This is a genomic window from Streptomyces resistomycificus (assembly GCF_001514265.1).
In the GTDB taxonomy this organism is placed as follows: Bacteria; Actinomycetota; Actinomycetes; order Streptomycetales; family Streptomycetaceae; genus Streptomyces; species Streptomyces resistomycificus.
In genome coordinates this window covers 274,398-316,369 of sequence record NZ_KQ948991.1, presented here as the reverse complement: position 1 = coordinate 316,369, position 41,972 = coordinate 274,398, and the positions used below count along the sequence as shown (strand labels likewise).

General features: G+C 70.4%; 35 protein-coding genes, 1 tRNA gene and 4 pseudogenes (1 of these 40 only partly in view). 25 read left to right on the top strand and 15 right to left on the bottom strand.

The window, feature by feature from the left end; all coding sequences use genetic code 11:
- The first annotated feature begins 348 nt into the window (after positions 1-348).
- Positions 349-930 (top strand): DUF5819 family protein, encoded by a 582-nt coding sequence (locus AQJ84_RS15910; RefSeq protein ID WP_051870238.1) that lies wholly within the window; start codon positions 349-351, stop codon positions 928-930.
- A gap of 34 nt (positions 931-964) precedes the next feature.
- Positions 965-2,038, top strand: a complete 1,074-nt coding sequence (locus AQJ84_RS15905) for an HTTM domain-containing protein (RefSeq protein ID WP_051870239.1) — start codon at positions 965-967, stop codon at positions 2,036-2,038.
- 70 nt (positions 2,039-2,108) lie between these two features.
- On the opposite strand, the gene AQJ84_RS15900 is transcribed toward AQJ84_RS15905, so the two are convergent.
- Positions 2,109-2,873, bottom strand: a complete 765-nt coding sequence (locus tag AQJ84_RS15900) for a hypothetical protein (protein ID WP_030044584.1) — start codon at positions 2,871-2,873, stop codon at positions 2,109-2,111.
- A gap of 140 nt (positions 2,874-3,013) precedes the next feature.
- Here AQJ84_RS15900 and AQJ84_RS15895 point away from each other — a divergent pair, with 140 nt between their 5' ends.
- The 5 genes from AQJ84_RS15895 to amaP are packed head-to-tail and all read left to right on the top strand — an operon-like array spanning position 3,014 to position 5,450.
- The gene (locus tag AQJ84_RS15895; RefSeq protein WP_030044585.1) at positions 3,014-3,448 is read left to right on the top strand and encodes an Asp23/Gls24 family envelope stress response protein; all 435 of its coding nucleotides are present in this window, start codon (positions 3,014-3,016) and stop codon (positions 3,446-3,448) included.
- A gap of 38 nt (positions 3,449-3,486) precedes the next feature.
- Positions 3,487-3,714 (top strand): hypothetical protein, encoded by a 228-nt coding sequence (locus tag AQJ84_RS15890; RefSeq protein ID WP_030044586.1) that lies wholly within the window; start codon positions 3,487-3,489, stop codon positions 3,712-3,714.
- On the top strand, positions 3,711-4,160 hold the full coding sequence (locus tag AQJ84_RS15885) for an Asp23/Gls24 family envelope stress response protein (RefSeq protein ID WP_030044587.1): 450 nt from the start codon (positions 3,711-3,713) through the stop codon (positions 4,158-4,160). The genes AQJ84_RS15890 and AQJ84_RS15885 overlap by 4 nt, the downstream gene beginning before the upstream one ends.
- Entirely contained in the window at positions 4,157-4,846 is a 690-nt protein-coding gene (locus AQJ84_RS15880) for a DUF6286 domain-containing protein (RefSeq protein WP_053192856.1), read from the top strand. The genes AQJ84_RS15885 and AQJ84_RS15880 overlap by 4 nt, the downstream gene beginning before the upstream one ends.
- A 10-nt stretch (positions 4,847-4,856) precedes the next feature.
- Complete coding sequence (amaP, locus tag AQJ84_RS15875; protein ID WP_030044589.1) at positions 4,857-5,450, top strand: alkaline shock response membrane anchor protein AmaP; 594 nt, start codon at positions 4,857-4,859, stop codon at positions 5,448-5,450.
- Positions 5,451-5,514: 64 nt separating this feature from the next.
- Here amaP and AQJ84_RS44160 read toward each other — a convergent pair.
- The 5 genes and pseudogenes from AQJ84_RS44160 to AQJ84_RS15855 form a co-directional block, all read right to left on the bottom strand.
- A pseudogene (locus AQJ84_RS44160) lies at positions 5,515-5,619 on the bottom strand (TetR family transcriptional regulator); the annotation flags it as partial.
- Between the two features lie 6 nt (positions 5,620-5,625).
- Positions 5,626-7,317, bottom strand: coding sequence for a rhamnogalacturonan lyase B N-terminal domain-containing protein (locus tag AQJ84_RS15870; RefSeq protein ID WP_053192854.1), 1,692 nt, complete (start codon positions 7,315-7,317; stop codon positions 5,626-5,628).
- A gap of 74 nt (positions 7,318-7,391) precedes the next feature.
- Positions 7,392-8,837, bottom strand: a complete 1,446-nt coding sequence (locus tag AQJ84_RS40295) for a polysaccharide deacetylase family protein (protein WP_063804456.1) — start codon at positions 8,835-8,837, stop codon at positions 7,392-7,394.
- 251 nt (positions 8,838-9,088) lie between these two features.
- The gene (locus AQJ84_RS15860) at positions 9,089-10,447 is read right to left on the bottom strand and encodes a lipase family protein (protein WP_051870242.1); all 1,359 of its coding nucleotides are present in this window, start codon (positions 10,445-10,447) and stop codon (positions 9,089-9,091) included.
- 351 nt (positions 10,448-10,798) lie between these two features.
- Positions 10,799-12,226 (bottom strand): RICIN domain-containing protein, encoded by a 1,428-nt coding sequence (locus AQJ84_RS15855; RefSeq protein ID WP_030044593.1) that lies wholly within the window; start codon positions 12,224-12,226, stop codon positions 10,799-10,801.
- Between the two features lie 368 nt (positions 12,227-12,594).
- Here AQJ84_RS15855 and AQJ84_RS15850 point away from each other — a divergent pair, with 368 nt between their 5' ends.
- Positions 12,595-15,396 carry a beta-L-arabinofuranosidase domain-containing protein gene (locus tag AQJ84_RS15850; protein WP_059198829.1) on the top strand — a complete coding sequence of 934 codons (2,802 nt, stop codon included), beginning with the start codon at positions 12,595-12,597 and terminating at the stop codon, positions 15,394-15,396.
- A 153-nt stretch (positions 15,397-15,549) separates the two neighbouring features.
- Here AQJ84_RS15850 and AQJ84_RS15845 read toward each other — a convergent pair whose 3' ends face one another.
- Positions 15,550-16,752, bottom strand: a complete 1,203-nt coding sequence (locus AQJ84_RS15845) for a L,D-transpeptidase (RefSeq protein ID WP_030044306.1) — start codon at positions 16,750-16,752, stop codon at positions 15,550-15,552.
- A 216-nt stretch (positions 16,753-16,968) separates the two neighbouring features.
- On the opposite strand from AQJ84_RS15845, the gene AQJ84_RS15840 reads away from it, so the two are divergent.
- From AQJ84_RS15840 to AQJ84_RS15820, 5 genes are read left to right on the top strand one after another with little or no spacing between them, the layout of a single operon-like run.
- Positions 16,969-18,165, top strand: a complete 1,197-nt coding sequence (locus AQJ84_RS15840; RefSeq protein ID WP_030044307.1) for a lipid II:glycine glycyltransferase FemX — start codon at positions 16,969-16,971, stop codon at positions 18,163-18,165.
- Positions 18,162-19,838, top strand: coding sequence for a murein biosynthesis integral membrane protein MurJ (gene murJ / locus AQJ84_RS15835; RefSeq protein ID WP_053193112.1), 1,677 nt, complete (start codon positions 18,162-18,164; stop codon positions 19,836-19,838). Before AQJ84_RS15840 ends, murJ begins: the two co-directional genes overlap by 4 nt.
- A 23-nt stretch (positions 19,839-19,861) precedes the next feature.
- The gene (locus AQJ84_RS15830; protein WP_030044309.1) at positions 19,862-20,545 is read left to right on the top strand and encodes a response regulator transcription factor; all 684 of its coding nucleotides are present in this window, start codon (positions 19,862-19,864) and stop codon (positions 20,543-20,545) included.
- Positions 20,542-22,125, top strand: a complete 1,584-nt coding sequence (locus AQJ84_RS15825) for a sensor histidine kinase (RefSeq protein WP_030044310.1) — start codon at positions 20,542-20,544, stop codon at positions 22,123-22,125. Before AQJ84_RS15830 ends, AQJ84_RS15825 begins: the two co-directional genes overlap by 4 nt.
- Positions 22,122-22,784, top strand: a complete 663-nt coding sequence (locus AQJ84_RS15820; RefSeq protein WP_053193109.1) for a hypothetical protein — start codon at positions 22,122-22,124, stop codon at positions 22,782-22,784. Before AQJ84_RS15825 ends, AQJ84_RS15820 begins: the two co-directional genes overlap by 4 nt.
- Before the next feature lie 23 nt (positions 22,785-22,807).
- On the opposite strand, the gene AQJ84_RS15815 is transcribed toward AQJ84_RS15820, so the two are convergent.
- Both AQJ84_RS15815 and AQJ84_RS15810 read right to left on the bottom strand, forming a co-directional pair.
- Positions 22,808-22,996 carry a hypothetical protein gene (locus AQJ84_RS15815; protein ID WP_030044312.1) on the bottom strand — a complete coding sequence of 63 codons (189 nt, stop codon included), beginning with the start codon at positions 22,994-22,996 and terminating at the stop codon, positions 22,808-22,810.
- A 142-nt stretch (positions 22,997-23,138) separates the two neighbouring features.
- Complete coding sequence (locus tag AQJ84_RS15810) at positions 23,139-23,912, bottom strand: polysaccharide deacetylase family protein (RefSeq protein WP_030044313.1); 774 nt, start codon at positions 23,910-23,912, stop codon at positions 23,139-23,141.
- A gap of 616 nt (positions 23,913-24,528) precedes the next feature.
- Here AQJ84_RS15810 and AQJ84_RS15805 point away from each other — a divergent pair.
- Positions 24,529-26,592, top strand: a complete 2,064-nt coding sequence (locus AQJ84_RS15805; protein WP_030044314.1) for a glycoside hydrolase — start codon at positions 24,529-24,531, stop codon at positions 26,590-26,592.
- A 249-nt stretch (positions 26,593-26,841) separates the two neighbouring features.
- Here AQJ84_RS15805 and AQJ84_RS15800 read toward each other — a convergent pair.
- The 3 genes and pseudogenes from AQJ84_RS15800 to AQJ84_RS43060 form a co-directional block, all read right to left on the bottom strand.
- Positions 26,842-27,707: pseudogene (locus AQJ84_RS15800) on the bottom strand (MFS transporter); the annotation flags it as partial.
- Between the two features lie 178 nt (positions 27,708-27,885).
- Positions 27,886-28,455, bottom strand: a complete 570-nt coding sequence (locus AQJ84_RS15795; protein ID WP_053193107.1) for a TetR/AcrR family transcriptional regulator — start codon at positions 28,453-28,455, stop codon at positions 27,886-27,888.
- A 9-nt stretch (positions 28,456-28,464) separates the two neighbouring features.
- The gene (locus AQJ84_RS43060) at positions 28,465-28,629 is read right to left on the bottom strand and encodes a hypothetical protein (protein WP_157875024.1); all 165 of its coding nucleotides are present in this window, start codon (positions 28,627-28,629) and stop codon (positions 28,465-28,467) included.
- 218 nt (positions 28,630-28,847) lie between these two features.
- Between AQJ84_RS43060 and AQJ84_RS15790 the strand changes: the two genes are divergently transcribed.
- The 7 genes and pseudogenes from AQJ84_RS15790 to AQJ84_RS40935 all read left to right on the top strand — a co-directional run.
- Positions 28,848-29,717 (top strand): alpha/beta fold hydrolase, encoded by an 870-nt coding sequence (locus tag AQJ84_RS15790; protein ID WP_053193104.1) that lies wholly within the window; start codon positions 28,848-28,850, stop codon positions 29,715-29,717.
- Positions 29,718-29,756: 39 nt separating this feature from the next.
- Positions 29,757-29,969, top strand: a complete 213-nt coding sequence (locus tag AQJ84_RS15785; RefSeq protein WP_030044318.1) for a hypothetical protein — start codon at positions 29,757-29,759, stop codon at positions 29,967-29,969.
- A 362-nt stretch (positions 29,970-30,331) separates the two neighbouring features.
- Positions 30,332-31,468, top strand: a complete 1,137-nt coding sequence (locus AQJ84_RS15780; RefSeq protein WP_030044319.1) for an ABC transporter substrate-binding protein — start codon at positions 30,332-30,334, stop codon at positions 31,466-31,468.
- Positions 31,469-32,468: 1,000 nt separating this feature from the next.
- A pseudogene (locus AQJ84_RS15775) lies at positions 32,469-33,248 on the top strand (ThuA domain-containing protein); the annotation flags it as partial.
- A 435-nt stretch (positions 33,249-33,683) separates the two neighbouring features.
- Positions 33,684-34,178, top strand: coding sequence for a MarR family winged helix-turn-helix transcriptional regulator (locus tag AQJ84_RS15765; protein ID WP_030044321.1), 495 nt, complete (start codon positions 33,684-33,686; stop codon positions 34,176-34,178).
- 183 nt (positions 34,179-34,361) lie between these two features.
- Complete coding sequence (locus tag AQJ84_RS15760) at positions 34,362-35,501, top strand: ABC transporter substrate-binding protein (protein WP_030044322.1); 1,140 nt, start codon at positions 34,362-34,364, stop codon at positions 35,499-35,501.
- Between the two features lie 593 nt (positions 35,502-36,094).
- Positions 36,095-36,411: pseudogene (locus AQJ84_RS40935) on the top strand (tyrosine-type recombinase/integrase); the annotation flags it as partial.
- A gap of 79 nt (positions 36,412-36,490) precedes the next feature.
- Here the strand turns inward: AQJ84_RS40935 and AQJ84_RS15750 are convergent.
- A tRNA-Gly gene (locus AQJ84_RS15750) sits at positions 36,491-36,564 on the bottom strand.
- 500 nt (positions 36,565-37,064) lie between these two features.
- Between AQJ84_RS15750 and dcd the strand changes: the two genes are divergently transcribed.
- From dcd to AQJ84_RS15735, 3 genes are read left to right on the top strand one after another with little or no spacing between them, the layout of a single operon-like run.
- The gene (gene dcd, locus AQJ84_RS15745) at positions 37,065-37,640 is read left to right on the top strand and encodes a dCTP deaminase (RefSeq protein WP_030044324.1); all 576 of its coding nucleotides are present in this window, start codon (positions 37,065-37,067) and stop codon (positions 37,638-37,640) included.
- A gap of 10 nt (positions 37,641-37,650) precedes the next feature.
- Positions 37,651-38,160, top strand: a complete 510-nt coding sequence (locus AQJ84_RS15740) for a phosphoribosyltransferase (protein ID WP_030044325.1) — start codon at positions 37,651-37,653, stop codon at positions 38,158-38,160.
- Positions 38,161-38,179: 19 nt separating this feature from the next.
- Positions 38,180-38,578, top strand: a complete 399-nt coding sequence (locus AQJ84_RS15735) for a hypothetical protein (protein WP_030044326.1) — start codon at positions 38,180-38,182, stop codon at positions 38,576-38,578.
- Positions 38,579-38,663: 85 nt separating this feature from the next.
- On the opposite strand, the gene AQJ84_RS15730 is transcribed toward AQJ84_RS15735, so the two are convergent.
- Positions 38,664-39,656: a YIP1 family protein gene (locus tag AQJ84_RS15730; RefSeq protein WP_078632357.1), complete on the bottom strand. Its 993-nt coding sequence runs from the start codon at positions 39,654-39,656 to the stop codon at positions 38,664-38,666.
- Between the two features lie 416 nt (positions 39,657-40,072).
- Between AQJ84_RS15730 and AQJ84_RS15725 the strand changes: the two genes are divergently transcribed.
- Positions 40,073-41,119, top strand: a complete 1,047-nt coding sequence (locus AQJ84_RS15725) for a hypothetical protein (protein ID WP_030044328.1) — start codon at positions 40,073-40,075, stop codon at positions 41,117-41,119.
- 97 nt (positions 41,120-41,216) lie between these two features.
- Here AQJ84_RS15725 and AQJ84_RS15720 read toward each other — a convergent pair whose 3' ends face one another.
- Positions 41,217-41,972 carry the 3' end of a heterodisulfide reductase-related iron-sulfur binding cluster gene (locus AQJ84_RS15720; RefSeq protein WP_053193092.1) on the bottom strand. It continues 1,536 nt past the right edge of the window, so the window shows 756 of its 2,292 coding nt (coding positions 1,537-2,292); the start codon falls outside the window, past its right edge; it ends in the stop codon at positions 41,217-41,219.

Sequence of the window (41,972 nt, the reverse complement as noted above, 5' to 3'; positions counted from 1 at the left end):
AAGACGGTGGAAAGCCCGGTCACCACGGCCAGGACGGAAAGCCCGAGAAGCCCGGCGACCATGACCACGGCGACAAGCCCGAGGGTTACGGCGACGGCCGCGAAGAGCACCACGAGAAGTCTGAATAGCTCCATGTGAGCCATCAGGACCAGTGGCGCGCGGCGGAAAGCGTTAATTCCGCCGCGCGCCATCGGCGAAATCTCAGGAGAAGCAGTGAGAGAAGCCAGGGCGGAAAGGCCCGTCGCGCCAGAGCCGACATGGGAGAAGGCCCAGGGTGGGGAATTCCCCGCGGTCCAGGATCCTTCGGAGTCTTCGCCCGTCCTCCTGAGAGCGGGGACGAGCGCCGCCGTGTTCCTGTGTCTGGCGACGGCCCTGGTGCACGTCCTCCTCGTGTTCCTGCACGTGGCACCTCCCAACCCGCTCTCCCAGCAGTACAGCCGGCAGGTCAACGCGTGGATCTTCCCCCTGTTCGAGCAGAACTGGAGACTCTTCGCGCCGGATCCGGAGTCGGTCAACCGGCAGATCTCGGCGAGGACCATGCACACCGCCGCGGACGGCACCGTGCGGGCGAGCGGCTGGTTCGATCTGACGGCCGTCGACAACTCCGCGGTGAGGCACAACGCCTTCCCGAGCCACACGGCACAGAACATGCTGCGGCGGGCGTGGAGTTCCTACCTCGAAACCCACGGTGGCGACGACCAGCCCCGCTCGGAGCGGGCGCTGATGGTGCAGCAGTACCTGACCAACATCGCGGCGGATCGCGTCGCCGACCACCGCGGCGGCACCTTCGAGTCCATCCAGCTGCGGGTGATCACCGTGCCCATCGCCGCGCCGGTCACGGCGAGCGGCCCCGATGCGTCCGCCGCGACGCCGAAGCCCGTGGAAACACGGTATCTGCCCTGGTGGAAGGTGGTCCCCCGTGGAAACTGAGCAGTCGGTCCCGCCGTGTCGGCGAAGCCCGAACGTGGCGACCGCGAGCGGGCCCCGCCGAGTACCCGAGCGGATCGGTGAGTTGCTCACCGTCGTGACGGACCGGCCGGTCTCGCTGTACGCCGCGGCGGTCCTCCGGATCGGATACGGCCTGCTCTATCTCGTCTTCCTGCTGCGGGAGTTCCCGCACCGTGACCAGATCTGGGGCCCCGGCGCACCGTGGACGCCCGAGCTGGCCGGACAGCTGCTCGACCAGACGGGGTGGGCCAGCATCCTCACGCTGTCCGACAGCCGTGCGTACTTCGAGACCTGCTACGTGCTGGCACTGGTCACCTCCGCGCTGTTCATGCTGGGCTGGCGGACCCGAGCGGTGTCCGTGCTGTTCGCGGTCGTGGTGGCCTCGTTCCACGCCAGGGCGATCTTCATGACCGACGGCGGGGACAACCTCATCCTGCTGATGGCCGTGTACCTCGTCTTCACCGCGTGCGGTAGACGCTGGTCCCTGGACGCGCGCCGAACCCGGCTGCGGGCCTCCGCGGGCGGAGCCGCGCGACCGCCGACGGGCCGGGCCGCGGCCGGGCTCCGCGACTCCCGCCGGACCCTGACGGCCGTACTGCACAACTGCGGCATGTTCGTCATCGCGGCCCAGGTCTGCTTCCTGTACGGATCCGCGGGTCTCTACAAGGTGCAGGGCGGTACCTGGGGCAACGGCACCGCCCTCCACTACGTCCTGAACCTCGAGCTGTTCCGGCCCTGGCCCGAGCTCTCCCTCACGGTGGACGAGCACGACATCCTGATCGCCATCGCCTGCTGTCTGACCGTGCTGCTGCAGGTCGCCTTTCCGTTCGTCCTGTTCGGACGGCTCAAGTACCCGGTCCTGACCATGCTGTTGGGCATGCACCTGGGCATCGCCGTCCTCATGGGGCTGCCGCTCTTCTCCGGCGCGATGATCATCGCGGACGCGGTGTTCCTGCCGGACCGCTTCTACCGGTCGCTGGGACGGCTGCGGCGGCGCGGGAGCAGGCGGGCAGACGCCTGGGAGACGGGGGCTCCGCCTCGCGGGGAGCCGGCACTCGTGCCGGCGCAGCTCGCACCGTCGAGTCGCTGAAGGCCATCCGGGGCCTGCCGGCGAGGACCAAGGCCGGGTCGGGCGTGAGTTGCCGTCGGTACCCGGCCGGCTAGGCCGCGGTTTCCGTGATGAGGACGGCGGCGGTGGCCGGGCCCCGTCCGTCCCCGCCGGCCGCGTCGGCCACCGCGGCCCGGACGGCGCGGGCGACCTCCAGTGGATGGTGTCCGGGGGCGACCGCGAGGTGGACCTCGACGTGGCGGCCGGGCGGGTCGTCATGGTGGTCCACCCTGACCGGTCGGCTTCCCAGCACGGTGGTGAGGCGGGCGACGCCCTCGACACCCGTCGCCACCTCCGCGAATTCCCCGGCAGGCCCCCGTGCGGTTCCCGCTTGGGGCGGGGGCGAGTTGCGCGCGGCCGCGGTGTCCGGCGCGGACCTCACGGCCCCCGCTGCGGTCCGCGACTCCACGCCTGTCCCCGGGCCCTCGTCGAGATCCGTGACGCGCAGGTCGGCTGTCACGGTGGCCAGACCGAGCCGTTCGACGGCCGCGTGAAGCAGTGCGCTCCTCAACTGGTCCGCGGTCTCCGACAGCGGCCGCCCGAGGGAGGCCGTGAAGGCGGCTTCGATCCTGAGCGGGCCCGGCGGCAGTGCGCTGGCCGGCGGACGGACGGCCGGCTCGGACACCGGCTCGAGCGGTGCCGACCCGATGCGCAGAGTCTTCAGCCGAACCTCGGGAATCTCGGCGGCGGCGCGCGCGAGGGCACGGACGGCCGCTTGCTCGGTGATCCATGCCCCGTCGTCGGGCCTGCCGAGCGGGAGCAGCCGGCCCACGTCGAGCTGCTGCCGTACTGCCTGCGTCCACGCCTCGGTTTTCACCGGCCTCTCACCCTCTTTCGTCTCCGGCCGCGGGTGCTCTTCCTGTCTGACGCACAATCCGCAACTCGGGTAAAAGGTGCTAAATCGACTATAATCTGAACAATAAGTGCTATGTGGACCTCACGTGAGAGGGATTCCCGATGACTGAGAACACCGGCGCGAAGTATGGGGGTGCGCCCGGTTCTCGCGGGCGGACGAGCATCGCCGACGTGGTGGTGGAGAAGATCGCAGGGATGGCGGCGCGGGACGTGCCCGGCGTCCATGCCCTGGGAAGCGGATTCGCGCGCTCGATGGGATCCATGCGGGAACGGATGCCTGGCGCCGGTAGCGGCCAGTCCGTCACCCGCGGGGTGAGCGTCGAGGTCGGAGAGGTGCAGGCGGCCATCGATCTGGAGATCGTCGTCGACTACGGCGTCTCGATCACGGACGTGGCCGGTGAGGTGCGCGAGAACGTGATCTCCGCGGTGGAGCGGATGGCGGGCCGGGAAGTCGTGGAAGTCAACATCGCGGTCAGTGACGTGAAGCTGCCCGAGGAGGAGGACGAGGGGGAGGAGGAGCGGCAGCGGATCCAGTAGCCGGGGCGGGGCAGCCCGCTTGAGTGAGGGAGCGCGTGATGAGCAGGGCCGTGGTGGGCTTGATGGCCGGAATGGCGCTGGGATTCGCCGCGTATTTCGGTGACTTCTGGGCTTTCCTCCTGGTGCTGGCGCTGGGCGTCGTGGGGCTCGTGGTCGGGCGGTTCACGGAAGGCGATCTCGAACCGGGGGACTTCGTCCGCCGCCGGGACCGGCAGGAGCGGATCCGCGATGACCGGCGTCGTGCTCGGGGAGACTGGCGGCAGTGACCAGCGAAACCGATCGGCGTCGTCCGGAGATCCCCCCCGGGGAGCGCGGTGCGATCACCGTCGCCGACCGGGTCGTCGCGAAGATCGCTTCCCAGGTGGCGCGCGAGGCGCTGAGCCGGTTCACCGAGTCGGCCGGCCGGGTACCACCCGGCCACCGGACGCCACGCGTGACGACAACCGTGCGGCGGGCACCGGAGCCGAGTACCGAAGGACATGACGCGGAGTCCGCCGCCGAACGGCAGACGGTGCTCGGCGAGGCACGGCTGGACATCACCGTCGAGCTCGGCTACCCGTCCGACATCGGGGCGCAGTGTGCCGCGGTGCGCCGGGAGGTCACCGAACGGCTCAGGACATGGGCCGGCATGGATCTGTCCCACTTCGAGGTGTCGGTCGGGAAACTGCACTCGGTGCACTCGCGGTCCGCGGATCAGGAGAGGGTGAGATGAGCGCGAACACCTCGCGGCAGCCGGCCGCCGACAGCGATCTTCCCTCCGGGTCCGGACCGGCGGCTCCGCCCGCCGACGACACCCCGGCGGCGGACGCGGGTGCGACGGCGGCGACCGGCGAGGCCGGCCGGTCGGCGCGCCGTTTCTGGTCGGCGCGACGGATCCCCGCGGTCTTGGCGGCCTTGCTGTCCGCCGCGGCCGTCGGGCTGCTCCTGTACGACGTGATCGCGGTGCGGGCGGGCCGGTCCGCGATGGACTGGCGGCGACGGCTCGCCGAGGAACTGGCCACCCGTCCCCTCGACGACGTCTGGATGATCGTCGGGGCCGCGGTGGCGATGGCCCTCGGACTGTGGCTCTTCCTGCTGGCGGTGACGCCGGGACTGCGCAGGCTGTTGCCCATGCGGCACCCCACCGGTGTCCCCGCGCCGGAGGAGGTGCGCGCGGGCCTCGACCGCCGGGCGGCCGCCCTGGTGCTGCGCGACCGGGCCATGGGGGTGCCCGGTGTCCGGTCGGCCCACGTCGCTGTCGGCCGCCGGAAGGTCAAGGCCCGGGCACAGGCCCACTTCCGCGATCTAGAGGAGGTTCGCGGCGACCTGGACACCACGCTGAAGGAAGCCGTGACGTCCTTGGCTCTCGCGCGGCAACCCACGCTGAACGTGCGCGTCCGGCGCCCGAAGAAGGGCTGAGGTGATCTGGATGCTCACGAAGGTGAACCGGGTGCTGCTGGGACTCCTCGGCCTCGGGCTCCTCGCCCTGGGCGGCGGCGTACTGCTGGGCGGGCTGGATCTGCAGCGCCACTGGGATTTCGGCGTGCCGGGCTGGTGGCCCTTCCGCGGGCCGGACGACGTGGTGCTGGGCGCCGAGGGACGCACCCGGTGGCGGGACGATGGCTGGTGGTGGCCGGTGGTCATCGCGGCGCTGGCCGTGCTGTTGATCCTGCTGCTGTGGTGGCTGTTCGCCCAGCGCCGGCACCGCCTGGACCAGGTCCTCGTCGACAGCGAGGACGGCACGGCGGCCCGGCTCAACGGCCGCACGCTGGAGGACGTGATCGAGGAGGAGGCGCAGGCCCTGGACGGGGTCTCGCGGGCTCATGTGCGGCTGACGGGCCGGCGTACCGCTCCCACCGCGCGTGTGCGGCTGTTGCTGGAGCCCCACGCGGATCCGGCGCGGACGCTGGGGCGACTGAGCCGGGAGACGCTCGCACACGCACGGGACTCGGCCGGCCTGGACCGTCTTCCGGCGAAGGTCCGGCTCCGGAAGGTCCGCCACCGCGCCGAACGCGCCGCCTGAGAGCCGCGGGGGCCGTGGTCCTCCCCCCCCGCTCGGTGCCCCGCGCATGTCCGGCCGGTCGTCGGTGCGGTCGGCGCGGTCCCGCGACGAGGAGTTCGACCAGTCGGCGTGCGTCGTAGCGGGGATCGCTGTCCGCGCCGATGCGGAGGTTCCCGACGCCGCGCATGAGCGCCGCTCAGGGCAGGAGCTCGATCGCGTCGTACGACACGCCGGGGCTGAGGTAGGCGCTGCCGCCGGAGCCGCTGACGATGTCGAGGGTCAACTCCTGGTAGGCGTCCGGTGACCTGACCCAGGCGCTCGCCGGGACGGCGTAGCTGTAGGTGTGGTTGTTGCCCCGGTAGGAGCCCACGGTCAGCGACCGGGTCGAGGGCTCCTTGGTCGGAGCGGGGACGGCCGAGACCCAGTCGTTGACCCGGACCCGCGGCCTGCCGTTCGCGAACGCCGTGGTGACGCCGATGTTGAGGGTGTGACCCAAGGCCAGTTGCTGCGAGGTCAGTTTGAAGCGGATCCGCATCCGGTTGTTGATGTCCGCCCACTGGTAGCAGGGGAAGTCGTCGGCGTGCGAGACACCCACGGTGTGGGCGGACCCGGTCCAGGGCCTGGCCCGTGCGTCGGAGGGGTGCATGGTGGTCATCAGCGTGGCGTTCTTGAATCCGCGCGGTGTGCCGCTCCAGTCGCCGATCCGCCAGATGGCCCGGCTCCTGCTCGGGTCGGAGCCGATCGCCAGGGTGTGCAGCGCGGTCGTCCGCCCGGCGGTGACCGTGACCCGCGTGGTGTGCACCGCCAGTTCTTCCTTGTAGACGGTGAGCGTGTAGGTGCCGGGCAGCATGTACGGGGACACGAAGCGACCGGTGGCCGGGTCCGCCTCGGTCCAGTACTGGGCCTCGGTGTTGGCGAAACCGACGGTGTAGGCGTACGCCGTGCCCCGCCCGGAGAGGCCGACCCCCGCGACCCGGCCGCGCCCGCCGCGGCCGACCCAGCCGGCCAGGCCCAGACCGTCGACCCAGGAGGTGTCGACACGGTCGTGGCGCAGCGCGGGCGAGGGTGCGGATCCGTCGGTGAAGGCCAGGACGTACGGGCCCTGGAGGCCGAAGCGCATCGGCTCGGTCTGGTTCTCCCCGTAGTAGAGGATCTCGTACAGCCCGGCGCCGTCCTCGTAGTGGTGGCGCATGAGCGAGCGGTAGAACGGGCCGCCTGACGCCTTCTCGTGGTTGCTGCGCACGATCCACATGCCGACCTCGCCGGTGCTCCAGCCGACGTGGTCGTAGTCGATGACCCGCTGGTTGGAGTAGTGCTTGGAGCGCGTGCCGCCGTTGGGCTTGCGGCGGATGTCCTGGGCCTCGACCAGGGTGTCGGTGCGGGCGTCCCAGGAGTCGGGGGCGTCGTTGGGGAACAGGCCGGGCCTGACGCGGACGATGTAGCGGGTGGCGGTGATGGAGGCGTCCGCCTTGTTCGTCCACATGTACACGTTGTTCTCGCCGCGGCGGGCGGCGTAGTAGTGGTGCATCGTCCCGTGCACGACGGTGACCAGGATGGTGTCGCCGGTCTTGCGGATGCTCACGGACGACGTCCCCAGGCCCGTCTCGACGTGGGAGTTCTTGCCGCCGTAACCCTGGTATTCGGTGCCCTTGTACACCAGCGAGGTCAGGTCGCCGGTGCGACGGTCGACCTTGAAGACCAGGTCGGCGCCGGTGCCGACCACGTACGCGCGGCCGTCGTCGCGGTATCCGAAGTCCGGCGTCGCCGCGTCGGCGCCCGCGACCAGGGGTCCGGCGATCGCGGCGGTTCCGGCGAGGGCGAGGCCGCCGACGGCGGTTTTACGGAGGGCGTCGCGGCGGGTCAGGCGTCGGCGGGCGTGCTGGGGCATCGGTGTTCCGTTCGGGTGGGGAGGGGGGCCCGGCGCACGGGGATCGGGCGTACGGGCAAGAGCGCGTCGTGCGCTCAGAGGGTGGCGCGCAGGTGGCTCACGGTGACGAAGTGGTAGCCGCGGGCGGTCAGCGTGCGCAGGATCCGGGGGACCGCGGCGACCGAGGTGCGGTGGATGTCGTGCATGAGGACGACGTCGTTGCGGCCCGCCTTGTTGATGACGGTCCGGGCGACCTTGTCGGAGTCGCGGTACTTCCAGTCCTCGGTGTCCACGTCCCACAGCACCGGCGAGAGGGTCGTCGCGTTCCTGACCGTCTGGTTGATCGCGCCGTAGGGCGGGCGGAAGAGGGTGGGCGCCTTGCCGGTGGCGGCCTTGATGGCGGCGCTGGTACGGCTGAGCTGGCTGACGATCTGCCGCCGGGTGAGCCGGGTGAGGTCGGGGTGGTTCCAGGAGTGGTTGCCGACCTCGTGGCCGGCCTTGGCCTCGGCGCGGACCAGGCCGGGGTGGGCGGCGACGTTCTGACCGACGGTGAAGAAGGTGGCCCGGGCGTGGTACCGCGCCAGGTAGGTCAGCAGGGTCCTGGTCTCCGGGGCGGCGGGTCCGTCGTCGAAGGTCAGCGCGATGCACCGGACCCGCTTGCAGTTGGTGCGGTCACGGCCGGAGTCGGTGTGGGTGGTGACGGACGGTGCGGGGGTGTGGCCCGCGCCCAGCTCAAGCGAGGGGGACGGCCGTACGGTCTGGTGCTGGGCGCGCTTGCCGAACGAGGACAGCCAGGGGGTGACCGTCTTCCTGGGAAGGGTCACCGTGAACGCCCCGGCGGCGGGGACGCCGACGTCGCCGCGGTCGAAGGCCACCCGCAGTCCGCCGTCCGCGGTGAAGGCCATGTCGTCCAGCGCGGCGGCGCGGGAGTCCGCGTCGGAGAACACGTCGTCGAGGTAGGCCGCGTCCACGCCTTCGCGCCCCTTCAGCCGCGCCTTCAAGGCGTCGAGGAAGGCGCCTCGGGAGCCGTCGGCGACGAGCCCGAGGGCCGTGCGGTACGCGCCGGCCCCGCCGTCGTACCAGTACGTCCTGGCCGACAGCCCCGACCCCGCGGCACTGTGGTCCTCCGTGGTGAGCCGGACGCCGAGGACGTCGCCCGAGGCGACCAGGAAGCGGTGGCTGATGTTGAGCTCGCCGCCCTCACCGCCGTCCTGGCCGTCCTCACAGGTTGCCGAGCGGAAGGTGGCCAGGCGCTGCTGCACGTACTTCTTCATCGCGACCGTCATCGCCTGCGCGCCGGGTACGTCCGGGTAGCTGGTCGCGAAGGGGCAGGAGCCGCTCTCGCTGTTGTCGCTGACGATGCGCAGGCCCTTGATCTTCGACGGGTCGACGCCGCGGACCGGCGAGGACGCGCGGCTCGAACCGGTCAGTGTGCTGACGGTCGCGGTGTCCGAGGAAGCGGACGAGGCGGGCGAGCAGGTTGCCGTGAAGGAGAGGGCGCCGAGCAGCATGAGAGCCGGGACCATCGTGTGAGTGCGCATGAGACCAGAACCTGACTGAGGGGATCCGTGGGACGCCGTCGACGGGACGTCGCGGTCGTTCTGATCACCGATCGTCCAGGTGAGAGGCGTTTTTCAGCGCCCCACGGAGACGGCCTGAACAATCCGAACCCCGGGTCCTGCTCCCGCTTTCAGGTGGTTCGGCGTGTTTTGACCGTCCGTCGTGTCCTGCGCGGCGGTCCGGTCCGGCGACCTGTCGGGCGGGCCGCCGGGCCGGCCGCCGGGCGGCTCGGTCAGGGCTGGAAGGGCATCGTCCAGCAGTTGGACGTGGCCGTCTTGCCCTCCAGGCGGTCGGTGAGCCAGGAGATGGCCGCCCCCTGGTCGGTGATGAGGGGGGCGAGGTGGTTGGTGAGGATCCTGTTGCCGAGGTTGGGCAGGCTGACGGCCTCGTAGGTGACGTTGCCGCCCTTGCGGCACCAGTCCACGGCCAGCTGGCGGGCCTGGCCGTGCGGAACGATGTCGTCCTGGACGCCGGTGGCCACCCGCACCGGACCGGTCGGCTTGAGCGTCCCGATGCGCTGGTCGTCGAGGACGGCCTGGGCGCGGGGTTCGGCGGCGATGATGTCGGCGATGGACTTGCCGCTGGTCGTCCACGCCGTGCTCCGGGCGAAGCCGTAGCGGAGGATCGACTCGCCGACGCACATGGTCGAGGTGTCGGCGAGGGCCTCGCGCCCGGCGTCGTTGAGGTTGGTCTCGATGACGTCGCGCAGGTCGGGGTCGGTCTGGGCGAAGCCGTTGATCGCCCAGCCCAGAGCGCTGACCAGGGCGCTCCCGTCGATGCCCTTCATGACGGCGGTCAGGTTGGCGGGCGGTGCGCCCGAGTAGGTGCCGGCCAGCTGGACGTCGGGCGCGTAGGTGGGCTGGAGTTCGGCCGCCGCCGCGCTGGCGCCGCCGCCCTCGCTGTAGCCGTACAGGCCGACGCGGGAGCCGGAGGTGAGGGACGTGCCGGGCAGAGCGCGCGCGGCGCGGACGGCGTCCAGCACCGCGTGCCCCTCGTCCAGGCGGTTGACGTAGGTGTGCACTCGGTCGGTGGCGCCCAGACCGACGTAGTCGGTGACGACGACGGCCGCGCCGGTGGCGAGGAGGCGGTAGACCGCCAGGTTGTCGTAGCCGACGGACAGGGTCTCCCCGCTGACGGTGAGCGGGTGCTGCAGGGCGAACGAGGGCGCGCACTGGTCGCCCTGGCCCATGGTCCCCGAGGCCACCGCCACCAGGGGGCGGGGCCCGGCGCCCTCCCACCGCGCCGACGGCTCGATGTAGGCGCCGGTCACCGCGACGGCCTGGCCGCTCGAGTCGGTGGACTTGTACATCAGGCGGGTGGCGGTGCCCGGCAGGGGGCGGCCGTCGAGGCCGGGCAGGGAGACCCCCAGGGGGAGGGGCTCCTGCCGGATCAGGGTGCCGTTGGCGGTCGGCAGCTGGGCGGGCGGGGTGTAGAAGGCCGGGATGGTGACCCCCCGGGACACGACGGGTTCGGGGTCGGTCCCGGTGGCGTCGGCCGGGGCCGCACCGACCCAGGCGCAGGCCACGGTGGCGATCGCGGCGGCGGTCAGGCGGCTGAACGCGGAACGTGGACGGGTTCTGGAACGGCTCACAGTTCACTCCTCGCGCTGCTTCGTTGCAGGGTGCCGGAAAACTAGCACTGTTAGTTAAACCGGGTAGCACCCTGGGAAGTTACGCTCTGGTAACTATTTGCCGGAGCAAGCGCGTGACGGATCGCCCCCAGGAACCAGGCCCCGGCGGGCCCCGGCAGGTGCCGCCGGTGCCGCCGGGGACGCCGAGGAGGACGCCGAGGGTCCGGGCGCCCGCACCGGGCGTCGCGGGGCAGCCGGACATCTGCCGGCCCGTCGGCGCCTCCTGCCTGCTCCGCCGGGGGGCACACGAAAGGCGGCCCGGCCGGAGAAACCGGCCGGGCCGCGTGGGGCGGGAGTGGAGGGCGTCGCCGCTCAGGCGCCGCGCTTGAACTGCTGGTTGGTGCCGGTGCCGCAGCCCCACTGGATGAGCTTGGCGCCGTCGGCGGTGGACTTGTCCAGCACGTCGAGGCACTTGCCGCTGCGCCGTGAGACGAGGCGGAGCCAGCCGTCACCGGCGTCCTGGAGCTGCCACTGCTGGTTGCTGCCGGTGCCGCAGGTCCACTGGATGATCGGGTTGCCGTCGGCGGTGGAGTTGTTGGCCACGTCGAGGCACTTGCCGCTGTGCCGGGCGACGACCTGGACGTATCCGCTGCCCATGTCCTTGAACCACCATGCTTGGTTCATGCCGCCGTTGCAGGTGTACTGGGTGATCTGGGTGCCGTCGTCCTGGGACCGGCTGGGGACGTCGAGGCACTTGTTGCTGTGGCGGGCCGTGACCGTCTCCCAGGGGCCGCCGACGCCGTCGACCTTCCCGGCCGCGGTGTCGACACCGACCTGCGCGAACCAGTCCATGGTCATCGTGGTGTCGGTGGGGAACTCCAGCGGCAGCCAGACGTACTTCGAGGCGTTGACGTTCTGGTTGAAGGAGTTGCCCCAACGGTCGCCCATGTAGAGGTATTCGGTGCCCGCGGTGCCCTGCACGGGCAGGACGAACGTGGTCTGGGACCCGTAGCCGGTGGAGTCACCGACGAGTTTCAGGTCGCTCCAGGTGCCGGTGACGCTGGAGGCGGTCGCGTACATCTGCTGGTTGGGCCGCCAGCCGGTGGCGCCGGAGGTGAGCAGGAAGTAGACGCCGTTGCGCTTGAACAGTGCCGGGGCCTCGCGCAGTTGGCCGGGCCAGAGCAGCTGCACGCGGGTCTCGACGGTGCGGTAGTCGGGGCTGAGGCGGTAGATGTGCAGGTCGCGGTTCTCGCGGGCGGCCGAGATCATGTAGCCGGTGCCGTCGTCGTCCGTGTAGACGGTGATGTCACGGGACATGTGGCCCAGCGGGCGGAAGCTGCCCTGCCAGGTGTAGTCGCCGTCGACGGTGTCGGAGACGGCGACGGCGGCGCGGGCCTGGGTGTAGTCGGTGGCCAGCTCCTTGTGCATCCACATGACGAACTTGCCGGTGGTGCTGTTGTACATGACCTTGGGGCGCTCGATGTTGGCCGAGGCGAGCTCCGGGTCGGAGGCCTGGGTCAGGACATGACGCCGGAACTCCCAGGTCTTCAGGTCGGTCGAGCGGTAGGCGGACACGTACCGGAAGGAGTTGTCCTCGTTGCGGTTCTCACCGAACCAGTAGTAGTAGGAGCCCACCTTGATCACACCGCCGCCGTGGGCGTGCACCACGGCTCCCGTGGTGTCGGTGAACTGGGTCCCGTTGGGGATCGTGACGGTCGCCGCGTGCGCGGTTCCGGTCACGAGGGTCAAGGGGGCGAGGCTGAGGAGCGTGGCGAGGAGGAACAGCCAGACACGGCGCATTGAGGGTCTTTTCCTTCCACACGGCTGCCTTGACGATCCGTCAGAGAAAACAAGGCAGACCAGAACCGATCAAAATTCGGCTTGAACGAACGCCGCCGCACATCAGACTGTCTGTTGGCGCAGTGCGTCAAGGGGTGTGCACGTGGCTGGTTTTCGCGCCGTCGAAGACGGGTGCGGCGGGCGCGGTGAGCGGCCTCGTCGGCGCCCGGTCACCGAAGACGACCGGAAGTGAACCCGTCGGTAGCGTTGACGTGATCGCGTCTCGAACTTACCTTCTGGTCGACGTTACGGACATCGTCCAGTATCTCGAACAATCCGCGGTCTCCGTCCAGCGAGCCTCGGCCCCCCCGCGTAGAAACGAGGACCGCATGGCACGCGCCCTCTCCCGACGGACCCTTCTCCAGGCCGCACTGCTCGCCACGGCGGCACCGGCCGTCACCTGCGCCGCGGGCGGCCGGGCAGCGGCCGCCACGTTGCCGGCGCCCTCCGCCTGGGCCCTCCGGCCGTTCGAGCTCAAGGACGTCAGACTCGGGCAGGGTGTCTTCGCCACGAAGCGCCAGCTGATGCTCGACCACGGCCGCGGCTACGACGTGAACCGGCTGCTCCAGGTCTTCCGCGCCAACGCCGGTCTGTCCACGGGCGGCGCCGTCGCCCCGGGCGGCTGGGAGGGCCTGGACGGCGAGGCCAACGGCAACCTGCGCGGCCACTACACCGGCCACTTCCTGACCATGCTGTCGCAGGCGTACGCGAGCACCGGCGACCAGGCGTACGCCGACAGGATCGCGACCATGGTCGGTGCGCTCACCGAGGTCCGTGCGGCGCTGCGCACCAGCCCGCGCATGCTCGCCGTCACCGGCAAGTGGGGCGGCGCGCACGAGAACGTCCGGGGCTCGTACCAGTACGTCGACCTGCCGGCCGCCGTGCTCGGCGGTGCCTCGGCGATCACCCTGTCGGTCTGGGTGAAGCCCACCCACAACGCCAACTGGCAGCGGGTGTTCGACTTCGGCAACAACACCACCCGCTACATGTACCTGGCCTCCCGCAACGGGAACGGGGTACCGCGCTTCGCCATCACCACCAGCGGTCCGGGCGGTGAGCAGGCCCTCAACGGCACCGCCGCCCTGCCGCTCGGCCAGTGGAGCCACCTGGCGGTCACGATCAGTGGCACGACCGGCACCCTCTACGTCAACGGCACCGCCGTCGCCCAGAACACCTCGATGACGCTCAACCCGGCGGCACTGGGCACCCTGACGAACAACTGGCTGGGGCGCTCGAACTTCGCCGACCCGGTGTTCGCGGGCGCCTTCGACGAGTTCAACGTCTACTCGCGGGCCCTGACCGCGGCCGACATCACCTCGCTGCAGACCAAGGAGGCCAAGCTCTCCTCGGCAGGGCTGGGCAACCTCGCGTCCTACTATTTCGCCACCACCGCCGACGACACCTGGGCCGACGCCTCGGGGCGTGGCCTGACCGCCAGGCTGCGCCGCACCTGGGGCGGACCCAGCCATCCCGGGTTCCTGGCGGCGTACCCCGAGACGCAGTTCATCGACCTGGAGACGAGGACCAGCGCCGACTACACCAAGGTGTGGGCGCCCTACTACACCGCTCACAAGATCCTGAAGGGCCTGCTGGACGCGTACCTCGCCACCGACGACGCCCGGGCGCTCGACCTGGCGTCCGGCATGTGCGACTGGATGTACTCCCGGCTGTCCAAGCTGCCCGACGCCACCCTCCAGCGGATGTGGGGCATCTTCTCCAGCGGCGAGTTCGGCGGCATCGTCGAGACCATCGTCGACCTGTACACGGTCACCGGAAAAGCCGAACACCTCGCCTTGGCCAAACTGTTCGACCTGGACACGCTCATCGACGCCTGCGCCGCGAACACGGACACGCTCGACGGCCTGCACGCCAACCAGCACATCCCGATCATGACCGGGTACGTCCGCCTCTACGACGCGACGGGCGAGACCCGCTACCTCAACGCCGCCAAGAACTTCTGGAACATGGTCGTCCCGAACCGCATGTACGGCATCGGCGGCACCAGCACGGGTGAGTTCTGGAAGGCGCGCGGCGTCATCGCGGGCACGATCAGCGACACCAACGCGGAGACCTGCTGCGCGTACAACCTGCTCAAGCTCAGCAGGATGCTGTTCTTCCACGACCAGGACCCCAAGTACCTGGAGTACTACGAGCGGGCCCTGTACAACCAGGTCCTCGGCTCCAAGCAGGACAAGGCCGACGCCGAGAAGCCGCTCGTCACCTACTTCATCGGCCTGACACCCGGTCATGTCCGGGACTACACGCCGAAGCAGGGCACCACCTGCTGCGAGGGCACCGGCATGGAGAGCGCCACCAAGTACCAGGACTCGGTGTACTTCAAGAAGGCCGACGGCAGCGCGCTGTACGTCAACCTGTACAGCCCGACCACCCTGACCTGGTCCGAGAAGGGCGTCACCGTCACCCAGACCACGGACTATCCGAGGGAGCAGGGCTCGACCCTCACCTTCGGCGGAGCCACCGCCTCCTTCGAACTGAAGCTCCGCGTGCCGTCCTGGGCGACCAGCGGCTTCAAGGTGACCGTGAACGGCAGCGCGGTCAGCGGCACCCCGGCCGCCGGGAGTTACTTCACCGTGTCCCGTACCTGGCGCAGCGGCGACACCGTGCGCGTCACCATCCCCTTCCGTCTCCGGGTGGAGAAGGCGCTCGACGACCCGTCCCTGCAGACCCTGTTCTACGGCCCGGTCAACCTGGTCGGCCGCAACACCAGCACCAGCTACCTCCAGGTGGGGCTGTACGCCAACGCCGCGCTCTCCGGTGACCTGCTGCCCTCCCTGACCCCGGTGACGGGCAAGCCCCTCCACTACACCCGGAACGGCACCGAGTTCGCCCCCTTCTACGAAGGCACCGAGGACCCGACCCACGCCTACGTCCGCCGTTCCGAGCCCAGGGTCGTCTTCGGGAACACCGACTCCCAGGTCGCCAACCCGGCGAAGACCGACGGCACCACGCTCCTGGACGAGATATGGGCCGGTGCCCCGTTCAGCGACAAGAACGCACTGGTGACGAGGGTGCAGTCGACGGTGAACTCATGGGTGGCCGCGGGCCGGCTCACCCAGGCCGACGGCCAGAAGGTGGTCACCACGGCGCAGAACGCGACCTACGCGGCCTGACGGGCGACCGGCCCGCCGCGGAACGCTGATCGGCGCCGTACCCCCGGCGTCGATCAGCGGAATCGCGACGCCCGCCCCGGCGTCGATCAGCGGAATGACGACGTCCACCGCGGCACCGTCGGGCGCCGCGGCATGGGGTACCCGGGCCGCCTCTCAGCGCAGCGCGCTCTTCTCCTGCCACTCGGTCCACGAGAGGTTCCACGCGCCGAAGCCGTTCCCGGGCTCGACGACTCCCTTGGTGTCCCTGCCGGTGATCTCGAACGGGTCGCCCGGCCGTACCTGCCCGTAGAACCAGGCCGCGTCCGCGTCGCTCATTCCTATGCAGCCGGAACTCTGGTTGGCGTTGCCGAAGTAGCGCGCGTTCCAGGGGGCGGCGTGCGCGTACATGCCCGACCAGGTCAGCCGCATCGAGTAGTCGACCATCTTGTTGTAGGCGTCGGCCAGGCCCACCGTCTCGGAGTTCATGTTGATCGTGCCCTCCTTGGCCATGAGCACGGCGGTTCCGCGCCAGGAGCGCTTGTCACCGCCGGGCGTGCCGCCGGAGACCGGTATGCGCCGCACCGTCTCGCCGTCGCGGACGAGGGTGAGCTGGTGGCTGTCGAGGTCGACCTTGACGATCTGCCGGGTGCCGACGGTGAAGGCGGTCGTGTAGTCGCGTACGAACCAGCCGCCGTCCGCGCCCGAGTCGGTGCCGTTCAACTCGGCGTTCAGTGTGACCTTGGTGCCGGGCTTCCAGTACGACTTGGGCCGCCAGTCCACCCGGTCTCTGCCCGACCAGTCGCGTATCCAGCCCCAGGAGCCCTCGGTGCCGTCCGAGGTGGTGATCTCGAGCTGCTTCTCGACCTCGGCCCGGTTCCTGACCGGATGGTCGAAGACCAGGGAGATCGGCTGGGCGACGCCGACGGTGGTGGCGGCGCCCGGTCGCCAGTCGACCTTGTTGACCTTGTCCGCCGGAGCCGTCGTGAAGCGGGACTTGGTGCTCTTGGCGGTTCCGCCCTCGGACCGGGTCGCCGCCGTCACCGCGTAAGCCGTCCCGGGTACGGCCTTGCGGTCGGAGACCCACGACCGGCCGTCGGCGGCGACCTTGCCTACGAGCCGGTGGCCCTCGGCGTCGGTGACGGTCACCGAGGTGAGTTCGCCGCCCGTGGCCGTGACCCTCACGGGCTTGCCCGCCGGTACCCGCTCTCCCGTGGGCGTGACGGTGACCGTGACCGGGCGGTCGTCGGCGCCCGGCTTCACCTTGGTGTCCGGGGCGCCCGAGGAGGCGCTCGACGAGCAGGCGGCGAGCGGCGCCAGCAGGGCGGCCACGAGGGCGGCCCGGACGCGGGCACGGGCGAGTACGCGGATGCGGGGCAACGGGACCTCCGGGAACGGAACGAGAGCGGGACGAGTCGGCGATGTCGTGACTGTAGAGCCGGAAAACCCGAGGTCAGCCGCTATGGAGCAATGTGACGGCGACTGGTGAGGAACGGTCATGCTCCGGTCACATTCGCCGCGCGGAGCGGTCATGGGCCGCTGTGAGCATCCTGTCCGTCCCCGCCACAGGTCCGGGGAGAAGGAGAGGCTCAGACTGTGTCAGCGCTGCTCGTTCCGCCCGGCCGCGTAAGCCAGGCAGGGGACCGGGGCACCGTCCTGCGACCCATCACCGCGGAGACCTACCGCGCCTTCCTCGCGTCCCCCGACGGCACCGCCCTCGGCGCCGGATTCCTGCAGTGCCCGTCCTGGGCCGACGTCAAGGAGGGCTGGCGCGCCCAACTGCTGGGCTGGGGACCGGATCCGGAGGCAGGCGCGCTGACGGGTGTGGCCCTGGTGCTGCTGCGGCAGTTCCCCGGCACCCGCAAGTACTTCGCCTACCTCCCCGAAGGGCCCGTCGCCGACTGGAGCGACCCCGACGTCGACGGCTGGCTCGGTCCGCTCCTCGAACACCTGCGCCGCGCGGGCGCCTTCGCCGTGCGCATCGGCCCGTCGCCCGCCTACCGGCGCTGGGACTCCGCCCTGCTCAAGCCGCTCGCCGGCCCGGGCCGACGCCTGGGCGACATCCTCGCCAGTGAGGTCGACCCGCTCGGCACCGCCGTCGCCGAGCGGCTGCGGGCCCGGGGCTGGCGCCGCTGCGGTGGTGAGGGGACCGGAGAGGACGGGGACGCCCAGCCCCGGCACGTCTTCCACGTGCCGCTCGCCGGACGCACCGCCGAGGACCTGTGGTCCGGGCTCAACCAGGAGTGGCGACGCAACGTGCGCCGGGCCCAGAAGGAGGGCGTGGAGGTGGTGGTGGGCAGCGCGGCGGAACTCCCCGAGTTCTACCGGCTGCTCGGCGTCACCGAGCGACGCGACGGATTCCGGCTCGGCCGCTCGCTCGCCTACTACGAGCGTCAGTACGCGGCGCTCAACGCCGAGGAACCGGGCCGGATGAAGCTGTACGTGGCCCGTCACCAGGGAGAGATCCTGGCCGCCCACACGATGATCACGGTCGGCCGCCGGGCCTGGTACCAGACCGGCGCCTCGGCCGACCACCGTCGCGAGGTCCGGCCCTCCAACGCCCTGCAGTGGCGGATGCTGCAGGACGCCCACGCCCTCGGCGCCGACGTGTACGACATGCGCGGGGTACCCTCCACTCTCGATCCGGGGGAACGTGCGTACGGACTGCTGCGGTGGAAGCTCGGCACCGGAGGACAGGTCGTCGAGACGTTGGGGGAATGGGAGAGACCAATGGGCGGCAGCGCCAACCACGCGCTTCACCGCGCCTTCCAGGCGTACCTGAACCGCCGATGAAGCAGACGACACCGCCGACGACGCCGGCCGGCGCGGACCGCGCGAACAGCGCGGACGCGACCGGCGCGGACCGCGCGAAAGCGACGAAGACAACCTCCGCGGCACGCAGCAGCGCCGTCATGGCCGCCGGATCCGTCGTCGGCCGGGCCACCGGTTTCGCCCGGTCCGCCGTGGTCGCGGCGGCGCTGGGCACCATCGGGCCGGTCGCCGACGGCTACGCGGTCGGCAACGCCCTGCCCACCATCGTCTACATGCTGCTCCTCGGCGGCGCGCTGAACGCCGTCTTCGTGCCCGAGCTGGTCAAGGCCGCCAAGGAGCACGACGACGGCGGCGTCGCGTACACCGACCGGCTCGTCACCGTCTGCGTCGCCGCCCTGCTGGCGATCACCGCGACCGCGGTGTGGGCGGCCCCCGCGATCGTCGACGCGTACACCGACTACACCGGCCGGCAGGCGGCCATGACCACCGCGTTCGCCCGCTACTGCCTGCCCCAGATCTTCTTCCTCGGACTGTTCACGCTGCTCGGCCAAGTACTCAACGCACGCGGCCGGTTCGGCGCGATGATGTGGACGCCGGTCCTGAACAACGTCGTCGTCATCACCGTCTTCGGCCTGTACCTGGCCCTGACCACGGGACGCGGGGGCACGCTCACCGCGACCGAGACCGCCGTGCTCGGCTGGGGCACGACCGCCGGCATCGCCGTGCAGGCACTCGCCCTCGTCCCCGCCCTGCGCGCGGCCCGCTTCCGCTGGCGGCCCCGCTTCGACTGGCGCGGCAGCGGACTGACCCGCCCCCTGCGCTCGGCCGGCTGGCTGGTGCTGCTGGTCCTGGCCAACCAGGCCGCGTACTGGGTCACCACCCGGCTGGCCACCACCGCGGGCCTCGACGGCGGCCCCGGATACGGCGCGTACAACAACGCCTATGCCCTGTGGGTCGTACCGCACGGCATCATCACGGTCTCCGTGGTGACCGCGCTGGTGCCCCGGATGAGCGCGGCCGCCGCCGACGGGGACACCGCCGCCGTGCGGCGCGACGTCTCCCACGCCCTGCGCGTGAGCGCCTCGGCCGTCGTGCCAGCCGCCTGCGCGCTGTTCGCCCTCGCGCAGCCGGTGATGGCCCTCGTCTTCGGGTACGGCAGGACCAGCGCCGCCGACACGGCCGCCATGGCCGGGATCCTGATGGCCTTCGCGCCGGGCCTGATCGCCCTGTCGGGCCAGTACGTCCTGTCCCGCACCTTCTACGCGCTCTCCGACACCCGTACGCCGTTCCTGCTCAACCTCGTGATCGTCGCCCTCAACGCGGGACTGTCCCTGGCCGCCGCACACCTGCTGCCGGCCCGCTGGGCCGTGACGGGCATGGCGGCGGCGTACTCCCTGGCACTGTGCGCGGGCTGGGTGGTGACCGGCCTGGTGCTCAGCCGCCGGCTCGCCGTCGCCCGCCCCCTGCGCTCGTCCGCCGTCGGCGCTCACGCGCGGCTGCTGCTCGCCGCGGTCCCCGCCACCGCGCTGGGTCACCTCGCGGCCCAGGGCGCTTGGCGGGCGGGTGCCCTCGCCGCCGCAACTGCCGGCGCGGCCGTCGTCGTCCTCACCTTCGCCCTGCTCGCCCGTCCCCTGCGACTCGCCCAACTCGACGCGCTGCTCACGGGCGTACGCCGACGATGGACCCGGACCTGACCATCACCGAGGGAGAACTGCCGATGCCCCGCGTGCTCCTCATCGAGGACGACCCTTCCGTACGCGAAGGGGTCGAACTCGGTCTGCGCCGCCGCGGCCACGAGGTACGGGCGGCCGCGACCGGCGAGGCCGGCCTCGCCGCGCTGGCCGAATTCCGCCCGGATCTGCTGCTGTTGGACCTGATGCTGCCCGGCATGAACGGCGTACAGGTCTGCCGGCAGGTCCGCGAGCGCAGCCAGCTGCCGATCATCATGCTCACCGCGCGCGGCGACGACTTCGACGTGGTCATCGGCCTGGAAGCCGGTGCCGACGACTACATCGTCAAGCCCGCCCGCACCGAGGTGATCGAGGCCCGGATCCGTGCCGTACTGCGCCGCCTGGACGACAGCGGCGCGGGCCGCCCGGCCATCGAGGTCTACGGTGAACTCACCATCGACCGGATCGGACTGACCGTCACCAAAGCCGGCCGGCCGCTCCCGCTCGCCCCCTCCGAACTCAAGCTCCTGCTGCACCTCTCCGCCGCCCCCGAGCAGGTGTTCAGCAGGCAGCAACTGCTGGAGCACGTCTGGGACCACAGCTTCCACGCCGACGCCCGACTGGTCGACGCCTGCGTCGCACGACTGCGCGGCAAGATCGAGGACGAGGCAGGAAGCCCACGCTACGTCCAGACACTGCGGGGCTTCGGCTACCGCTTCGGACCGCTGTGATCACCGGCCCACGTCTCGGTCGGTCGCGCCGCGACAAGGACGCACAACGAGACGGACGGGACGAACGAGAAGGGCGGGACGGGCGGGACGGGCGGGACGCGCCGGGGGCCGTGACCTCCGGCGAGCGGTCGCGGGTCAGGGCGTTCGGGCTGCGTACGCGGCTGCTCCTCGCCTTCCTGATGGTCGCCGCCGTCAGTGCGGGGACGACGGCCGCGCTGACCTACCGTGAGGCCCGCAACGCGGTTTTGCAGACCGCCCAGGACACGGCGGTCACGTCGTTCCGCGAGCACGTACAGCAGACCGCCTTCACCCTGCCCTTGCAGAACGAAGGCCTGGAGGACGTCCTGCGCGACATCGCCCGCAGGGGCAAGCCGCACCCCTGGGTGGTGTTCGCCGAGTACGGTTCGATCCGCGCCTCCTCGGGCGAGAACCCCGTCTCCACCGTCATCACCCCCGAACTGCGCCGGGCCGCGCGGGCCCACCCCTACGGCAGCTTCGAGCGGGTCGTCAAGGACGGCGTTCCCTACCTGACCATCGCCATGCCCATGGTATTCAAGACGAGCCCGGACAGCGTGCTGCCGAGCGGACTCGTCCTCTACGCCGTCATGCGGATGACCGACGAGCAGGTCAACGTCGACGCCCTCCTCATGGCCGCCCGGGACGGCGCCCTGCCCGGCCTCGCCGTCGCGCTGATACCCGGTCTGATCGCCGCCCGCAGCGTGCTGCGCCCGGTGCGGGAACTGCGCCAGGCGGCCCGGAGCATGGGCAGCGGCAGACTCGACACCCGGATCGCGGTACGGGGCAGCGACGAACTGGCGGACCTGGCACGCACCTTCAACGAGTCGACGGGCCAACTGGAGCGGTCCGTACGGGAACTGCGCGCGGCCGAGGAACGCGCCCGCCGCTTCGCCTCCGACGTCTCGCACGAACTGCGCACCCCCCTCGCCGGCATGCTCGCCGTCACGGAGGTCCTCGACGAGGACGCGGACGGCCTGGACTCCGACACCGCCCGGGCGGTCCGGCTGGTCAGCGCGGAGACCGGAAAGCTCGCCGTGCTCGTCGAGGACCTGATGGAGATCTCCCGCTTCGACGCCCGCGCGGCCGAGCTGAACGCGGACGAGGTCGACGTGGCCGAGGCGATCCGCAAGACCCTCCACAACCGGCACTGGACCGACGACCGGGTCCGCGTCGACCTCCCCGACGGCATCCGCGCCCGGCTCGACCCGCGCCGCTTCGACGTCGTGATCGCCAACCTCGTCGGCAACGCCCTGCGGCACGGCGGCGCACCCGTCACCGTAGGCCTGCGCACCGAGGCACGCTCCCCTGAACCGTCCGTGCTGATCACCGAGGTCGTGGACAGCGGACCCGGGATCCGCCCCGCATCGCTCCCGCACATCTTCGACCGCTTCTACAAGGCCGACGCGGCGCGTACCCGCTCGGCGGGCAGCGGCCTGGGACTGGCGATCACCCTGGAGAACGTGAAGCTGCACGGCGGAACGATCCGCGCGGGGAACCGCCCCGAGGGCGGCGCCGTCTTCACCGTCGAGATACCGCTTCACACGGAGGAGGCCGGCGGATGAGGCGTGCGCGGACGCGCCGACGTGCGGCGGCCGTCGCCGTCGTCGCCCTCGTGGCCGCCGTACCGCTGATCGGTGGCTGCGGCATCCAGGAGACCGACGTCATCGAGGCGGGCGGTCCCGCCAGCTTCCAGGCCTTCCTCGACCGTGATTACCACATGCTGCTCTTCTTCCGCACTCCCGACGGAGGGGTGAGCCCCGTCATGCGTGCGACCCAGCCCTCGGCCGAGTTCGGCGACCACTACTTCGATCCGGGCGCCGAAGAGCAGAACTCCGCCGACGAGTCCGGACTGGTGCCGACCGAGAAAGTCGTCCTGGCGTTGCTCGGCGGTCCCCACGAGGACGACCGGGCCGCCGGCCTGAGCACCTCCCTTCCCACCGCCCGCCCCGGCGGGGCCCTGAAGGTCGACTCCTCCCCGGACGGCAGGGTCACGGCCCGCCTGCCCCTCGCCCTGGGGGACCTGGACAGCATCGCTCTACGTCAGCTGACCTGCACGATCGCCTACAGCCAGGACGCCGAGGGCCAGGTCGTCGTACAACTGACGGGCCAGGACGGGGCATCGAGGTCCGGCACCTGCGGACTGGCCCCCGGCAGCGCCGAAAACGCACCCGCGGCCACCGGGACCCGGGCCCGGACGACGCCGTCCGGCACGACCGGCTGAGAACGCGTCACACGGGGTGGCGCCTACCGCTTCTGTGCCCTGTAGCGCTTCATCAGCACGGTGATCCGCGCCTGGTCCGCCCGGCCGTTGAGCTCGGCCAGGAGATCGTCAGGGCACAACTCGTAGAGATCGCCCCACCACCGGCGCCCTCGGTTGTCCCAGACGCGGTAGCCACCCGGCACACCCCTGGCGACGTAGCGTCTCCTGCTCACTGTTCCCCCGTCATCCGACCCCGTCCCGTCATCGAAGCGGGACCCTACGCAGGCGGCGGCCGTCCGGCGAGGGGGTTTCGAGCGGTTCCCCCCCACGGATCGGAGTCGAGCAGGCCACTGGTGCACCCGCGGCCCGCGGGGCTCAGCGCACCGGGAAGCCGAAGGAGTAGCCCTGCTCCTTGAGTTGGGGGAGGAGACGGCGCAGGGCCTCGACGGTCTGGGAGCGGTCACCGCCCGCGTCATGGAAGAGGAGTGTCGGCCCGCCTGGCAACTCACGCTCGACTGTGGCGACGATGGCGTCCGTGCCCGGCCGCTCGAAGTCCTTGGTGTCCACGTTCCAGCCCAGCGGGCGCATGCCCCGGGAGGCGGCGAGCGTGCGGCTGTAGGGGGTGAAGGCTCCGCCGGGCGCCCGGTAGTACATCGGCCGTACGCCCCCGGACGCCTCGGTGATCATGCGCTCGGCGTCGAGGATCTGCTGCGACTGGTAGGCCTGGGACTGCTTGTCCATGGTGGTGTCGTGCGACACCGAGTGGTCGCACAGCCGGTGCCCGGCGGCGACCACCTTCTTCACGAGGTCCGGGTGGGCCTGGGCCTGGGTCCCCACCATGCAGAACGTGGCCTTCACCCCGTGCTCCCGCAGCACGTCGAGGACTTGCGGGGTCCACACGGGGTCGGGCCCGTCGTCGATGGTGATGTTGACGCCGCGCCTGCCCGCGTCCGACGCGTGCGCGATGGTCGCCTCGACCGGCTTGACGTCACCGGCCGGCGTGGCCGACGTGGTCGCCTTCGGTGACGATCCGACCACGGCACCGGCCTGCGCGGTCCACGCCGCGGCACCGGCAGCGAGCACCGTCACCCCCAGCGCCGCCCCGACCACCTTGCCGTACCAGCCCCGCCCGCCGCTGTGCCGTGCCATGTCCGCCCCGCCTTCGCGCAGTTCCGCACCGATCCTCGGTCGACCCGCGACCACCTGGCAGGACGAGCGACGGCGCCCTCGGGATGCGTCCGTTACCGATCACGGACAATCCCGGGGGAGTTCGCGGACAACTCGCGGACACTAGACGAGCAGCGGCCGGGACCCGCGCACACGTCGTGCGGCCGACCCGGCAGACAGGCCACCTCGAGGGACGCGAGGCACGACGGGGCCGGGCAGGGCCGGGTGGGGCCGGGTGGGGCCGGTGGGAGGTGGCCTTCGATGCCGCGGAGCCAGCACGTGTCCGGACGGCTGGCCCGTGTCCGACGGGGCTCGCCCGTGTCCGACGGGGGCTTGCCCATGTCCGACGGGGGCTCGCCCGTGTCCGACGGGGGCTCGCCCGTGTCCGACGCCGGAGCGTCGCGTGACCGCGCGCGGTAGCTCGGCTACGCAACTTTCGGTCCCGGCAGACTCCTTGACCGCCGAGATCCGCACCGTGTAGACATCACGCCTACTGGATGTTTACGTAAACATACCGCCTCCCGACCCCCACCACGCAGGCCCCGATCTCTGTTCCCCGCCGGGACGCGCGGCGCACAGAAGAGCTGGAGTACTCGAGATGGCACACCCCACCCGTAGGAGAAGGCTCCTGGGCATCGGCATCACGGCCCTCGCCACCGGGACCGTCCTGGCCGCCACCTCGGTGCCGGCCGCGCCCGCGGAGCCGACCGCCACCGCCTCGGTCACCGTCCGGCCCGACCCCTCCTACCAGCAGGAGAGGTTCGAGGGGTGGGGCACGAGCCTGGTCTGGTTCGCCAACGCCACCGGCGACTACCCGCCCGCGGTACGCGAGAAGCTGGCCCAGCTCCTCTTCGGGGACGACGGCCTCGCCCTCAACATCGCCCGCTACAACATCGGCGGCGGCAACGCCCCGGACGTCAAGGACTACCTGCGCGCCGGAGGGGCGGTCGAGGGCTGGTGGAAGGCCCCGGCCGGCACCACCCGCGAGGACGTCGACTGGTGGGACGCCGACGACCCCGCCGACTGGAACAACAAGGCCGACAAGACGCAGCGGTGGTGGATCGACCGCATCAAGAAGGACATCACCCACTGGGAGACGTTCAGCAACTCGCCGCCGTGGTTCATGACCGAGAGCGGGTACGTCTCCGGCAACTTCGACGCGGGCAAGGACCAGCTGAAGACCGAGTCCGTGGAGGACTTCGCCAAGTACCTGGTGGGGGCCACCGAGCGCCTGGAGAAGGCGCACGGCATCAAGGTCGACACGCTCGACCCGTTCAACGAGCCGAACACCAACTACTGGGGCACCAAGCTCGGTGCGGACGGTGAGCCCGTCGGCGGCCGGCAGGAGGGCGCCCACATCGGCCCCGAGCTCCAGCAGAAGGTGATCCGCGCGCTGGCCCCGACCCTGGAGGCGTCCAGGACGAACGCGGAGATCTCCGCGATGGACGAGACCAACCCGGGTCTGTTCGCCACCAACTGGAACTCCTACCCCCAGGAGGTCCGCGACCTCGTCGGCCAGATGAACGTCCACACCTACGGCACCGGCCAGCGCACCACCGTGCGCGACCTGGCCAAGGCCGCGGACAAGCCGCTGTGGATGAGCGAGGTCGAGGGCGACTGGGGCGACGGCCAGAGCTTCACGGACATGCGGCCCGGCCTGGGCCTGGCCCAGCGCATGGTCGACGACCTGCGTGAACTGGAGCCCAGCGCCTGGGTGTTCTGGCAGCCCGTCGAGGACTACGACAACATGAAGCCCGGCGGCGAGTCCGCGAAGGGCGGCAACTGGGGCGAGATCCAGCTCCCGTTCAGCTGCACGTCCGCGGACACCCTCAAGACCTGCCCGATCTACACGAACACGAAGTTCGACACGGCCCGCAACTTCACCCACTACATCAAGCCCGGCGACCGGCTGATCAAGACGGACGACACCTCCAGCACCGCGGCCATCTCCAAGAAGGGCAACGCGGCGACGGTCGTCCACGTCAACAGCACCACCGAGGCGCGCGACGTCACCCTCGACCTGTCGAAGTTCGGCCGGATCTCCTCCCACGCCACCGTCACCCCGGTGGTGACCAGCGCCGACGGCAAGCTGGACAAGCAGAGGCCCGTCCGGGTCACCGGCAAGCAGGCCACCCTCACCGTGCCCGCCCAGTCCGTGACGTCCTTCCTCGTCAAGGGAGTCTCCGGCGTCGCCAAGGACGCGGCCGAGCTGCGCAAGGGCCACACCTACCGGCTGACCGGCGTCCAGAGCGGCAAGGACCTCACCATCGCGGACAACGGCACCGGCCTCGTCATCAAGAGCGCCGACTCCACCGACCCCAGTGGTCAGCAGTGGCGCCTGGAGCGGATCACCGGCACCGACAACCGCAAGCGCTACACCTTCGCCGAGGCCTCCGAGGACAAGCGGCTCGCCGTCCGGGACGGCGCCCTGGTGGCCGAGCCCGCCGAAGGCCGCCCCGACAGCGCCGCCCAGTGGATCATGTCCACCACCGGCGACGGCACCTGGACCCTCGTCAACGCCGCCACCGGCCGACTCGCGGACGTCAACGGCCAGTCCACCAACGAGGGCGCCGGCGTGGGCGTATGGCTGGCGAACTCCGGCACCAACCAGCGCTGGAAGGTGACGGACGTGACGACCGCCGCCGCCGCGCAGACCGAGTAACACGCCTGCCCGCCGGCATCCGTCGGCCACCTCGCCCCCCACCTGCGACGCCCCCGCCCGTCGCCGCCGTGTCCCGGCGGCGACGGCTCGGGGGCGTCGAGCCATCTGGGGTGGTCGTCGCGGGCCGTCGGCGGGAGTTCTGGCTTCAGCGTGATGCTCGCGATGTGCTTGCCGAGGATGTCGCTCCCTGCCGTTGCCGGGTGATCGCAGGCAGGGCGGCGGCCACCACGTCGGTCGGGTCGCCCCGCCTCAGGCAGGGACGCTCGCACGTTTCCGCTCCGCCTCGGCGAGGCGCGCCGAGCGGGTCAGGGGGCCGACGACGGCCAGGGTGATCGCGCCGACCATCCAGGTGCCGGCGATGAAGTAGAAGACGCTCCGATAGCCGTTGCCGGTGTAAGGGCCGCGACGATCAGTGGGCCGGCGGCGTTCGAGAGCCGGCCGAGGCCGTAGGAGACGCTCGTGCCCAAGGAGCGGCCGCGGGTGTCGAAGAGCTCGGGGGAGTAGGTGTAGGCGAGGGCGGTGTAGCCGCGCTCGAAGAGGTTCACCAGGAAGCCGAACACGAGGATGAGGACCGGGTTGAAGGTGAGCCCGTACAGCAGGCCGCACACCGCGATCACCGAACCGAAGACGACCAGGCGCCACTTGCGCTCGAACCGGTCGGTGACCAGCGACGCCAGGTCACAGCCGAGTGGGGCGCCGACCGTGGTCAGGGCCACGTAGAAGACGGACTTCTCGACGCTGGAGCCCTCCTTGGCCAGCAGGGTGGGTGCCCAGCTCGAGTAGCCGAAGAAGCCGATGGTCTGCGTCATCCACAGCACCGTGAGCAGCAGCGTCGGGTACAGGTACTTCTTCTGGAGGAGCAGCCGCAGCGGTGCCTTCGCCGGCGGCGTTTCGTCGACCGGGGGCGCGGGCTCGGGGAGGGGGCCCTTCTCCGCCGCCACGCTCGCCTCGATCTCCCGCAGGACCGCGTCGGCCTTGGCGTGCTCTCCCCTGCTTTCGAGCCGGCGGGGTGACTCCCTGAGGTGGCGGGCGAACAGGACGAGCAGGACGCCGAGCGAGCCCCAGAGGTAGACCAGCCGCCACGACCAGTCGCTGAGCGGCACGACCGCGCCGGCGCGTGAGGTCGTCCGGGCCGGCTGGATGAGTATCTGGGAAACCGTGCACCTGTCGCTGGGCGCTGATGCCGACAAGACCGCAAGCTTCTTCGCCTGCGGCATGCTCGGCAACACGCTTACCGCCATCGGGCTTCCAGTGGGTGCCGGGAGGTGAGGGAGTCTTCTGGGCGGCGATGCGTCAGTGCACGCCTGCCGCGTCGAGCAGGGTCGTCACGGTGGGCGCGACGAGCCCGGTCAAGTTGTCGGCCTGAATCCCCGCGCGGGCGCTCGCGCCGTCGAAGACCAGGCTGAGCTGCCGGGCCAGCAGATCCGGATCGCCCGCCCCGCCCTGCTCGGCCTCGGCGCGGAAGAAGGCCGTCAGGTTCGCCTTGACCTGGCGGGCCACGCGGCTCGCAGGGTGACTCTGGTCCTTGAGCTCGATCTGCACGGCCAGATACCGACAACCTCGGAACTCGGGCGCTCCTGCCTGCGATTCCACCTGCTCGAAAACGTGCAGGATCCGCTCGCGGGGTGACCGGCCGTCGTCCATCGCGGGCAGGAGAGTTGCCACGTAGGCGGAGGCGCGCTCCTTCAGGCTCGCTGCCAGGAGTTCGTCCTTGCTCTCGAACAGCTGATACATGGAGCGCTTCGACACCCCCGCCGCCTTGCACAGCGCCTCGACGCCGATGTTGACGCCGTCTCGGTAGGTGAGCGTGGCCGCCGCCTCCAGCAGCCGCTCCCTGGGGCTCAGTTTCACTTCGGTGCTCATGTCGTGAGGTTAACCCGGAGTGGACGAAATGAAAACCGATCGGTTTCCGGAGGTCTCCGGCGAGGGCTCGGTCAGCATGCCGCCGAGCAGGAGTCCGACCGCGGCGCCCGCATCTGACAACGCACTGAAGATGCCGAAGGCTTTCGGCCTTTCGGCCGGGTCGGTGAAGGTCACGCTGAGCAGCGATAGCGCCGCCGGTCAGACCGGCGGAGAGCTCGTCATCCCAGGCGGCAGGCGGTCACGGGCGCGGACCGCTCCGGTGAACCGGGCCTCGCCCGGACTTGCGCCTGGAAACCGATCGGTTTACTCTACTGGAAACCGATCGGTTTCACGCTCTCCGGAGCGAGTCGTGACCGTTTTGGTGCCCCCCTCACCCACAAGGAGTCGGCGAGATGCCCAACCAAGAGTCACGTCCCACGATCCACATTCCGGGGACCACCAGCCACACGATCCCCCCTCGCGGCGGCCGTGAGGGACAGCTTCGCTACCTCAAGGCGGGCACCGGCGCCCCCCTGGTCCTGCTGCACACCGTGCGCACCCAGGCCGAGCACTTCCGCCTCCTCATCCCGCTGATCGCGGACCACTACACGGTCTACGCCCTGGATCTGCCGGGGATGGGCTACTCGGAGATCGTGCCCGGGGCGTCGTACGACGAACCCGCGATGCGTGCGGGCGTCGAGCGGCTGCTGACCGAACTCGACCTGCACGACGTGACGTTGGTCGGCGAGTCCATGGGCGCGGTGCTGGCCCTGACCACCGCGGCCGATCTCCCCGAGCGCGTCCGACGCGTCGTCGCGGTCAACACCTACGACTTCCGCGGCGGCATCTCCCGCTCCAGCCTCCTCGCCCGGGTGGTGGTCGGTGGTGTCCTCGCACCCGGCGTGGGCCCCGTGATGGCCGGGGTCCAGCCCAAGCCCGTCGTGCGCGCGATCCTTCAGGGCGGCCTCGGCGACAAGAGCGCCCTGCGCGAGGACTACCTCGACGAGCTCCTCCGCGTGGGCAGCCGCCCCGGCTACCCCACCGTCGCCCGGGCCGTGTACCAGGCCCTGCCCAGCCTCATCGCGGCCCGCTCGCGCTACCCCGAGGTCAAGGCGCCCGTCCACCTCGTCTACGGGGAGAAGGACTGGTCCCGGCCCTCGGACCGGGAGGCCAACAAGAAGCTGCTGCCAGCCGCCGAGTTCACGCAGGTGCCGAAGGCCGGCCACTTCATCGCCCTGGAACGGCCTGATGTGCTGGCCGACCTGCTGAACGCGGTGGCCTGACCGTCCCGAAAGCGCTGTGGCCACCCGCGTTCGGGTGTAGTGCGTAACCGGGACCGGGTCGCGGACGTCACCGGTGTGGTCTCCGCCGGACAGTACCCGGCCATCAGCGGAGAGGACCTGGCCGAGGTGTTCAGCACCCGGCTCGGGCGGACCGTGACCTACGAGGCGACCGACCCCCACGCCCGGGACTCTGGCGCAGCGGTGCTGCCGGCCGTCCACAGGGCGACGGGGCCGGTGCGGTCACCCGCGTGAGTCCGGAGAAGGTCTGAGCCGAGGCGCCTTATACCCCGCTCGGTGTGGGCTCGGCATCCGGCGGTGGGGCTCGCCGCCAACGTCAACCGGACCAAGTTCGCACGAACCGGGCAAACTCCTGCTCCGCCCTCTCCATAGCCTGTCCCTGTCAGTCGTAGGAAGACCGCTCGTAGGGAAAGCAGTGGCTCGTTGCCGGTGGCGAACAGCGGCAGGATCGCCACCACGTCCGGCGGTCCGTCCGAGTACCGGAGACCCCGTAGGGACCACGCGCTATCTGCACTCGGCATACGCCCTGGTCATGGCCCGTGCCCATGGCGCCGGACCTCGTGCTTCCCCCCAGCAGAGAGGTAGGTCTTTCCTACATGTCCAGATTCCTCAGCAGGCGACGTGTCCTCGCCACGGGCGCGGGTGCCGCCCTCGGTCTCGGCGCCGCCGCGGCTCCGGCCACAGCCTCTCCTTCCGCGCCCCGGCACGCCTCCGGCCCCGAGGAGACCAGGACGCTCGACGAGCTGTACCGGGCCGCCCTCGCCGAGGGCGGCAAGCTCGTGCTCTACGCCGGCGGTGACACGCCGAACCAGCTGGACGCCGTCAAGGCGGGCTTCACGCGGCGTTTCCCGGGCATCGACATGACGCTTGTCGTGGACTACAGCAAGTACCACGGCACCCGTGTCGACAACCAGCTCGCGACCGGCAGCCTCGTCCCCGACCTCGTCCAGCTGCAGACTTTGCACGACTTCGCGCGCTGGAAGGAGCAAGGCCGTCTGCTGCCCTACAAGCCCGCCGGGTTCTCCAAGCTGCACCACCGCTTCCGGGACCCGCAGGGCGCCTGGGTGGCGGGCGCGGTGATCGGCTTCAGCTTCATGTACGGCCCGGCGGCGGTCGGTTCGGACGCGCCGCGCACTCCGCTCGACCTGGTCGACCCGAAGTGGAAGGGGAAGATCGCCTCGTCGTACCCGCATGACGACGACGCGGTCCTGTATCTCTACACGCTGTACGCCGAGCGGTACGGCTGGGACTGGGTGGCCCGGTTGGCCGCACAGGACGTGCGGTTCGGGCGGGGCACCGATTTCCCCGAGGACGCGGTGAGCGGCGGCCAGGCGGCGATCGGTGTCGGCGGGTCGGGGTCCCTGGCGGCGTCGGCGTCGCAGCCCGTGCGGTGGGCGGTGGCCGACGGGCATCCGTTCGTGGCCTGGGGGCAGCGCCTCGCGGTCCTGAGACAGGCCAAGAACCCGACCGCGGCCAAGCTCTACATCAACTGGGTGCTGTCCGCCGAACGGCAGCAAGCAGCCCGCTTCGGCTGGTCGGTACGGACCGACGTCACTCCCGCGGGCGGGCTGAAGCCGATCTGGGAGTACCCGAACGCCCACCTCGACGGCTTCCCCCGCTTCATGGCCGACCGTGCCGAAGTGGAGCGCTGGAAGCAGACGTTCGCCCTGTACTTCGGCGAGGTCAAGGGCGACCCCACGACGGGCTGGCTCGGGCTGCACCCCGGAGCGTGACCATGGGCGGGGTCGCAGGTCCCACCGGTGGGCCACGCCGCCAGGGCTGCGTCGTTCTCGCGGGGTGTCCGGTTTGATCAGCTGATGTTCGGTCAGCGGCTGCTCCCGGTTGGAGGGCAGCCAGATCGTCAAGCCACACGAGCAGGCGTGAGAGATGCGGGTCCTCGTGGTTGTCCGCTCTCACGGGCACGCTAGGGCACGGCTTCGAAGCGCGGTGGGCGGAAGCGAGTGTGAGCGGGCTCTGCGCTTGGCCGGCTGGTTCGGATGTCCAAGTCGGGCGGGCTTGTGAGTGCACAGCCCTGCCGGTGTCGGAATTGCCGATCAGACACAACAGCGCCTTCCTGCCCCATGCCGGACAGGATCTCGACGCCAGACCGACCGGCAGTGCCAAGGCGACGCGAGCAAGGCCGATGTGAATCGCCTGCCGCACACGGCACCCCGTCGCACGTTTGACGCTCATCCGCCTCGACGTCGCGAAACCTCCGGCCGCAAGTTCCTATCAAGCCGTAGGGAAATCCCCACAGTTCACGGCAGTCGACCTGTGAGCGTGAACCCTCAAGTAACGTCTCCGGACACTCCGCTCCAACGGCCTCCCCACCCCCCATGTCGACGGAGACCACACCCCATGTCCGCTGTGACGAACGCATCCGGGTCCGGTTCGCCGGACGCCCGATGCAGCTCGGCCGGTCGTTCAGCAACCGGTCGTCTCGGCGCGCGACTCGACAACGAAACGGCCGTCCGCGCGGTGCCACCGCCCCGGCCGGAAGCGGCCCGCGCGCTGCCACCGCCCCGGCCGGCAGCGGCGGATCCGGGCTGGGGCGAGGGAGTGGTGTTCCCGGGCATCGGACACCGGCCAGGTTTCCCCGCAGGGGGTTCCGCGCAGCTGGAGAACCTCACCGTCCGGCCCGTATGGGCGTGATCACCGTTCGCGTCGGAGCGAGTGCGCAGAGGTCGCCACTCGACTTCACATTCACCACCGGATGAGAGGGACATACACAGCATGCGATCGATCAACCGACTGACAACATCAGTCGTCGGAGCGGCCGTGCTCCTGGGCTGCGTCTCGGGACCGGCCGTGTCACAGGCGAAGCAGGACGGCACACGGGTGCTGGTGTTCTCCAAGACGGCCGGCTTCCGCCACGGCTCGGTCTCCGCCGGCATCGCGGCGGTGAAACAGCTCGGCGAGACGGGCGGCTTCACGGTCGACGCGACGGAGGACGCCGGAAACTTCACGGCCGACAACCTCGGGCGCTACGACGCGGTCGTGTTCCTGTCGACGACCGGTGACGTCCTGAACGCCGCCCAGGAGACGGCCTTCGAGGGCTACATCCGCAGTGGCGGGGGCTACGTCGGCATCCACGCGGCCGCCGACACCGAGTACGACTGGGCGTTCTACGGAGGGCTCGTCGGTGCCTACTTCGAGTCGCATCCGTGGTGGCCGATGCGTGCCACGGTGCACGTCGAGGACCGCGCCCACCCGGCGACCGCTGACCTGCCCACCACCTGGAACCGCACCGACGAGTGGTACAACTTCCGCTCGAATCCCCGGGAACGGGTCCGCGTCCTGGCCTCCGTCGACGAGTCCTCGTACTGGGGCGGCACCATGAACGGCGACCATCCGATCGCCTGGTGCCAGAACTACCAGGGCGGCCGCTCCTTCTACACCGGCATCGGCCACAGCAAGGAGTCCTTCGCCGAACCCGCCGTCCGTCAGCACCTGTTGGGCGGGATCCAGTGGGCCACCGGCGCCGTCGAGGCGGACTGCCGGCCGGAGAGCGGCTAGCGGCCGCTCGTCGACGGCACGGCGATCCGCCGCCGCATCACCGTCGCGTACTGACGGACGTCGCTCGTCGAGGGCGTCTGTTACGGCATCAGGCTGACCGGCAGTGCCAAGGCGATGCGAGCAAGGCCGATGTGAAGCGCCCGCTGCTCTCGCTCGGCCGGCTCCCCTGCGCGGCAGGCCACCCAGGCCTGGCTCTCACGGCGGCGGCTCGGTACGAGGCAGGGTCCGGCCGAGTCACCCGGCAGGTGTGGGCCAAGGTGTGTGCCCAGGCGCTGCTGGATCAGGCCGGCCACCCAGGACGTGACGTCGTCGGCATCCGACGACAAGATCCGGCTCTTCCGCGCGTTCCGGCAATCACTCCCCGGCGCCTTCAGGCCCCGGAACCCGGTCGGAGAGACGACCCTCGAAGCAGCTCTCACTAGAGTGCGATCCATGGAACCCCGTTGGCTCTCCCCCGAGGAGCAGCGCGCCTGGCGTGCCTACCGCGACCTCGGCCTGGTACTGGAAGACGCTCTCGACCAGGAACTGCGACACAAGTCCGGCCTCAGCCACCTGTACTACTCGGTGATGGTGTTCCTCTCGGAGGCCCCAGAGCGACGGCTGCGCATGACAGACCTCGCCGAACAGCTGAAGATCGCCCGGACACGGCTCTCCTACACCGTCACCCGCATGGAGGAGCGCGGCTGGGTGCGCCGCGAGGATGCGCCGGGGGACGGGCGGGCCCAGCTCGCCGTGCTGACGGAGGAGGGGCTGACCGCCCTTGAGCAGGCCGCCCCCAGTCACGTCGCCACCGTCCGGGCTGCCGTCTTCGACCGGCTGACGCCCGAGCAGGCGCGCGCCTTCGGTGAAGCGTGCGAGATCATCCTCGCCGGCCTCACGGGCCCGGACCGCCCGGCCTTCCCCGCCGACCTCCCCTGGCGCCGCTGACCTCCCTCCAGAGGCAGAGACGAGCCTGCCGAACTCCCACACCCCCTCCCCGACTTCTCTGCGCGACCACCCAGGCACCCATCGCAATATCTTGCAGATTTGCAATATCGACCCTAAGGTGAAGGTAGATGCTTGAACTATCAAGCTGCTTCCCCTTCCTGCCCCACCACGAAGGAGTCGAGTGTGAAGTCCCCCCACAAGGCATGGGCCGTCGCCGTCGCCCTGGGCGTCCTGGCCGCGAGCGGTGCCACCGTCGCCGCCGCCACCCCTTCCCCCAAGTCCGCCCCCAAGCCCACGAGTGAAGAAGACCAGCTGCAGAAGCTGTACAAGGAAGCCGTGGCCGAGGGCGGCCGCCTGGTCGTCTACGCCGGCGGTGACAAGCCGGGCCAGGCGGACTACCTCAAGGACGCGTTCGTCAAGAAGTTCCCCAAGATGAAGGTCGACATCGTCGTCGACTTCAGCAAGAACCACGACGCCCGCGTCGACAACCAGATCGCCGAGCACCACGTGGTTGCCGACGTCGTCCACCTCCAGACCGTCGACGACTTCCCGCGCTGGAAGAAGGAAGGCGTGCTGCAGAAGTACAAGCCGGTCGGCTGGAACAAGGTCTTCGACCAGATCAAGGACAAGGACGGCTACTACACCGGCCTGTTCTTCTTCGCCTTCTCCAACGTCACGGCCACCAAGCTCGGTGACGACGCGCCCGTCGAGGCCAAGGACTTCCTCAAGCCCGAGTTCAAGAACAAGCTCGTCTTCACCTACCCGAACGACGACGACGCCGTCCTCTACTACTTCAAACAGCTCACCGACAAGTACGGCTTCGACTATCTGAAGAAGCTGCTCGCCCAGAACCCGAAGTTCGTACGCGGCACCCAGGACTCCGCCGACCTGGTCGGCTCCGGTGACTACGTGGCGAGCTTCGGCACGAGCGGAGGCGCCCCGGGCGTCGCTGAGACCACCCTGCCGAAGAGGTCGCCGTGGGTCGCCTGGCCGCAGACCGGTGCCATCCTCAAGGATGCCCCGCACAAGGCCGCCGCCAAGCTCTACCTGAGCTGGCTGCTGTCCAAGGATGCCCAACAGAACTCCATCGGCACCTGGAGCGCCCGCACCGACGTCGCCGCGCCGGCGGGCCGCAAGGGCATCTTCGACTACGAGAACATGAACCCGCTCGGTCTCGGCGAGTTCATGAACAACCGCACCGCCCTCGACCGCTACAAGGCCCGCGTCAACCTCTATGTCGGCGACGTCAAGGGCGTGAACCCCTCCGACCCGAAGGGCGTGCTCGGCCTGTACCCCGTCGACCAGGACGGCACCCAGGGCTGACGGGTCCTTCTCCGCCTCCCTTTGCTCCCCACCAGAGGGGTGGAAGTCATGGCCACCCACACGGCCGCCTGAGCTTGACGGTTGCCTCGGTGAGCTGGGCGTTCCTTGATAGACTCAGCGAGTTGACCGTCTTGCCGACGTCGTGACGCCTGGCCTGGGGCCTGCTCTTCGAGCCGGGAGGCCGTCCAGGGCCCGGGCGTGTGGGTTTCGGCGCGGCCGCCGGTCTCGCGGCGGTCGCGTCGCGGAGGTTGCGAAACCCGTGGCGGTCGGGGGCCGGGTGAGGCGGTGGGGTTCGGTGCGGCGTACCCAGGGCCGGTGGACGTCCCGCGCCGCGGACCGCGACCGAGTCGCCACCCTGGCCCAAGGCCACGCCACCGCCGACGAGATCGACCGGCGGCTGGCCGCCCTCACCGCCGCCCCCTCTCCTTCAAGGTCCTCGACCTCGACTTCCCGGCCGGCAGCAAGAACAGGCGAGGTCCTTGCCGACGCCTTCCCCGACGCCACCTTCGTCACCCCCTCGATCGTCATCGAGCACATCAAGCACTCCTACGAGGGCAAGCTCAAGGCGTGGGCGGCCCTCGGCCCGAACCTGCGCTCCCGTCCGGCGCACCTCCTTCGGTCGGAAGTGGCAGGGCTCGCGGGGTCGTTGGCCTCCCGGACGGATACCGCTTCCACGACCGCCGTCACACCGGGCACACCCTTTCGGCCCGCTCCGGCGCCACCCTCGAGGACACGATGGTCCGAGCCGGGCAGTCCTCCGAGAAGGCCGCGCTGGTCTACCAGCACTCCGACGAGGAGCGGGCAGCGGGAGGTGGCTGCCGGGCTCGACGACCTGGTGTGCGCCGAGCGTGCGAAGTGCCACACGGACGACCCCGCGCACCACCGCGAGGAGGCTGCTGCCGAGAGCTAATGGTGCGGTTGTGGTGCGCGACCGGCCCACCGGTCTAGACGACAAAGAACCCCCGGATCCCTGACCCGGGGGTTTCGCGTGGAGCGGGTGACGAGAATCGAACTCGCGCTCTCAGCTTGGGAAGCTGATGTTCTACCATTAAACTACACCCGCGTAAGACGCCGGTCGGAACCGGTGTCGGAACGCGTGGTCACTTTACCTCATGTGGGGCCCCCGGCGCTGAAGCCGTGGGCCCTGTCGCGTCGTGGGGGGTGTGACGGGGCTGCGGGGGGCCGGAGTTGGGGCGTACGGTGGAGACGTGGGAGAGGGGCCGGGTGGGTCGGAGTGCCGCCTGGAGGGTCGTCTCTTTGATCCCGTAATGTGGCTTTTGTCGTCAGGCAAGCAGTAGCCCAGACGCGGCTCTTGGGGAAGGGACTCATGGACTTGATGGAGCGCACCGTCGTCCGATGTGCCGACGGGCACGTGTTCAGCACCACTTCGTTCCCGATGCAGCAGGCCGAGCGGCTCGGTCCCGGGCGGCTCGTCCGGTGTCCACGGTGTGCGCGGCTCCGCAGTGCGGTGCCGGTGACCTTGGAGAAGCGCTGAGGGATGGATACCAGGCGCGCTGGCCGTCCGATGGTGGTCGGTCCGCGCGCCTTGCGTATCCTCGGGGCGTGCTTCTCTCAGACAAGGACATCCGGGCCGAGATCGACGCCGGGCGCGTGCGGATCGATCCATTCGACGAATCCATGGTGCAGCCGTCCAGTATCGACGTACGGCTCGACCGTTACTTCCGGGTGTTCGAGAACCACCGGTACCCCCACATCGACCCGGCCATCGAGCAGGCGGACCTCACGCGGCTCGTCGAGCCGGAGGGGGACGAGCCGTTCATCCTGCACCCCGGGGAGTTCGTTCTCGCCTCGACCTACGAGGTCATCACGCTGCCCGACGATCTCGCCTCCCGGCTCGAGGGCAAGAGTTCCCTCGGCCGGCTCGGCCTGGTCACGCACTCCACGGCCGGGTTCATCGACCCCGGGTTCTCCGGGCACGTGACCCTCGAGCTGTCCAACCTCGCCACCCTGCCCATCAAGCTGTGGCCCGGTATGAAGATCGGTCAGCTGTGCATGTTCCGGCTGAGCTCGCCGGCCGAATTCCCGTACGGCAGCGAGCGGTACGGGTCCCGGTACCAGGGTCAGCGCGGCCCCACCGCCTCCCGGTCCTTCCTCAACTTCCACCGGACCCAGGTGTGAGGGCGGCGATATGAGCGACGTCCGGGAGAACCTGACGTACGACGTGTTCGGCACCGCCGTGCGCGAGCTGGCCCAGACCATCGCCGACGACGGCTACGAGCCCGACATCGTGCTCAGCATCGCGCGGGGCGGCGTGTTCGTCGCCGGAGGACTCGCCTACGCCCTCGACTGCAAGAACATCCACCTGGTGAACGTGGAGTTCTACACAGGCGTGGGGACGACCCTCGACATGCCCGTCATGCTCGCGCCCGTCCCCAACGTCATCGACTTCTCCTCCAAGAAGATCCTCATCACCGACGACGTCGCCGACACCGGCAAGACACTCAAGCTGGTGCGTGACTTCTGCCTCGACACCGTCGCCGAGGTGCGCAGCGCCGTCATCTACGAGAAGTCGCAGTCGCTGGTGAAGTGCGAGTACGTGTGGAAGCGCACCGACGACTGGATCAACTTCCCCTGGAGTGTGTTGCCTCCAGTACACAAGTCGGGGACCGCGCCCAGGGAGAACAAGGAAGCGCTTTGACGCGGGAACGGCCGGGGGCATGAGCTGGGTCGCCCACGTGATGATCTCGGCGGATCTCTCCGACGGGGCGCACGTCGACGCCCTGAGCGACTGGCTGCGGGATGAGGCTCCGTGGCGTGAGCAGCCGGGCGTGCCGGGCGTGCGCGGTGTCGGGTTCCTGCGTCTGATCACCGGTCCGGATTCAGGGTGGGGCGGCGGGAAGCATCCCGAGTGCGCGGTCTGGGCGGGCGTCCTCAACCATGCCGATCTCGACGCTCTCCGGCAGCGGGTCGCCGGGGCGCCGTGGCGGGAGCCTCATGCCGTACAGCTTTTGATCATGGATCAGGAGGAGTCGTTCTTCCGCCTGTGGATGATCCGGGGCGGCGAGCTGACGCAGTACGCGCCGGTGCGTCCCTCCGAGGAGGACGCGGATTTCTAGCCGGCAAGGGCTAAAAGCAAAGAGGTCAAAGGGCTCAAAGGGCTCCCGGTCGGTTACCGGGAGCCCTCTCGTATCGGCGATACGCCTAGAACGTGCCCAGCTTCACGATCGACAGCAGTGCGATCAGCTGGATCGCCGCCGCGCCGAGGGCCTTCGGCCACGGGAGGTCGTGGGAGCGGCTGACCATCAGGGTCAGCAGGGCGCCGGCCGCGACCCAGGTGGCCCAGCCGAGGAGCTGGACGAAGGACGCGTCGCCGCCGAAGAACATGGCGACGATGAGGCGCGGGGCGTCCGTGAGGGACATGATCAGCATGGAGAGGCCGACCGTGGGCTGCCAGGCGCCGTCGCCGCCGAGCTGACGGGCCAGGGTGTGGGTGACCACGCCCAGGACGAAGGAGCTCAGCACCATCGCGACCGCGGTGATCAGGACGATCGGGACCGCGTTCGACAGGGTGGCGTTGATCGCCTCCTCGCGGGCGCCGTCGAATCCGAAGACCGCGAGCAGGCCGTAGATGAACGACACGACGAGGGCCGGGCCCCACATCGTGTAGTCGCGCATCTGGAGGAAGGTCTGGTTCGGCGCGAGGAAGACACCCCGCAGGAGGTCCTTCCAGTGCAGGCGGGGGCCGACCGGGGCCGCGGGGGCCGCGCCGGCGCGGTAGGTGCCGCCCTGGTTGTACGGGTCCTCGCCGACCGAGAAGGCCTGGGTGTGCCCCGGGTTGTTGGCGGCGTACGGGTCCGGCCCGGGCTGCGGCGGGTAGGCGCCGCCGTCGCCGAAGTACTCGGGTTCGTCGTAGCCACCGGCCTGCGGGGCACCGCCGCCGTACTGCTGCTGCCCCGGGTAGGGCTGCGGCGCCGGCGGGTAGCCGTGCGACGGCCCCTGGGGTGAGCCGTACGACGGCCCCGGGGGCGTTTGCTGCTGCCCGTACGGAGGTTGTTGCGGTCGCGCGTGAGGAGCGCCGTTGTCCCGGCCGCGTCCGATCCTGAATCCAGCCACGTCTTCGAACGTACCTGGTCCCGGAGAGTGACGTGCCGGGCCCGGCGTTCCGGGCCCGGCTTTGCGGCCGAGCTGTGACATCCCCTAGGGGGAGCCACAGGGGTTCCTCAGGGTGGCGGGTCGGTGCCGTCGGCGAAGGGCCGAATGGCTGGTCGGCGGTCCGGAGGGCGCGGCGGCGGCCGGGCAGTCGTACAGACCCGTGCGAACGGTCCCTACGGACCGCGTGCGGACCGCGTACAAACCTCGTACGGGCCGCTCGTACGGGCCGCTCGTACGAACCGCCTGGTCAGTCCGCGAAGTTGAAGCCGAAGTACGGCGAACCCGTCGTCGAGATCCGGACCGCCGGGCTCCGCCTGCGCACCCGTCGAGATCCGGGCTCCGTCGGCGCACCTCTCGCCTCAGCGGCCCCATTGACAGCGACCGGGCGGGTGAGGCATCTGTTCGACGTACGTGCGACGACGATCCGTGGGCGTCGACGAGGGGGAGGGGGGCCGCCCATGCTGTTCGTGCTGGTCTGGTCGGTGCGGCTGTGCGCGCTGGGGGCGTGGGTGGCGACCGCGGTCGCGTGTACGTGGCTGCTGGGCGTCGCGCCCACTCCCCAGCCGTGGAACGGCCCGGTGGTGTGGGGTGCGGTCGCGGCGGGGTGTGCGGTCGTGCGGGCGCTGCTGCTGTGGGTGCTGCGGGTTCCGGCGTCGGTCGCCTGGTGGCGTCGACGTCGTCTCCGCGGCGCGGGCACGGGCACGGGCGCGGTCTCGCTGAGCAAGGAGCGGGAGAACAACCGGGGCCGCTGGGACGACTGGAGCGACTGGGAGGACGCGCACGAGCTCTCCTTCCCGGGCGACGAGATCTGGACCAAGCTCCGCACCGCCGCCGTCTGGGTGCTCGTGGCGTTCGCCTCGGGCGCGGTCTTCGTCGGCATGTGGAGCGTCTCGGAGGCGGGCGGCAAGGCCGAGACGCTGCGGGACGCGGGCGCCGAGGTGAGTGCGGCGACCGTCGTGTTGGAGCCGGGGAAGGTACGGGCGGACGTGGACGACGAGAACGTCGTACGCGGGTACTCGTCGCGGCTCGTCGTGTCGGTGCCGGGCGGGCCCGAACGGCTCACCGTGAAGGGTGCGTACACGCTCGGCAAGCCGCGCAAGGGGGACGAGGTCGACGTGCTGTGGGCGCGGTCCGCGACGGGCCTCGGGGGGTACGTCCACGAGGACAGGGACCTGCCGATGATCGCCGAGGGCCGCTGGAAGGCGTTCCCGGACACCGACTCCGGCGGCATGATGCTGTTCGCCTTCATCCTCGTCGCGGTGGTCTTCGGCGCTGTCCTGACACCCGTCTTCACGCTGGTGGCCGACGCCGACGACTTGCAGGAGCTGGCCTGGTCGCCGCTCGCTCAGACGGTCCGCGCCGCGCTGACCGCGGGCGTGTTCCTGGGCTGGCGGCCCCTTCTGCTCGGCGAGGACCCGCATGTCGTGGAGCTGCTCTTCGCGGGGGGCGGCTTCTTCCTCGTCCTGATCGTTTACATCCTCACCTCGATGCGCAGCCTGCGCTGAGCGCGTACGGCGACGCCCCCATGCCCGGTCGGGACATGGGGGCGTCGAACATCCGTGGCGCCTACTTCACCGGCTGCTTCACCGGCTGCCTCACCGCCTACTTCACCGGCTGCGGCTCCGGCTCGCTCTCGGCGTCGGTCCCGCCGGCCGGGGGCTCGTCGTCGACCGGGGTCTTGACGGACTCCAGCAGCAGCTGGGCGACGTCGACGACCTGGATGGACTCCTTGGCCTTGCCGTCGTTCTTCTTGCCGTTGACCGAGTCGGTCAGCATGACGAGGCAGAACGGGCAGGCGGTGGAGACGATGTCCGGGTTGACGGAGAGGGCCTCGTCGACACGCTCGTTGTTGATGCGCTTGCCGATCCGCTCCTCCATCCACATCCGCGCGCCACCGGCGCCACAGCAGAAGCCGCGCTCCTTGTGGCGGTGCATCTCCTCGTTGCGGATACCCGGGACGCTGGCGATGATCTCGCGCGGGGGCGTGTAGATCTTGTTGTGGCGGCCCAGGTAGCAGGGGTCGTGGTACGTGATGATGCCCTCGACCGGCGTCACCGGGACCAGCTTGCCCTCGTCCACCAGGTGCTGGAGCAGCTGGGTGTGGTGGATGACCTCGTAGTCGCCGCCGAGCTGCGGGTACTCGTTGCCCAGGGTGTTGAGGCAGTGCGGGCAGGTGGCGACGATCTTCTTGGCCGACTTGGGCTTCCTCGACTCCTCGGTGAAGTTGCCCTCGTCGTCCATCTCCTCGCCGAACGCCATGTTCAGCGCGGAGACATTCTCCATGCCGAGCTCCTGGAAGAGGGGCTCGTTGCCGAGGCGGCGGGCGGAGTCACCGGTGCACTTCTCGTCGCCGCCCAT

Excerpts from the sequence above, each read along its gene's own strand:
- AQJ84_RS15850 (WP_059198829.1), top strand. The coding sequence starts at position 12,595 with ATGGCACGCGCCCTCTCCCGACGGACCCTTCTCCAGGCCGCACTGCTC.
- AQJ84_RS40295 (WP_063804456.1), bottom strand. The coding sequence starts at position 8,837 with ATGCGCACTCACACGATGGTCCCGGCTCTCATGCTGCTCGGCGCCCTC.
- AQJ84_RS15795 (WP_053193107.1), bottom strand. The coding sequence starts at position 28,455 with ATGAGCACCGAAGTGAAACTGAGCCCCAGGGAGCGGCTGCTGGAGGCG.
- murJ (WP_053193112.1), top strand. The coding sequence starts at position 18,162 with ATGAAGCAGACGACACCGCCGACGACGCCGGCCGGCGCGGACCGCGCG.
- AQJ84_RS15730 (WP_078632357.1), bottom strand. The coding sequence starts at position 39,656 with ATGTCACAGCTCGGCCGCAAAGCCGGGCCCGGAACGCCGGGCCCGGCA.
- AQJ84_RS15790 (WP_053193104.1), top strand. The coding sequence starts at position 28,848 with ATGCCCAACCAAGAGTCACGTCCCACGATCCACATTCCGGGGACCACC.
- AQJ84_RS15780 (WP_030044319.1), top strand. The coding sequence starts at position 30,332 with ATGTCCAGATTCCTCAGCAGGCGACGTGTCCTCGCCACGGGCGCGGGT.
- AQJ84_RS15855 (WP_030044593.1), bottom strand. The coding sequence starts at position 12,226 with ATGCGCCGTGTCTGGCTGTTCCTCCTCGCCACGCTCCTCAGCCTCGCC.
- AQJ84_RS15830 (WP_030044309.1), top strand. The coding sequence starts at position 19,862 with ATGCCCCGCGTGCTCCTCATCGAGGACGACCCTTCCGTACGCGAAGGG.
- AQJ84_RS15805 (WP_030044314.1), top strand. The coding sequence starts at position 24,529 with ATGGCACACCCCACCCGTAGGAGAAGGCTCCTGGGCATCGGCATCACG.
- AQJ84_RS15810 (WP_030044313.1), bottom strand. The coding sequence starts at position 23,912 with ATGGCACGGCACAGCGGCGGGCGGGGCTGGTACGGCAAGGTGGTCGGG.
- amaP (WP_030044589.1), top strand. The coding sequence starts at position 4,857 with ATGCTCACGAAGGTGAACCGGGTGCTGCTGGGACTCCTCGGCCTCGGG.
- AQJ84_RS15820 (WP_053193109.1), top strand. The coding sequence starts at position 22,122 with ATGAGGCGTGCGCGGACGCGCCGACGTGCGGCGGCCGTCGCCGTCGTC.
- AQJ84_RS15725 (WP_030044328.1), top strand. The coding sequence starts at position 40,073 with ATGCTGTTCGTGCTGGTCTGGTCGGTGCGGCTGTGCGCGCTGGGGGCG.
- AQJ84_RS15740 (WP_030044325.1), top strand. The coding sequence starts at position 37,651 with ATGAGCGACGTCCGGGAGAACCTGACGTACGACGTGTTCGGCACCGCC.
- AQJ84_RS15880 (WP_053192856.1), top strand. The coding sequence starts at position 4,157 with ATGAGCGCGAACACCTCGCGGCAGCCGGCCGCCGACAGCGATCTTCCC.
- AQJ84_RS15870 (WP_053192854.1), bottom strand. The coding sequence starts at position 7,317 with ATGCCCCAGCACGCCCGCCGACGCCTGACCCGCCGCGACGCCCTCCGT.
- AQJ84_RS15735 (WP_030044326.1), top strand. The coding sequence starts at position 38,180 with ATGAGCTGGGTCGCCCACGTGATGATCTCGGCGGATCTCTCCGACGGG.
- AQJ84_RS15765 (WP_030044321.1), top strand. The coding sequence starts at position 33,684 with ATGGAACCCCGTTGGCTCTCCCCCGAGGAGCAGCGCGCCTGGCGTGCC.
- AQJ84_RS15895 (WP_030044585.1), top strand. The coding sequence starts at position 3,014 with ATGACTGAGAACACCGGCGCGAAGTATGGGGGTGCGCCCGGTTCTCGC.
- AQJ84_RS15890 (WP_030044586.1), top strand. The coding sequence starts at position 3,487 with ATGAGCAGGGCCGTGGTGGGCTTGATGGCCGGAATGGCGCTGGGATTC.